We start from the raw sequence: 57671 nt of genomic DNA, 5'->3' as shown, positions 1-57671 counted from the left end.
ATCCGATCCACCTGTTGACGATCTGCTGAATCAACATTTTCGGCGTAGTGAATCCACAAGCTCCCAACTTGACTTTGACTGTAATCAAACTGCTGGGACTGTTGGGGCGTCAAACCTGTTTCCACGCCGGCGACTTGACGCAAATGCGCCGCGATTTCCCGGTACACGGCTAAAGGCAGTCGCGGCCATTGGACTTCGTACCGCAGATGTTTTTCCCCAGCGGTCTGCAGTGTTTGCTCGCTCATCCTACAAACTGATCACTCTTGCTCCACAACCACCTCATTATGAGTGCTAGGCAGCGGAATTATGCAACAGTTGACTTCATTAATACAAACCTTTCCCGATTGCAAAGCCCACCGCACCAAGGCCACACGGTTATGAGTCGCCGTTTTGGTCAAGATATTGCTGATATGATTATCAACCGTGCGTTTGCTGATTTCTAGCTGCTCGGCAATCTCTTGGTTTGTCAAGCCCGCAGCTACCAATTCAACAACTTGCAACTCTCTGAGGGAAAGGGACGCATGGTTCTGAGACTCGACGCCAGCCATAACGCATTCCAAGCTCTGTAGATTTACCTATCATTTTAGTATTTCTTATGGGATATAGGCAAAAACTTACATGAGGAGAATTGAAAGTTGGAATTTTTGAACGTGTCAAAGCCCAAAATTTTCAAAGCGTTGCGTAGAAAGGGCTAAGAACTCCTGAGTGTACCTTTCTATCCTCCCGGCTTTAGGTGCGGGTGTGGCCGCCGGCAGTCTTGCTCAGTAGCGACTAATACATAAGATTTAATTATAATAATGCGGGATTTGCGGGTTATGGTGATTTCCCGCTGTTTAGCTGGGCTGTGACAAGCCTTTTAAGGGCAAGTCATTATCCCTGTGAGTAATTAATAAAGGCGGGTTTATGAAGCAATTGGCGGCCCTGTAAGCCGAACTTGGCTGATATACCTTGGTTGTACTACTGGCAGGTTCAGACGCTACAGCTACAGGTGTGACATTGTGCTTATTTGTAAGGGCCGGCTTTTACAGAACTGCAAACCAAAGTATCTGCCCTGATAAAGCGGGCCGGTTTTGCCTAGCAATAGTCTTTGCAAATGCTGAGTCTGGTTAATATATAGCCAGCATTTGGAGTAAGTGTACCGGCTCATTTGTCAGATATCTTTTGCCGCTATCCTTCTGGGGAGTGAGAGCAAAACCAGCCGATGTGGCCCAGCAGTCTCATCCGTTCTGAGTTCAGTGGGATTAATTAAAAGGAAATTCTAAAAAAATAAAGTTTGAAAGCCTTGCTGATTAAGGGTTTCCCCACAAATCCTAAACCTGCTCACGTTCGCAATTTAGAGTTGAGAGCAAACTTTTTTTGAGTGTTTAACCCTGCAATGGGAGGAGAGGGCGTTTCTATCTGTAGATTGATTTCTTTTTTAAAGGCAATTGATACATTTAGTTAAGAGATTCAAGAGATTCAGTGGAGTTAAATTTATGAACAGTTCAAAAGTTTCCCAAGCCCTAAAAGCCGGCGTTATTGCTGCTAGCTTAGCCTTTGTGCCTGCGGTTCTACCCGCCTCTGCTCAAACTAATACAACGACAACTTCTCCCGATACGACTTACACAGCTCCCACTCAAGACGTTAATACTACCGAATCTGACCGCGACTTTGACTGGGGTTGGTTAGGTTTGTTAGGTCTTGCTGGTTTAGCCGGTTTGGCTCGTAAGCGCCAAGAACCTGCCCGTACCTACACCACCGAGCGTGACCCGGATGTGGCGCGTTCTGACTATCGCTAAGTCATTGTGGACTTACGCAGCCTAACTTTCATCGGCTGCCGGTTGAATTTAGCACTTCAGTGAAATTCAATCTGTAGTATCTACTCTCAAAAAATGCGTAAGTCCTTCCTTTTTTAAAGAGCGCTCCTCCATAAAACTACTTTTTCGGTAGATCCCAAGAGGCAAGGCTCGCCTTTTAGCCGGCCCAATACCTTTTTGGCAAGTTATTTCTTTACCTGTCTAAAATACCTTAGCTGTTTAAGGTTTTGAGGTCTGCGATCAGCAGATCAGTTAATATCAGCTTTAAATAAGTCTTAAGCCAATCTCCCCCATTTTCTCATGAAGAAATGGGGGAAATTGGCTTTATAATTTTTTATTGAGTTGCACTAACGATTAACCGTCATTGAAAGCCATTTGGGATAGCCAGAAGAACTGGCAGCTTGAACCGACAGCCCACTATAAGATTTAGCCACCCACTCAACCACTTTATGCAGGGTAGCGATCAGGTTTTCGTCTTCTCCAAACGCTTCAAAAGCCAGACTCCACCACGCCTCACCCTTAACGATCAACTGAGTGAGTTCAACCGTGCAGCCTTGGTTGATGTCTGCATCCACCGGCACTGAAATTATAGATTCATCCGATAAAACTTGAAACTGACGCTGCGTTCGGCTTTTTTTCACCCTCACCCACTCGCGAGTTTCAATCGGAATTGTGGCTATCAAACTCTGTGCCGGTGGCGAACCGCAAATCCACTTCAACCATTTTTCAGCCTTACCTTTCCCCGCATTTCTAAAACTCAACTCACCTAATTCTGCTTGCCGCCATTTAACTTCCAAACGCTCCTCTCTAAGTTTGATATTTAAATACTCATAACCAGCAGCATACAAATATAAATCCTCACGTTCTTCTGGCGCTTTCAATTCTTCGCCGGCACCCCCAGATTGGAACCACTTTATCATTTCGTTCGGCAGTATTCCCTGATAAAACCAGCGCAATTCAGCAGTTGCGAACATATTGAAAAACTATATTAATCGCTTTTAAAGGATAAATCTTAAACACAATGAAATGTCCGCCCCACAGATAATTTATCTGTGTTAATCTGTGGGTTTAAATTCAGATGGGGCGGATTTTTGCTGGAAAATTATCAACAAATTATTTACTGAGGACTCACTAATAGAAAGCCTCGCGTTTTACCTGAATCCGAATCTGTCGTATTCATTGCCTTCCAAAGTTCAGCGGTTGTCACCCACACCGGCGGATATTTGTAACGCGACACATCCAAAATTAAAAAGCGATCACTCTGTTCGTTATAAGCTGCTAGAGGAGAAATATGCCCCCCTTTTTCTTGCCCAATATCACTTCGTAAGTAGTTAACTAAAACAAAATTTCCGGGTTCTTGTAAATTTTTCACAGCTTGAGTGCGAAACTCCTCCAAACTGCTATCGCTGGTGTAGTGAGTCTGTGCTGTGACGGGATAGCTTTCTAACAACTGTCCCAACTGCCCCAGCGTCATACCCTGACGGGAGACAACTTCAGGCGTAACTACTTTCCGGGTTTGTTCGTTAAAAAAGTTGTTTTGGGTAAACATCCGGAAAGAGCCAAATTCAGGGGCCTCCGGTGCCGGCACAGATAAAGCATTCAGCACCATGACGCTGCTGGCAACGCCGCAGTAAGCCAAGTTATCTTGGGTGACAAACTGCACGCTTAATGGCCAATAGTCCTGTCGGGCTTTGCTGTCCATTAGCAACTTTTCTCCCTCTGCGGAGTTGAGGTTAATCAAGTTACTGGGCACCGGCAACGTTTGGGCAAGTGCGCCGCCGCCGGTGAGGCAAAGCCCCAGAATAAATGCTTGTAGCGGTTGGCGGATGAACTTCAATCTATCAATCTTGTTCGCACTGGGCTTCATATAGTGTTCCTTATCGCCGTTGCGTGCAACCGCAAAGGCTCACGAATAATTGGGTTTGCTGAATTATATAGATAATTTATCCGTGAAGCTACTGATCTTTTTCTTTGCCGGCAAAAACCATGCTGTCGCTGTAAACCAACTCTTGAGCCGATGAGTATTGGGTTCCAGGCGTGAGCTTAAAAATAAAAAATTATCTTTACAAGATTTATTATGTGAGCGGCTTAAAATTATGCCCGGAACCATCTTTGGCAACTGTGAATGAAAAGAGTGTGCTGCCCCCAAGGGTTTTGCGGGGGCAATCACAGTCAACTATCAGGAGCCTACTATGACCCAAAGATTTGAACTTGAAAAACCTTCAATCCCCCAGCGCTCTGCTCGCACGCTTCATTTGAGCAGATTTTCATCAAATAAATTTTTTAGGAGTTAGTGCGACGTTCAATGGTGGAACTATACACAAGGGCTGCATCTAATTTAGCGAATAGCTGGCAGATAACGAAGGACTGACTTTAGCAAACGCTCTGATCCTTGTAAATATTCTTTCTCTCAAAGCACGCCAGCATTCCACCTGTAACGCGAGTCGCTTCTTCTAGCAAATTCAATTGACTCTTAATGCTGTTTCACACAATAAGCTAACTTCATGCATCTCCGCTTAGTTGCCATTAGCACACTTGCTGTCCTTGCCGCCCAGCAGTTAATCTGCAATACCAGCACCAGTCAGAGCGCCGCAGCCCAGACGTCGGTAGACTCAAGCAGCGAGGTTGCCACTCCCCACAAGTCGAACTCTGCTTTTAAAACCCGAATCACCCAGACACAAACAGCCGCTGATTCGAGGTATGACTCAATTAATCAAGCCGAACCCACTGTAGTGTTTGCCATCGGCACAGAAACTGCCACTCAAATTACTCATACAGCAGAAGGGGCGGCAATTTTACTGCCGGTGACTGAACCGCAAACCTCATCACCGGCACCCCAGTTGGCTTCACAGTCCGCAAATAGCCGCCAACAAAGGGTTCCAGCTGCGCGAGTGCGCCGAGTACCCATAAATTCCCAGCCGCCTGCTGCCTCGGCGAATCAAGCCAAAACCAAGGCCGGCAGAATAAACTCTCGTCTTGATAGCTTGAGAGATAATGTTCAAACTTATCGCTCTAATAATGGCGCTGAATTGCCGCCCCTCTCTGCCCCAGATACTTATTTGCCAAACTCTCCTGTGCAGGGATATATCTGGCCGGCTCAAGGGCAGTTAAGTTCAGGCTATGGCTGGCGCTGGGGACGGATGCACAACGGGATTGATATTGCCGGCCCGATTGGAACGCCGATTCTTGCTGCGGCTACAGGAGTTGTGACGTATGCCGCTTGGGATGAGGGCGGATATGGCAATTTAGTTGAAATTCAGCATCCGGATGGAAGTATCACGCGTTACGCCCACAATGACCGGATTTGGGTACGTGCCGGCCAGCGAGTGCAGCAAGGTCAGCAAATCTCTGAGATGGGCAGCACCGGCTACAGCACTGGCCCTCACTTGCACTTTGAACTCCGTGTAGCCGGCCAGGGTGCTGTCGATCCAATGGCTTATCTCGGTAATTCTCATGCTTACAATTCCTCACAAACACGGAGCAACCGAGCATGGTAATTCCTATTTTTCCTAATTAAACCAAAAATCAAAAGTTAAAGGCAAAAGAAGTAATTTATTTCTTTTGCCTTTTTCGATTATTTTAAAGCTGTTTTCAAGTAGTTTTAAAATTTTATTTTGCTATATGGTAATCCTAAATAATTATCATTTTTCTAGGTTACGATGCTTGCACATCAAGTTTTTTAAGCTGATACTCTTTAAGAAATTATTGAGATTGCTCTAGAAATTATGTCGAATATAGAAAATTTTAAATATATAGCCGACAAGATGCCGGTACTACTTTTTTAAATAGATGGACAAGCCGGTGTTGCAGCCGGCCTTTATCGCTTCGCCTCTGGTGAACTTAAACAAACTGCTTTGCCACCGGAGGGCCGGCACAACCAGCAACCCACACAGGAAGTAGAAATTCTGGAATTTGGCCCAGTTAGTCGGATTGCTGCATCTTTCCCAGACTAGGTTAAACTGGCTAAAAAGGTCTGGTCTGTCAGTGCACTATTCGTGCTGCTAGCGATGGAATACTGGGAATTTCTGATCCAAAAAGAAGGCGATCGCGCTTGGCTGCCCCTCGAATCTCCCGATGTGGAAATTTTAGAAGGCCGATATCGGGTTGTCGCTCGTTCTGAGCGTGCGAATGAGACTGTGGAAATTCGCGTGACTCATGATTGCACCGATGAAGTGCCGCCCAAACGACGAGTTCAAAAGCGTTCGCGCCGCACTAGCGCTGAAGGCTTGGTCGTGGTTATTCCCTTTACGCGCCTTAAACCGGGGTTGTGGGAGTTACGATGCACCGGCGGCGATGTCATGTCCGATCTGATGGGGAGTAGGTGGCAGCAATCTGTCAAGCTGGAAGTGTTACCCATTGATGCCGAAGATGCTGCGCCTCTAGAGTCGAATGAGCCGGCATTGTCAGAAAGTGCGGATTTTCCAGAAGTGCCGGCAACGCTTACAGAGGATGTTGAGCCGGCAACCCCAGAACCAACCGTCACCCAACCGAGTGTTTCCCCTGTGCGATTAGTGCCGATGAAGCCGGCAGCACAGAGGTTGCAGGCAATTATTAACAATTCTGAGGAAGAGTCCGACAATTCTAGGGATTTACCCAATGAGCCGGCAGCCACAACGAACAGCCGGCAACCGCTACAGCTAATCCTGAACCGAACCACCTATATGGTGCGTCAGGGGCAACCACTGACTGTATCTGGGTGCGTTGATGTTGCCGATGGCGTTAAGGATGCGCGTCCCTTAAAATCGGCAGAAGTGCATATTCAGCTGCGTGATCCTCAAAGTTCGCAGTTAGTGGTGAGTGTGCGGGAACCACTGCCACAAATTCAGCCGCCGGTGCCGTTTGCCTACGCACTAAAAATTCCGGTGGAGAGCGATACTCGTCTGATTTTGGGGCAAATTAGTCTTTACGATGGCACGCCTGAGGCGCTAGACACGAAATCTTTTACAATTACAGCCGATGTCGAGGACTTGCTGGGTGCGATCTCGGAAGAATTAACCGACCAAGATGTTGTGGATCTGTCGGAATACCCTTACCCGAAGCACCACGTCGAAGCGCTTCACCAGTCTTTCACAGAACTGGTGGACACGATGCAAAACCCTCAGCCGGTTCAGTTCCAACCTTCGACAGATCGGGTGTTACCTCCCCTGCTGCATAAACCTGAAGCGGGTAAGACTGTCTCGAAACCGCTAGATTTGCCGACCTTTTCCCGTCCAAACGCGCCTAACAGCAAGGTTGTGCCGATCAACCGCACCCAAAAAGGCGTAGAGGCACCGGCTGAAATCAGCGAAACCCCAGAGGAAGCGCTGCCGGCGGAAACACAGCCCAATTTAGAAGTCTTACCCAACCTGGTAGAAGCGGAAACGGCTGAGGTTGAACGGCCTGAAATGCCGGTTGTAGAAGAACCACGGGCCGCCGCGCCCTCATCGCCGGTGGATGCGGCTTTTAAATCATTGAAGTTGCCAGAACGCTTCTGGACACGGCTAAATGCTTTGGCCAATGATGAGGAGTTGTCAGAATGGCTGAAAACAGAGGTATCTTCTTTTCAAGAAAGCGAGCCTAATGAGGAGAGTGGGATTGAATTGGCAGAATCGCCTCCTCAGACGGTTTCTGAGTGGGAAGCGCGAGAGATTGTGGTGGATGATGAGCCGCTAGAACCGGCACGTCCCTCTAATCTCAGGCGTTTGCGAAGCATTGACCCCCCTGCACCTGAAGAGGCAAATCCAGCTTTGTTGCCTGAAGATGAGCCGGTTCCCGCGCCGGTTTTAGAAGTTCCTAAAGAGAATTTACTAGCAGGCAGGCCGGTTAAAGTGGCTGTGAGGCTGCCTGAAATTGTGCCCCGCATTTATGTCAAGGTTTGGCTGCAAGACCGGCAAGCGCGTTCGGTACTCGATGGCCCTTACTGGTTAACGGAATTTTCCAGCAGCATCTGGGGCGAGTTAGAGGCAACGGTTGAATTAGCGGTTCCCTATGGCAGTTTAGACGTTCAGGTGGAAGCGGTGGCAATGGAAATGCAGACTCAGCGGGAAAGCCGTAAAGTCAGCGTTGAGCGCCGCGTCGTGCCCCCAGCGCCCCCATCCCTGCCGTTAGAGAATGAGTAGTGTTGTTATACAAACATACTCTTACAATTTGCTGATCGCTCTCATTCTCTCTATCCTTTTAATGGATGGGTTGACTTTAGTTTCAAGAAGGATTTGCGCTTGAGTGGCCGGTTTATTTATTAGGTGCCGGCACACGCTTTGCGATTGGAGACTAGCGGTTTTGGGGAAGTTTACTAGGAATTTGATGAAGTAGAATTAGGAGAGTCTAAAATAATTTAGAATCTAAAAAAGATGTTCAGCCTTTGGACGTGGCTCTGGACGTTGCTGGGAGGCCAGTTACTTCGGAATTCGTACGATTTGGGTAGAGCCGGTGGATAAGCATAAGTTTAGGTATTAAATGCTAGCGTTTGATGCGCTGTAATTGCGTATTAGACCTGAACTACGGCACAATTAATAGTTAGGTATCAGGCAACGGCAACGTGTGATCAATACTTCACTTCAAAATTAAGCAAGTTATGGCAGAGGAAAGTAAGCAAGAATATCCTTTTGAACTGGCACTTCACAAATTTTTAATTGAAATCAATGGGCTAGCTGATAGTTTACCAATAATTATGGAAGCTCTAGATGAGGCTCGCCAAAAGTCACATTCTAAAATTGAACAGTTTCTTGAGAAAAACGGACAATTTATTAAAAAAATTGAAACAAAAGAGATTAAGTACATACGCCAAGCAGAGATCTATGGAATTAGTCCAAGATATGCTTATGATTTGAAATTTTTAACACGAGAAGGCTCTAATTTTAATGCGGCATTTTCAATAACTCCTAAAGGTTTCTTAGTAACCATAGTTAGTCAATTTGATGCCTTCATGGGTCGGCTTATTAGAGCTATGTACTATGCAAAACCTGAACTGCTTAATGCTTCAGAAAAACAGTTAACTTTTGCTAATTTAGTTGAATTTGGTACTTTAGAAGTTGCACGAGAATATGTTTTGGAAAAAGAAATAGAATCAGTTCTTCGTGCAAGTCATTCAGAGCATTTTGAATGGTTAGAAAAGAAGCTTGGAATATCCTTACGAAAAGACCTAAGTATTTGGTCTGACTTTATTGAACTGACAGAGCGTAGAAATTTATTTGTACATACGGATGGAGAAATTTCATCTCAGTACATTAATGTTTGTAGAAAACATAGTGTTTCGCTTGATGAAGATTGTATAGTTGGGAAAAAACTTGGCGTAAATAACGAATATTTTCAACGCTCCTGTGAGATTCTTTTTGAACTTGCAACCAAACTCACTCATGTCGTTTGGCGAAAATTAACGCCATCTGAGCTATTTATTGCAGATAAGCGTCTAAACAATGTTTGTTATGATCTATTGAAAGAGGAAAAATATGATTTAGCAAAGAGGCTTTTGTCCTTTGCGTTGTGTTTACCTAAGCACAATTCACAACAAGATAAACTTATATTTACAATAAATAGTGCTATCGCTTATAAGTGGGGAGGAGATCCAAAGAAAGCAGAGGAAATAATCTTATCTACTGATTGGAGTTCATGCAATAATTCCTTTAAATTAACTAGGGCTGTGCTGTTAGACCAATTTGATGAAGCTACCAATATCATGAGAAAAATTGGTGCAAAGGGAGAAGTTGACAAAGAACACTACAAAGACTGGCCCGTTTTTAAAGATTTTCGACAGTCACCACAGTTTTTAGAAGCGTATACAGAAGTATTTGGTGAGGTCTTAGAACCAATAGAGATTTCTGAGGAGTCTGATTCTAACGATCAAGATGAACCGAATTTCTTTATGGCAGATAGCAATAATTAATTGCTTTGGACTTAGAGATTATACACATAACAAACCCATGCACCGGACTTAGCAACATTCTTTCTACGTTGTTTGAGGTTACTTGTAGCTGATAATGTTAGTCGTTAAACCCTAGGTGAGCAATTAGGGTAAAACCTCAACAATCTTTTCACCCATAGCATTACCCAATTTCTTCGGCTCCAGCTTATGCAACCCACCCCGATACATCTTCCTTCACCCATCAGTGCCTCATCAGAAATCTGATTGAGTGTCAATTCCACCTTTTTCAATAATTCTGGCTTCTCTAAAAGTGCCTTAGCAAGAGCCGGTTGACAAAGGGGTTCAGTACAGATTGCTATAGCCATTAAAAAATGATTCTAGCTAGACTTCACGCCGGCTGAAACACGACGGAGCTAGCACCACTTTGATAATCAAGGCTAGTCACAATATGCTCTGCTGGGACACCGGCGGCAATCAGTGCAGAGGTTAACCCTTCCTCGAAGTTATCTTCCTCAATGATGACTTGGCAATCGACCAAGCGAGCGTGAAACAGAATAGTGTCGATCCAGCGTTGCTTATCCCAGCCTGTAGCCAAAATTAAGAAGTGACCGGCATCGGTATCGCAGACAGGATAAAGCTGAATCGCTTGTAAGCGAGGTTGGGCGAGAGTTGCCTCTTGCAAGGTTTTTTTCAGGATATCTGCATAGCTTAGTGAGCTATCCATTCAACAATAGCCTCCCCCTCTGGGTTATAAACTAATAAGTTAATTCTATTCCGCTGGACGGCTAACTGAAAAATTGGTTTTTGGAAGTGTCGAATATATATGACGTAACTAATTGCTAGAAATAACTGCCTTTCGGGTTCTTGGTTCTCCAAAGCCCATTGGTAAAGCTGAAGCTGTCCCATCGTTTTCTCTAGTTCATTAATGACTGAAGGGGAATCGAAGTCTTTGATTTCTACAGCAATTTTCCGTCCTTCTTTTTGGGCTGCGAAAAACTTTTCGGCTCCTAAATCAGCTTTCAATAGCGTTTGTTCTAACACTAAGATTAACGGGTCATCCGTAATCGTCCATCCGTCTTTTTCCAGCGTGCGGCGCAGGGATAAATGTAAATTATCACGTCTAGACATTAGTTATAAAAGCTTGATATGTCGTTGCTGCCACTCAAAGAAAAAGTATTTTATTAACCATAGCATTATCCCCCTCCTTCCGCTTCAGCTTATGAAACCCACTCCTATTCAGAGCAAAAAATCTGCTCAAAAAATATAAAATTTCAAATTTGTATCATCCAATTGGGGATGCAATTATTCTGCGCCGGCTTTTAATCCTGGGTGCGTGTGGCGACGGGTGCGACGATGCCAGCGCCTCAGCACTCCAGATCGGTTTATCACCAAAGATGGATGAGCCGGCACCGGCTATTTGGTAAATTGCTGGTGGCTATAAACTAAAAAAACCCTCAAACTATGGCATCACCCACACCCCTTCAGGGTCTTGAGCTGATTGACTGCGCTAAAGCAAATGCCGCTCAGGGAATCGAAACTGCCGCGCACCTATGTGGTTACGGTACGGATCTCAACACGTTTAAGCAACAGTTGAAGCACGCTTGCCAGGATATCGGCGTCAAAATTGAAGAGTTAAGCGATTTAATCACCGATCAACAGATCGTCAGAGAAGCCGGTGGCATTGAGGTTGCGCCCGATACACCGGGAGACCTTTAAAATTGATGTTTGGGTTTCATGTTTGAGTTTTCACTTGCATTTGTGCCAAAACATTGCGGGTCATTTGCTCGGCTGCGGGGGTGAGACGGGATGAACGCAAATCAGGTGCGTTATAGTCGTCTAATCCCCAACTCCACTGCATAGAGCCGGTGGCAAAAACAAGGGCACCGCTATCAGTTGTATAAGCCGTCATATCAGCATAGCGGGTTCCATTTTCATGAGAATAGGGCGAGTGGCAAAGACGAATTGTATTTTTCGGCGCATTGCCAAACATCCGATCCACTTCGTAACCGAGAAGTCCCGGTAAGCGATCTCCCTTATTTAAATTGGTGCCGGCAAGCAGCCACTCTGGGGCATTATCTATCACAAGATCGGCATCGACTTGAAAGGTTTCATACATAACGCCAATGAAGGCGTCTTCGGGGCGATTTACGGGTTGATATCGCCATAAAGTTGTTGCCCGGACATTTGTTTTTGGGTCTCCATTTCGGATAAAGGGATCTTTCGCAATCATTTCTTTATAGCCAACAATGGTACGGTTTAAATCGCGGGTAATTCGGCTGGGTTCAAATCGAATTTGCCAGAAACAAGTGTTTGATGAAAAAAATCCTAAGCTAACACCTTTATCCCGTGCAGATTCTACATTTTGCCGCATTTCCCACGACCAGTATTCATCATGCCCAACGGAAAGAAAAACTTTGTGTGCCGGCAGCAAACGAGAATTGAAGTGGGTATCAATATTGGTGGCATAGGTAACATCATAGCCTTCTCGTTCTAGCCAGCGCACCATGTTGTATTCCCAACCGGCACTGGAGACTCTTCTGTAGGGTTGAATGTTAGTTAAAAATTCGCCGGCACCGACACCATAAGCAGCAGCAGGGTTCGGGCTAACCGCATAAGGCCGGTTAAATGATACTTTATAAGCTTGTTTACTTTTACTGTTCCATCGGTAAAGAGATTTGCCGCCCCAATTGTTATAAGCTTGAAAGGTTGTCACGCTCGATTGAAAAAGAATATCGGACTTGCGTTTGTCATCGCGCACAACAAAAATAATGTAACTTTGTTTGCCGCTTTTGTCGGCAGTTAGTTTAGCTAAATAAACTCCACTTGCCCAATCTGTTGGGTCATTTGGGTTATTAGGAATTTCCAGAATATAAGGCTCGTTCCAGTTGCATTCTATCAATCCAGAGGCTTTATCTTCAATTGGTAGCGGCTGTCTAATTCCTGTTTGAGTAATCGGATCACTCATGCGACGTGCGCCGGCACCTTCATACCAACCCATACGAAAAATCTCAATCGTATAATTTGGTTCTTTTGTATTGACAAATAGCTTAATTTGTGAGCCGCGATTAACACTGGTGAGAGAGGCGTAACCTTCAATTTCTCGCTTTCTCGCTGGGTTGGTTAGTTGCCAATCCTTTGTGCCATCTTTTTGGTTTTCTGCTGCGGTGGGATTGGCTGCCGGTGTCGTGGTTGCTGTATCCTTGTTGGCGAAGTCTTGGCTTTGCTGCGAGTGTGCCGGCAGCCGGTTGAGAAACGGGGCAGCTAATCCAAGTAGAAAGGCTTTTAAGAGTGTTCTGCGGCTAGATTTCATCTGAATATAACCATGACTTTTTGTAGCAAATAACTGGTTCAATATTTGTTGAGTTTCAGTTACTGCCACTAATTTGATAATAGGAGATTTAGCATTAATCTAATCCCCCAATCAATCACACCGGCACACTTTAATCGTCATGTCACTGCTGCAACTTACCAGAATTTGACCATCCGGACTGAAAGCTACAGCAGAAACTTTCTCGGAGTGTTCAGTCAGTGTTTGCAGCAATTCTCCAGTCTGCAAATTCCACAATTTAACGGTTTGATCGCTACTGCCACTTGCCAGAAGTTTTCCATCAGAACTGATGGCAACTGAATGAACCGGCAGCGAATGACCGGCAAGGGTACGCAATAACTCTCCTGTCCTCAAATTCCATAGCTTTACAGTTCCATTATGACTGCCACTCGCCAGCACTTTTCCATCCGAACTGATTGCCACTGAATAAACCTTTCCAGAAGGCTCAGTTAGGGTATGAATAATTTTGCCGGTATCTAGACGCCGCAACTGAATTAAACCGGCTTCGTCGATTTCGTCGATTTCATCTTCATCGATTCCCTTAAGGCCGGCACTTGCTAAAATTTGACTATCTGGACTAATGGCAACTGAATCAATCACATCTGAGCCTAAATCGTGGAGAAGTTCTCCAGTTTCCAAATTCCATATCTGAATTGAACCTGTTTCATCAACGGGATCTTCACCCCCACTGACGAGAGTTTTACCATCCGGACTAATCGCAACCGATAAAGCCCAGCATGAAGTTTCTAGGGTGCGAATTTGTTGGCCGGTTCTTAAGTTCCATATCTCAACATCGGCATTTGCGGAGGCAATGATCTCGGCATTTGGGCTAAAAGCCAGGGCGGAAACTGACATCGCTTCTGACTGCATAGCCAGAGTTTGAAGTTCTTCACCTGTCTTTAAATTCCAAAGTTTAATTTCTTTATAGCTTCCAGTTGCTAGCTGGTTGCCGCCGGCACTGATGGCAAGGCAGGTGACAGCGCTTGAATGTCCGGTAAGTGTCTTGATACACCGCCAAATTTTCGATTTTGGTTTTGATACCGGCTCCACAAGAACAGCTTGCACTGGCTCAACTTCTCGTCTTTTTTCAGCGGGTTTCTCCTCTGGAGCCGGCAGAATAATAATTGGCTCTCTCTTTCTCTCCGCTTCTCTAGCTACTCTGCCACTGCTAAGCTGCTTTTCTCCATTTAGACGCTCAGCTAAATTATCAACAGATTCTTGCAAATCTACATACTGAATTCGCAATTTCGCAATTTCTTCTCGAATTGGATTAAAATCAAGTTGGCTTTGCAGCAATTTCGCAATTTCTTCTTGAATTAAATTATAATCAAATGTTTCAAGTGAAGAGCTTTGGCTTGGCATTTGCGCCGGCAACGCTGCGAGTTCTTCTGAAAGTTTGGCTAACGCAGCTTCTATATTCCTCAAATCAATCGATTCTGAGCGAGCCGGTATCGACGCCAAGTTTTGCCGCTCTTCATTGAGTCGCTGTTGCATCTGTGTCAGCACTTCTCTTAACTCTGCCACCTGCCTTTCAGTTGCAACCTCAAACGTTCCTATTCGCCGGTTAAATTGCTCGCTATGAGCATCTAAATAGCCCATAAAACCTGTCAGTGCCCCTTCTATCGGTGCGACGGTTTGCTTGAGAATAATTTGCTGCTGCTGTAGCGTTTCCATTTGGGTAAATAGCCGCATGAAATCCTGTCTTGGCGCTCCATTTTGAGCTTCATGCTGCTGATGAGCAATTTGTTCAATGGCTCGAATTAACCCAATTCTTAATTCCTCAATTTGCTGCTCTAAATTAGAGTCAGCCGACACCGGCTCAAAATTTTGCTTCTCTCTATCGAGCCGATGGTTAATCTCCGTAAGTTGTGCTTGCAAGGTTGGCAAATCCGTAATTTTTTCGGATAGCTGCCTCAACACGGTTATATCTGCACCGGCATCCTGAACCGGCATTGCTGAAAGTTGCCGGCGCACAGATTCCACCTCGCCGAGAAGTTGGCGCTGTACTTGGATAATCTCACTTGTGCCACCGGCTGCCGGCAAATTCTCCAGCCGGCGGCGATTCAGCAGATTCAGCAACAACGACAGCGAAATCGGTGTCGCTGCATAGACGACTTGCTGTGACGCCACAGCAACAACAGTTCCCACCGCCGATCCAGCGATTGAGAGATATTCAGCAATTTCTAGCAACTGACGGTGATTTCGCATGGAAGACTTCTAATCGGCTCCATTCTTTATGATAATTGTCAGCCGGTTTGCCTCCATCTCACTACAGTAGAAATATAAAATTTCCCCTGTCGAGACTTTGCCGGCACCGCTTCTATCCCATCGTGGTAAATTTGGTGGGAATAAGCCAGGTTATTTCAACAATTAAACTGCATATTTTATTTCTATTTAACAAAAGTGCCTATCAATTATCTTGGTTTATTTTATTTTGTGGTGATTGTTTCTCAGGATTTCACCTTATTCACAACGACATAAGCCAATTCCCTTGAGGGCTTATTTTCCCGAATCAAGCAGACAAAAATGCAATTTAAATGTTTTATCTCACCCAACCTTTTAAGAACGTCCAGCCTTAGCCGATTGCTTCTGGAGCTGCTTCACCTCCGAAACCAAACGCTGTAGGTAGGGTTTGATAATCTCTCGATTCTTGTGTTCCAGTTGCTCAATACGCTCCATCAGCTCTTCTATCTGCGCCTGCCAAGCGGCGTGAATCTGGGCAATGACTGCCTCAATGTCATTAAAATCTGAGGGTTCATTTTCACGCTCTTGTATCTGAGCCGTCGTGTTTCTCAGATCCGCAATCGCTTCTTGGATGAATAAAAATTGGACATTTAGCCGCTCCCAGTCGTCTTCTTTAAATGTATGATTCTCCAAACGTTCAGTGACACCTTGCAGTTGGGAGAGCGCTTGGTAAATAGGGTTGAGATCGGTAGATTCTGAAGGAGACACACTTTGACGCACTTCAGCCAACTGCTGACGAAATTCCACCATTGCAGCCGCAGTGCTTTCCGCCAACTCATTTAGGGACTGCCGCAGGTGAGCAATTTCATCTTGAACCCCAGGCGAGTCAAACAACTCTGGAGGTTGGGAAAAGGGAAATAAATCATCAAAGCTGGAAGTCAAAGAATTGATGGCAGCCGGTTCAGGCAGACGCGGTTGTTGCGCCATTCGAGAGCGATTGAGCAGGTTGAGAGACACCGCTAGAGTGAGAGGAGCCGCCGCGAAGACAAACTGCTGGGAGACTGCCGCCGCCAGCGTTCCCACAGCCGAGCCGGCAATCGAGGCGTACTCAGCCAGCTCTAACCAATGCCGGCGGCTCAGAGGGTTGGCCACAGTAGGGTTTGCCACAGTAGGGGTTGTCACAGTTTGGAGTGAGGGTTCTATCTTCTGCATAATTTCAGAGTCGCTTAAGATGCCTTCCCGCAATTTTAGGCGTGATTGCACCGAGTTTTCAGCAAACATTCAGGTTTTAGAACGGATGTTGAAGTTTTTCAACGATCACTTTGCGGCTGAATTTCCCAACGCATAAGGCGTGGAATCTGCGATAGGTGTACACCGTAGTTAAAAATCCAAAGGACGATCTCAACAGCCAATAACCTCTGTACCCAAATTAACTCAGTATCAAAACTAACCAGTGTTAATCCACAATATAGCTGCCAGAAACGGTAAGGCAGGTATAGACAAGGAATCAACACCCACACGCACGATTGAAATTGTTTTAGGGTTACACTTTCGGATAAAATTTGCAACGCGAGTAGGACAAAGTAGGGAATCAAGGTTTGCAACACGCTTCGATTGCCCCACCAAACGCCCCACACAATCATTACCACCAAAGGAAGCGCCAAGCCTACCACCAGCACAATAGCCAACCATGCAGAAAACCACGCCGGCAGCGGTTGCGGAAGGCTAAAAGGCTTTGATTCTCGCCACAAAAAACCGACAAACCCTAAAAAAGAGGTGGATATAACTAGAAAGAGGAGATTTTCGAGCAGGATGTTGAGGTTAGTGGATGCTGTAATCTGCAACATTTAGGCACAAAATAGACAATCAGCCGGTTCAAATTTCCTAGATGCTAGGCTGCATTGGCTTAGGTTTCAATACTTCTAACCCGCTGCGGCTCGATTCCGGCACCGCGTTGGCGATCCGCAATATTTTCTGAGAGCCTCGATAGTGCGGAGTGCATCCCCTGTATTTGGTGCGGCTCGATTTGGGTTTCAAGTTCTTGAGCAAGATTCTCAATCTGCACACTCAAGCCGGCGAGTGCGGCTTTGATCGGTTCGGTGTCCGATTGCTGTTGCAGTTGCTTTACCTCCATGACGAGGCGTTTAATATAGGGCTTGACAATCTGCTGATTCTTCTGCTCTAGCTGTTCAACCCGCTGTTGCAATTGGGCGATCTGAGCCGGCACTTCATCTGCTGAGGTGAGTTGAGATGTTGGGGTTAGCAATTCTGCCGGCTGTACTGGCTGCCTCACCATCTGCCGTAAGGACTCAATTTCCTCTGCCAGACCTTGACGAACTTCCGCGATATTGACATTCGTGCTGTCGCGTAAGCGAACAATTGCTCTGCGAACAATTGCAAACTCTTCCTGAATCTGCGGATCTTGCAAAGACGCAGATGAGCGCTCAAGGCGCTGTTGTAGCTGAACCCACAGCGTACTCAGCCTGAGCATTGAGGCTTCGAGATCCCGAAGGCGTTCAGAAGCCGGTGTAATTTGTGATGAGCTTCGCACCGATTGAATGTCGCCCCGGAGTTCGTGTTCTAAAAGCGAAATGGCTGCGCTAGTGCTTTGCTCAATAGCCTTTGTCTGTGCCAGAAATCGCTGCCGGTTGACCATATTTAGCGAGAGGGCGAGCGTCAGCGGAGCCGCCGCATATACAACTTGTCCCGATACGGCAGCGACAATCGTTCCCACCCCGGAGGCAACCAGAGAGGCGTATTCGGCCAGCTCTAACCGCTGACCCGGTTTCTGAGAGTTCCTCACAGCTTTGAGTGATGGTTCTGTATTCCGCATGGCTGTAGTGTAGTTCAAGATTGCACCTCAAAATGTCAGTTGTCTTTTATCCTTTATCCCTTCACACAGGCGGGACAGCTCTTGTCCCTTCATTCGCCGGCAGCCCTCTTTCCTGTTTCCGCTCCTTCCTATTTCCTAATGCACCTCTTCTCTGCAGCTAGCCCTTAAGTTGTGCCAATTTCCAAAGTGTCTACTCTCACCGGCATCTACTGGTAGCTGCTAAAAACTTGTCACTACTGGCACACCCAGTTAAAAATTTGTGATGAGTAAGGCTTCGCGCCTCTTTTTCATAAAGAATTTGAACCTGATTTTCCTTCAGGTTGTTTAGTCGGCTGAAGGAGTGGCACAAAACTGGCATACGCGCCCCCTTAAATTTTTTACTTTATATGCAGCAATAGAGGGCGTGAATCGCAGTTTAGTCGCACCCGATGTTACTAAGTCCCTCAACCCTCTGACAGTAAATATCTGTCCTAGCTACCGTGAATCGTTAAAACAGAAAATGGGAGATAGCCTCAGCCATGTTACAAGACAGCAACCTGCAACTGATGGCCATGATTAACGATTTAGAAGCGTTGATCTCGGAGATAGATAACAACCCGCGCCTGTCCTCTTGGGTTGTTCGTTTGGTACTCAAGTCGATTAAGGATAAAGCGAAGAAAGCGGCCATCGAGACGACGAACGCAGAAGCATACCTAGACGATCTGCTCGACGCTTTTCCTAATTAATTCACCGGCAACCACACTTTCAGCCAAGGTAAGACGGCTGCCGGCAACCTGCAAACGTGCCGGGGTAAGTGTTTAACCGGGTGCCCTACCTTTGCCCCTAACTGTTTCCCTAAAGGGCCATCTGCGGGTTAAAATTGCAGTCTGGGCACTCAGTCTGCTAGATGTTAGTATAACTTCCGATTTGATACCATTTTGAATGATGTTTCTGTGATCTAGCGTTGGCCGAAGCCGGCAAGATCGAGCATTTTTGGGGCCGGCAAGAAAATCTATAATATCTTTACCCACCGGCAGCAGTCGTTGGGATTAGAGTCCCGGATTAGGGAATTAGAAAAATTTTGGGAAATTAAGTGGTTCCGTCGGCAGTGGTGAGTGTGCTATAAAGTTCAGGCCGGCGATCACGGAATAAGCCGAATGAGGCGCGGCTTAGGGCAAGTTCGGCTAGGTTAAATGTGGCGTAAATGATGCCTTCGTCTACCCGTCCGAGTTCTGCAACTTTGTCTCCCCGGTGGTTGGCGATAAAGGAATGACCATAAAAAGTTTGTCCGCCTTCGCACCCGACACGGTTCGCTGCAACAACCGGCACAGTATTAGCGACGGCATGGCCGATCATCACTCGCTGCCAAGGATCTTTGGTATCTAGGGTTAAATCTTGGGGTTCGTTGCCAATGGCTGTGGGATAAAGTAAAAGTTCGGCTCCCATGAGGACCATTGAGCGAGCACATTCTGGAAACCACTGATCCCAACAAATGCCGACGCCAAGCCGGCCAAAACGAGTTGCCCAGACTCGGAAGCCGGTATTTCCAGGGCGGAAGTAAAATTTTTCTTCGTAGCCTGGGCCGTCGGGAATGTGGCTTTTGCGGTAAACTCCCAAGACTGAGCCACCGGCATCGATGATCGCCACACTGTTGTAGTAAGCCGGGCCGGTTTTTTCAAAAAAGGACACCGGCACAACGACGTTTAATTCCTCAGCTAACTGCTGAAAGTGGGCAATCGTGGGATGTCCCTCTAGGGGATGAGCGTTGTTAAAGAATTGCTCTCGTTCCTCTCGGCAAAAGTAATGTCCCTCAAACAGTTCCGGGGGCAAAATTATTTGGGCACCTTTGCCGGCTGCCTCCCGCACGAGATGACTGATCCGGGTGATATTGCTGGATTTGTCTTCAGAAAAGGCTGTTTGGATGGCTGCAACGGTCGTATTTTGGGTCATGTCAGTTTTTTTAGCGTCGAAGGCTGATATATATATTCACGCTTGCCGGCGAGATGCCGGTTATAAAAAAGTTCAATTCCCCATGCTTCATGCCTTCCCAAAGGTGTGATACACATCACTGGGATAGAAAAAGTCTGTCACTTGGTTATTTTGTTTCTATCACGTGCTCGACCTTGAACTATCACAAACGATGAACGGGTTACATCACGCAATACTTCAGAAAAAGGCGAGATATTAGATACATCGAGTTCAACCCATCATCATGACTTCTCCCACAATCCTTCTTCCCTCCGCTATCTCCGATCTCTTCGCTCAAGTGACTATCTCTGGTTCTATTACGCTTGCTGATCGTTATGGGTTGATGGCAGCGGTTTTGGATGAATCGCTGGATGAGGAGGAAAGATTTTCGATTGACCGGCTGCTGCATTCTGTGAGCCGGGGACGGGTGAAGATTGTGGATGAACTTTCTACTGTTATAGAATAAGTTGTTATTTTCTAGGGTTTTTGGTTGATGCTATGTGCCTTCGGTGATGATGGGCGCTCTTGAAGGTGGCACGGCTATTTTGTTAAGTAATAGTGTATTAGATATTTTTAACCACAAATAAACGCAGATAAATACGATTATTTATCTGCGTTTATGTTGGGATTTTGCAGTCTGTAGATTTGCTACGATTGCAGTTTTTTGAGGGTGTCTAGGGCTTGTTGGGCGCTATCGGTGTCTCCTTTATTGGAAAAGAGGTGGGCGGCGTTTTGTAAATCTTCAATGGCTTTTTGCCGGTCTCTGATTTCTGCACGGGCTAATCCTCGGTTATGATAGGCACCGGCATGATCGGGATGGTGCGCGAGTGTGCTGTTAAAGTCTGCAATTGCACCGGCATAATCTTTGCCGGCAGCTAGGGCAACTCCCCGGTTGAAGTAAGCAACCGCATCATCAGGATTAATCTGTAGTGCGTGATTGTAATCTTCAATGGCTGCCTGCCGATTTCCTAGGTCATAGTAGACTAGTCCCCGGTTGTTGTGTGCGATTGCATCTTGTGGATTGAGTTGCAAGCCTTGGGTGTAATCTGCAACTGCGTTTTGATATTGTCCTAATAGCCGATACGCTTCACCGCGCTGGAAGTATGAGTCTGCATCTTCAGGCAGCAGGCGAATGGCTTCGGTGAAGTCTGCAATTGCGCCGGCATATTCTGCGATGTGAGATCGGGAAAAACCTCGGTTGAAGTAATAAGCGCCCTCGTTGGGATTAATCAGCAAGGCTTGGGTGTAATCCTCAATGGCGGCGGCGTGTTCTCCGAGATTTGAGCGGGCGACGCCTCGGTTGTTATAGACGTTGGCATTGTTGGCATCGAGTTCCAATGCTTGCGTGTAATCTTCAATCGCAGATGGGGCATCGCCGCTATCTAAGCGCTCAAAGCCCCGTTGGCGATAGGCGTGGGCGTTGTTGGGGTTGAGAACGGGATCGTCAAAGCGGTCGATTAAACCTTGAATAATCCGGGGATCGGTGGTGAGCACGCCGACTTCGCGTTCGGGGAAACCGGCATTGGCGGAGAGGAAGTTGTGAGTAGTGAGCAGAGCACTGGTGCTATCGCTCACTAAGTAGTTTTCGTTGGTTCCTAGAACTTTTAACCGCAGTTGGCTGGGATATTTGCTCTGCAACTGTTCCAAGTCGTTGAGCGCGTCATACAAAGTATCGCTCTCGTCGTTGCTTTGCCACTGCCGGCCTGTTTTTCGCGGAAACTCACCGCTATCAATATCTTTGAGGTTGCCCCAGCCAATATCGAGCTGGCCATTTCGCTCCAGAAATGCCTCAAATTTCCGCAGTAAGTCGCTATCAAGGCTGGATCGGCTCACCCAAGGGCAAACAACAATCAGTCGCTGTTGGGTGGTTTCTAGGGCTTCTTCCAACACGGCTCGAATCCCCGGACGGTCAAATACTAACTTGAATTCCCAAGTTTGTAGGGCTTTGAGTAGTTGGTTAATTTCACCCAACTGATTTTCCACGGCTTGAGTCACGAACTGTTGGATATTAGCGAGTTCGGTGGTTGCGCCGGCTAACCCGCTCTCGACATTTGGATTGAATCCAGACGTGACGGGTAATAGTGCTGACACATTGAGTGAGGGAAAATCTGAAGCAGGGCGGTTAGAAACCGTTTCCAAATCTGTTTGCAGTCGCGTGATCGCTTCTTCTAAAGCGGCGATGTGCCCGGTTTCTAAGCGATCTAGGGCAGCGTGCAATCCCGAAATATCTCCTTGCAGAGAATCAACATCAACCGATTGAATCTCGGCAATGCGACTTTCCATTTGAGATTTCGCTTCCGCAACCGCTTCAGCAATTTTCGTCAGGACGCTTTCTACCTCAGCCAGATCGGCAGATTCAGTCAATGCCGGCTCAGAGGAGTAATTTTGCGTTTCTACGTTGATCCGCCGATACAGTTGGGTGAGGGATTCGCGCAACTCTTCTATCTGCTGCCTTTCGGGGCGCTGGTTGAACTGTTCGCTTAGGGTGTTGAGGGGTTCTTGCAGTTCCGCAGTGATGCGCTCTTGAAGTTCTACCGGCAAGCTTTCTACTTGTTGTTGCAAGGATTGAACGTCTTCGCGCAATTGCTGCCAATCTGTCGTCGCACCGGCTGTGTTTCCCCGCAGATCACTGACTAACTTCTGGATGTCTCCCAGATGTTGCTGAACTTCGGCTTTTGTCGCCAAATGCTCTAGAGAGCTTTCTAACTGCCCCAGAGCGGTTCTCAACTCCCCCAATTGCTGCTCTACCTCCACAGAGGCGGGTGCAGATTGTTGTTGGGCGAAGGCTGTTTGCAGGTAAGCGATTCTTTCCCAAGCCTCGGTGATGGCTCTTTCTAATTCCTCTATCTTGGCGCTAGATGGGCTGCTATCTAAGCGTGTGGTGACACCGGCAACCGATTCTAGTAAGCCGGCATACTGTTCTCTCAACTCCAAAAGGTTGCCCGGTACGGGTTCGAGATCCGCGAGATTGTGGATTTCTGCTTCTAGCTGGGCTAGCCGACTTTCCAACCGGGCTTTTGCCTCGGCGACAGATTCGGCGATTTTATTTAAAACTTCTTCAACGCCGGTGAAATCGACGGGTTCTGGCAGCGGTAAGTCATCGATCCGCCGGTTGAGCGCATCAACGACGCCTCGGACTTCTTCTATTTGCAGCCGGCTGTCTACCGGCAGAATTGCGGCTAAAGGCTGGTTGACTTGCGCTCTCAAGTTCGCCAGTTCGGCTTGAATTTCGGCGACGGTTTCCTCTAAGCCGGTGGTTGTTGCCGCTTGGGGGGTGGGGTTTTGGATAATGCGCTCTAATTCGGCTAAGGCACTCCTGAATTCCTCGATTTGCCCCTCAATGGCAAGGTTTGCCGGCATGGGTTGCCGCACGCTGTCGGCGGGTAGGGTTTCTATTCTTTCCACCAGCTGGGCTAAGGTTGTTTCTAAATCTTCTACCCTTGATGCTGCTGGCAAACTGTCGAGTCGTGCAATTAAACCGGCAATGGAGGCGAGTAAGCTGGCATACTCGTGTTGCAGTTGAGCCACATCTTGCCCAAGGGGGCTAATTTCCCGCGCTTCCAACTGGATGAGCCGGCTTTCTATTTGCGCTTTTGAGTCGGCAACGGATTGGGCGATTTTGGCTAAGACTTCTTCAATGCCAGCTAAATCTACAGTTTGGGCAGATGCCGGTTGATCCACACGCCGACTTAACTGGTTAAAGGATTCTCTCAGTTCGTCTAGCTGCTGGGAGATGCCGGCTGGCAATGTTACTCCGCTACGCTGTCTGATCTGCGATCTCAAGTCTTCTAATTCCAGTCGTATATCCTCAACCGCATTGCTCAGCGGGGCAAGTGCTTCGCTGCCGACTAATTCTGCGGTTTGGGCAGATGCCGGTTGATCCACACGCCGGTTTAACTGGTTAAAGGATTCTCTCAGTTCGTCTAATTGCTGGAAAATGCCGGCTGGCAATGTTACTCCGCTGCGCTGTCTGATCTGCGATCTTAAGTCTTCTAATTCCAGTCGTATGTCCTCAACCGCATTACTCAGTGGAGCAAGTGCTTCGCTGCTGGCTAATTCTGTGGTTTCAGATGTGGTAATACTGCCGGTTTCTACACGTTGACTTAGTTCGTTTAAAGATACTCTCAGTTCGTCTAGCTGCTGGGAGATGCCGGCTGGCAATGTTACCCCACTGCGCTGTCTGATCTGCGATCTCAAGTCTTCTAATTCCAGTCGTATATCCTCAACCGCATTGCTCAGTGGGGCAAGTGCTTCGCTGCCGGCTAATTCTGTGGTTTCGGCAGATGTGGTAATGCTGCCGGTTTCTACACGCTGACTTAGTTCGTTTAAAGATACTCTCAGTTCGTCTAGCTGCTGGGAGATGCCGGCTGGCAATGTTACTCCGCTGCGCTGTCTGATCTGCGATCTCAAGTCTTCTAATTCCAGTCGCATATCCTCAATCGCATTGCTCAGTGGGGCAAGTGCTTCAATGTCGGCTAATTCTGCGGTTTCTGAGCTTAGCGCCGCTGTGGCGGTGAAATTTTCCTTTTCTAGATCGATACGGCGCTCTAACCCTGCAAGTGCACCTCTAACTTCTTCTAGCTGCTGTAGCGTGGTGGTTTGCAATGTTTCGTTGGACTGCCGGCTGACTTGTTCGCTCAATGCGTCTAACTGCGCTTGGATGTCTGAGATTGCCCCAGCAGCGGGTACGACGGCTTGCTCTAGGGCGTTCATCGCTGCTACCAGAGAGTTAAAATCTTGCGCCGGCACCCGACTTTGGGCGTCTTGCTGGACTTGGGCTAAGGTTGTTCTTAACTGTTCGAGTTGTTGCTCTAGGAGCGAGTAAGCTTGTGCTGTGAGGGCTTGCTCTTCTGTTGGGCTTTGAGCTTGCCGGTTTTGCAGGTTGGTTTGAAGTTGAGTGACTTCGTTTTCCAGTTGCGCGAGTTCTTCGGTGGTTCGGGCGAAGGCTTTTTCTAAACCTTCCACTCTTGATGCTGGTGGAAATTCTTCTAAACGGTTGCTTACGGTGGCAACGGCTTCCAGCAAGCTGGAATACTGGTTGTGAATGTGGGAGATGTCTCCAGCCGCACTGCCTTCTGCTGTTTCTAGCCCTTCTAACCGGCGCATTTCTGTCTGAAGCGCTTCTTTAACGCCTCTGAGTTCTTCATGAGTGGGCAATCTTCTGACTGAGGCGCGTAGCGATTCCACCTCGGTGGAAAGTTGCCGGTGAATTTGAGTCACGTCTCCGTTTGGGCTGGGCGGTGCCAGTTCCTCTAGCCGCCGCCGGTTTAGCAGGTTCAGCAACAGCGACGCAGACACCGGCGCTGCTGCGTACACCAGCTGCTGCGACAGCACTGCAACAGCCGATCCAGCGATTGAACCAGCAATGGTGATATATTCTGCAATCTCTAGCCAGCTGTTTTTCATAATTCACCTACTTCTAGAACCCCACCACATTTTGCCTGATATTTGCCTTCTATTTTGCCTCAATCGCGCAGCCAAATCTTGCCGAGTTCATTCTGAGATTTTCTGAGGTCTTTTTCTGCATTTAACTTGCATTATAAATTTATAGCAGATTCCGGATAATTGCAGTATAGTTTTATACATCGAAATACCTATTTATTAGGTATTTAGTCAAAATATCTCAGTCAAGCTAATTAACGCTCTCATCAAAAATTCTTCTAAATATTAAACAGGTAAAAAACGCTGAGATTCGGATATCAAAAAGTAACGTTTTCCCGTCGAGACTTCTCCCTCACTACAGCCTAATTCAATAAAGACAGTAGTTTTAAACCTTGTTCTAGGATAAAACTGGCTAAAGAAAAAGTTGAGCGATTGTCTTAATTTGAGAATAATGCAATAAGTTAAAGCTTTTAAACTTCCTCCCAAAGACTTAATTTTTTCTTTCGCAACCGGCTCACTCTTCGAGTAGCGGTTCAGCAGGTTCTTCTGCATCGGCAAATTGGTCGAGGGAGGTTGGGAGAAGTCGGCTGCTTGGTAAATTTAACGGTTGGGCTTCGTCAAAGCGTTGGATCAATTCTTGAATGATGCGCGGATCGGTGGTGCGAACTCCCACCTCTGGGCGATCCCGTTGCGTGCCGGCATTGAGAACATCGTGACTGCCCACCCACGCAAAGGCGCAATCGCATACTAAAAAATTCTCATGGGTTGCCAATCCTTTGAGCTTAAAGCGATCCGGATATTCCCTCACGAGCTGTTGCAACTGATGGATGCCGGCGGCATACTCTGCCGGCGTTTCCACATCCGTGGTTTGTCCCCAACCTATCTCAACGCAACAATGCCGATCTAGCAATGCCCTAAAGTTACGCATCATGGTGTCATCAAGCCGGCTACGCCTCAGCCAGGGACAGACGACGATCAGCCGGTCTTGAGCTTTTTCCAGGGCTTCCACGAGCAGAGAGTGGCTGCGTTCACGCTTCATCACCAGCTCATACTCATAAGGCTGCTGAATGACTTGCAGCTGGTGGTTTATCTCCTCTATGAGGTTGTGACCGGCAGCCTCAACTTGAGCGGGAATGCTGGCAATCGCCCGTTCTACCTGCTTTTGTAAATCGGCAACCGGCAGTTGTGCCGCGCTTGGTGGGGGCAGCCGATCGAGATACTGTTGCAGCGCCACAATCACGCGGGCTAAATTTTCAATCTGCTCAAGTTCAGGCCGGCTTGTAAATTGCTCTCGCAAGCCGTCTAACTGAACTTGAAGGGGTGCCAGCCATTTTTCCAGGGTGGTTTGCCGGTTTTTCAGTTGCTCAATTTCTGAGAGAAAGCCAGAGATATCCCGCCCCGGTTCAATACTTTGGGCTTCGTGTTCCAAGCGTTGAATCACAGAAGTTAACGCCTCAGCCCACTGCTGTTTTGCGGCGTCGAGGCTAGAGAGTTGCTCGTTTAACTGGGAAATCGCTGCTGTAGTTTGTTGGCGCGTCTGTAGCTCAAATCGCTGCCGGTTACTCCAGTTAAGCAGCAGCGACAGCGACAGGGGCGCGACTGCATAGACAAGTTGCTGGAAAAACACAGCCGCAACCGATCCCGCGACTGAGCCGGCGAGGGATACAAACTCTGCAATTTCCAGCACGTTACGGGTTTTCACGAACTTTGTTTAATCTCGCTGCCAAATTTTGATTGTGCCGTTGGCGCTGCCAATGGCGAGGAGTTGACCCGAAGGGCTGATGGATAGGGAGATCGCAGGTTTGCTATCCTCTGCCAGGGTATGCACTCGCTTGCCGGATGCCCTATCCCAGATTTTAACGGTGCCGTCGGCGCTGCCACTGAGTAGGGTTTGGCCATCGGGGGTGAAGGCAACCGAGTAAACCGGCCCGGAATGCTCGGCGAGGGTGGCGATGAGATCGCCGGTGTCCAACTCCCACAGTTTAACGGTGCCGTTGCCGTTGCCGCTAGCGAGGTATGACGTATCGGGACTAAAGCTGAGTGACCAAACAAAATCTAAATTTCCCGTTAGGGTGCCGATATGTTCGCCGGTGTGCATTTGCCACAGATGGATCAGTCCGTCGCCGCCGCCACTGGCGAGAAATTCCCCGTTTGGGCTAAATTGCAGGGCGTAAACCGGCCCGGAATAATCCGTGAGCCGGCTTTGCAAGACGCCGGTGTTCAACTCCCACAGCTTAATCGTTTCGTCAAAACTGCCACTGGCGAGCATTTTACCATCGGGGCTGATGGTGATGGAGCGCACGGAGCCGGAATGGCCGGCCAGGGTATCCATCAATTCCCCAGTTTCTAGCTTCCACAGTTTGATTGTCTCATCCCAGCTCCCGCTTGCCACAATCTGACTATCTGGCGTAATGGCAACGGAAAAAATGCCTTTGGTATGAGCTGACAGGGTGTGTAGCAACTCGCCAGTGTGGGGCTGCCAAATTTTCAGGGTTTTGTCAAAACTGCCGCTGACCAAGTGCTGGCCATCGGCGCTAATGGCCAATCCGCTCACCCAGTCGGTATGTCCGGTGAGGGTACGCACACAGCGCCAGTTTTGATTGAGGGATTGACTGACAAAGCTGGGCAGGAGAATGGATTTGGCCGTTGGTTGGGGCGCGGTTGCTTCCGCTACCGCAGTGGGGGCTGCCGGCTCTTTTTGGCTCAATTCTGGGGCGGCGGCGGATTTTTTCTTTTTGGAGGCGCGGGGTTGTTCTGCTGCCGGTGCCGGTGGCTGTTGCTTGTCGTCCCACCGGCGCTGCATGGCGGTTTCTATTTGGTTGGCCAAACTAGCAAGGCGTTCCGACAGTTGCGTCATCGTCCGTTCCAAGCGGTCAACTCGTTCTACAACGGATGCGCTATTGAGGTAGTGAATGACGCTGCTAACAGATTCCTGGACGGTGGCGCACTCTTCTTGTAGCTGGGCGATATTTTGATAAATTGGGGTCAGGTCGGGCGCTTCCTGTGGCGAGGCAGGTTTTTTTGGCATCTCGGTGCTTCCTGTAGGATAGGTCTGGGGGCCACGAGCGCTATCAGGCAGTGGGGAGGACGCCGGTATTCCTGGCACTGAGGCTTGTAGCAGTTGCATCTCTTCGGCAAATTGCTGCTGCACCCGCATAATGGCCGCCGACGTCCGCCGTGAATTGAGCCGGTCGTAGCGGTAACGGTTGAGTAGGTTCAGCGCGACGGAACTCGTTAGGGGAACAACGGCAAAGATGATCTGCCCGGATATGAGAGCCGCAATTAACCCAACGATTGAGCAAATGAGTGCAATATACTCTGCTATCTCTAGCCGATGAGCAGTATTGCACAGTTTAAGAAAGCTGAAGAAAGCGTTCTGAATTATTGCAGTGATAGACGCGCTAAGGCTCATCGTTACTTACCTGTTTCAAAAGCCTTGAATGTTTAGGATAAGGATGTCTGAATGGGATCGGATGCTGGCCTCCTATGGGGATTTCGCGATGTTTAAATTCTCCTTTTTAGCCTAGCGCTGTTGGGGCGAAAAGTATAAGTGTTGGCGGTTAGGCTTGAGTGGTGCGACTGATTTAAGGGTGCGGTTGCAAATTGTTATTTGCGGTAAGCCTGAAAACATTTGTCAGCGATTGCCCCTCTGATTCGTAATTTTATGGGAGTGTCTCAAAATCGGTGAAGTCCTCTCTCTCCCTCACGCTCAACCTAAAAATTTACTGGAGTGCCGGTTTAATCAACCTCCGCCTAATCTACAACCGCAAAATTAGTCGCGCTAAGTTGAAGTAAATAACGACGCCCAAGACATCAACGGCTGTGGTGATAAATGGGGCCGACATCAGCGCGGGATCTAGTTTGAAGGCACGAAAGATAAACGGCAGTGCCGAACCGGCAATGGATGCCAAAATGGCGATTGCCACTAGACTAATTCCGACTGTAATCGCGACCAACACACTTTCTTGTAGGAAGCTTGCCCACACGGTTGCGATCGCCCCCAGCATTCCCCCTAGTAATGCCCCAGCCATTGCTTCTCGGATAACGACCTGGACGGGTCCCATTGCGCGAATTTCATCGGTATTCAAACCCCGAATCACGACTGTGGAGGACTGCGCCCCGACGTTGCCGCCGGTGCCTACGAGTAGGGGGATAAACGCCGCCAGCGACACCACCTGCTGCAAAAGCCCTTCTTGTGATTTGATAATAGTGCCTGTGACGGTATTTGTTAGTAGCAAGACTAACAGCCAGAGCACTCGTCTACGGGCGACGGTAATTAAATCGGTCTGGAAATAATTGTCTCCGTCGGACTGCACGCCACCCAAGGCATAAATATCTTTGGTGGTTTCTTCTTCTAAGATATCGATCACGTCATCAACGGTGATAATGCCCACCAGCCGTTGTTCGCGATCTACCACCGGCACTGCTAAAAAGTCATAGCGCTGGATGAGTCGGGCAACTTCTTCTTGGTCATCACTGGTGTTGACTGAGACAACCTCGCGGGTCATAATTTCCCCAATTGTCTGGTCTGGCTGGGAGGTGACGAGATCCCGCAGGGACAGAATGCCGGTGAGCCGGCGGGCGGTATCGGTGATATATAGGTAATAAACGATTTCTGTAACGGGCGCTAAGGCGCGAATGCGTTCCAGGGTTTGGCTGACGGTGAAGCTTTCTTTGAGCGAGATATACTCTGGCGTCATGATCCGTCCTGCTGTGCCGGCTTCATAGCCTAATAGCAGTGCGGTTGCTTGCCATTCCGATGGCGATAGTTGTTCGCCTAAACGCCGAACAACGGTTGCCGGCAGTTCATCAAACAGCCGCGCTCGGTCATCGGGCGACATTTTATCGACAATGTCAAGCACTTCCTGGCGCTTGAAGTCCTCCAGCAGCAGTTGTTGCACGCTGGAGTCGAGATGTTCATAAACTTCAGTGGCTTCGTCTTTTGAAAGCAAGCGGAAAGCAATGACTTGCATCGCTTCTGGCAAGCCTTCGATAGCTTCTGCGATATCTGGCGGCTGCACCGGCACTAAAATCGCTTTCGCGCCTTTGAAGTCGCCTTGTTCTAGCAGCGCTTGCATCTGCGATCTCACTAACTCCCGCAGTTCGCGCCGCGACATGGCCTGGAGGGGAGAGGATAGATTGTTATTTTCTGTCAAAACTGTCCCTCCTAATCCCGTCCTACATCGGTTGCTGCCTTTAGTCTAGAGTTCTCTGGCTCTTCAAGGATCGCAAATGCTGAAATTGAGTTTGCCTTGAGCCTTCTGTTTTGGTCGCCTGAAGGGGTGTTTGCCCTTAGGGCATTCCGGGCGCTGATGGCTGAAGTTGTCAGCTAGATGCTTCTATTAAACCTTATGGCACGCTTGAGTGAACGCGTTGCCCTTGCCGGTTATCCCCAGGCTACCAGACTGTACGGTAGCATAGCGGGGTTCTTTTGCTACATCCGCTGCCCTTGATCCGGATGCCGAGGAATTTTTAACCGAACTTACGCATTTCTACGTTGGACAAAGGGGATAGGGTCACGCAAGTTTGAGGCAGCTTTCTCCAACTTCAGCGCATGGGGAAGGCCGGTTAAAAAAGGATGGATTTTCCCCCATAAGGTTACTATTTGGTATTGACTATCAAAAGCTGGATCTGCTGGCTTGCCAATTGTCCGTATAAATCAAACGGCAACTACCTAGAGTAAACAATGAAGTGGATTTTTAATCAAGCACAGAAAATATCTTCCGAGTGTTTCAAACTTTTGAACGCCAACCTGTTTGATATCGGCGACAAAAGTTTTTCCCTTGGTTTAATCTTCCAGCTTATTCTTTTAATTATTATTGTCTTTCTGGTTTCTCGCGCCTTCAGCGTGTGGCTAAAACATCGGCTGTTAATCCGTATGGGATTCGACCGGGGCAGCCGAGAAGCCATTGCCGCAGTCATCAGCTATTCGCTGACCGCCCTAGGCTTTTTAATTGTTCTGCAATCAGTTGGGATTAATTTCAGCTCCATCGCAGTCTTAGCCGGCGTCTTAGGAATTGGCTTAGGTTTCTCGTTGCAAAATTTAGCGAGTAATTTTATTAGCGGTTTAACACTTTTGTTTGAGCGACCGATTAAAGTTGGAGATTTTATTGAAGTTGATGATTTATTAGGAACGGTTGAAAATATTTCTATTCGCTCTACAATTGTTCGTACCATCGATGGAGTATTTGTGATTGTCCCGAATATCCGCTTTGTTGAAAATAATATTATTAACTGGAGCTATCGAGACCCCAAATGCTGCATTCATATCCCCGTGGGAGTTGACTACGGAACTGACCCAATTCTCGTCACAGAGGCATTGCTCGCCGCTGCCCGGATGGAATCGAGTGTATTATCCTATCCTTCTCCAAAGGTGTGGTTTAAAGGATTTGCGGAAAGTGATTTAAAATTTGAACTTTTGGTTTGGATAGATCAGCCCCACGAGAGTGATCCAATTAAAAGTGCTTTGCATTTTCGCATTGAACATGAATTCCGTCATCGAGGAATTTCAATTCCTTTTCCGCAGCGAAATTTGTATATCCGCAATATAGATGAACTGGGTGCTTTGTTTAATAAAAGCAATCCTGATGAAGCAACGAACGGCAAAATGCCGGCTCAACATCCCACGCCCGCACCCCCTACAAATTTATCGCCAAAATCACCGAATAATTGGACACTCCGAGATTTATTGCGGCGCGTGACTTATTTTGAGCAGTGTTCAGATTTGGAATTGCGGCAATTGATTGAATACGGCTACCGACAACTGTTTCCTTCCGGGCAGGTTGTTTGCCAAGAAAACGGCCCAGGAGAGTCTTTTTATATTATTCTCACCGGCTCTGTTGAAGTCTTTTCTCAAAAAATTGGCAAATACATTGCTACACTGCATGAAGGTGAGTTTTTTGGGGAGATGTCTTTGCTGATGGGAACGCCTCGCTCAGCAACCGTTCGCACTTTAGAAGACTCGATTCTTTTTGTTGTAGAACGTCACGATCTCCAGAAACTTTTAGTCGAGCATCCAGGTTTAGCCGATCAGCTTGCTCAAAAATTATCTGAACGCCAACAAGCACTTCGCAATTTAGGATTATTACCCGAAGGTTCTTTAGAAGAAACGCCTTTGATTTGGGTTCGCAAACGACTACAAACTCTTTTTGGTATTTAAATATAGGAAGTATTCATAGAAGTAAAGCGATTTTAATGTAGTAGCTTTAGCTATTAAATTTGACCGCACTAGCGGAGGATTTCCTTGATGTTCCACGCCCTAAGCTACGCCTTTTAATGGAAAATTTTCCATCATCCCCAGCTTGATGTCCGTAGGAATCGTTGTAGCATTTAAAAGCGTCAACATCAACCATAATCAGCGATAGAGGCAAATGCTCCTGTTGCAGACGCAGCCATTAAGAATTCAGCATCTCATCGAAATAACGCCGGTTGGCAATTTGAGTTAAGCCCTCTAAGTTTGCTAGCCGCTGTAATTCTTGATTGGCCCGTCGCAGCGCATCTTCTGCCTGCCGGCGCTGCATGAAAATACCCAGTTATAGGGCAACCTAATTTAAGTTTTGTTATGAATTTAAGTTAGGCTTTTTTGCTTGTGAAGTATTGTATAACAAGCTGTTATTTCGGCGTAAAACTGACAATATAGCGCTCTAAACGTTAAATATTTTTTAGATGAGCTTTTTTTTCGTCAATACCCAACAAGCTAGCTTTGACCAACTACACTTAGCCGTTCTTTGATGGCTGAAACCCTTGCCCTCTAGAAGTTCTAACGATTTTTATTCGATCTATTGACGGAAAAATCAACATCGGTTATGATAAGCTAGTTGATGAAAAAATCAACACTTTTTAGATCAAATTCAGACTCGCTAAAAATCCCCTCACGTCATAACGCTATTAGAGGAAAATGAATATGAACAAAGTGGCCCCCAAAGACAGTAAAGCCAAAATCATCGAAGCATTTAATCAACTGCTCGCTGAACGTAAGAAAATTGACTCAAAAGTAGCGACGAAGGAACAAGAAGCGGCGAAAGAACAGAATAAACAGCTTCTTGAAGTCGCCTCAACCTATACTATTGATAGCATTGTTAAAGGTCTTGCAGATCTACAATTAGAGTTTGGTAGCATTGTTACCGGCTTATCAGGGAAATTAGCCACAGAAACCTCAAAGCTAGGCGAACTTAAGCGAGCAATAGAAATTGAAGCGCAGAACTTGCAAGAGTTTCAGCAAATTAGAATTGTAGCTGACGCCCTGCATATTTTAAATCAAGAACACCAAGCCACCTTAAAAGCGTTAGAACAAGCGGCAGATGCTCAGCGAGAAGCACTTGAAAAAGACAAAGCTGAAAAGAAAAAGGCTTGGCAAAAAGAGGGAGAGGAATATGAAATCTCCGTTCAAGAACAGACTGAGCTATTAATTAAAGAGCGCCGGCAGGAAGCAGAGGATTATCAATATAAAATCGAACGCACGCGCAAAATTGAAACAGATGAGTATGAAGATCGCGCCCGGAAACAAGAAAGAGAGCTGCTTGCAACTGAGCAAGCCAATCAAAAACAATGGACTGAGCGTGAAAAAGTATTGGCAGCGAATCAAAAATTATTTGAAGAATACCAACAAAAAGTAGCGACGATGCCAGAAGAATTGAAAAAAGCAGAAGATGAAGCTCGGAAAAAGGCAATTGAAGAGGTTAATCGAGATGCGAAAGTGAAGGCTGATTTATTTAAGAAAGAGTGGGACAAAACTGATGAAAGTTATCAATTAGAAATTAAGTCTCTAGAAGAGACAATTCAAAGACAATCCGAACAAATTGCGGATATTTCATCCCAACTTCAAGCGACGATAAAGCAAGCACAAGACCTCTCCATGCGAGCATTTGCAACCTCTTCTAATAATGGAAGTTCTCAAGAGAAAGTAAAAAGTTAGATATCAGCAGCAAAGGCGAGTTTTGTCTTCGTTTCTTTATCAAAGCCGCCGCTACATCTATTCGTTAGGATTGTCTTTCTCTGGTTACGCTTTCCTTAACCCTTTTTGGAGATAAATTATGACAAAAAAAATCAACACGAAGAGTACCAAAGATGAAATTCTAAAGGCATTTGAAGAACTAAGTCAGGAAAAAATAGCGATCAAATCTGAACTGGAAAAACTGCAAAAAGAACAGAAAGCAGCCACTTCTCAAAAACCGATTAATCAACCGCAGGGAGAACCCAACAAAATGATGAATCAAGGCCAAGTCGCTCAACAAAAGATGAATCAAACGATTGAAAGTCTGGCCAAGATTCAATTAAATCTAGGGAGCGCTGTCAGCGAGTTATCTGAACAACTGACTTTAGAGGCTTCTCAACTTGCAGAAATTCGGCAGTCGGTAGCAGCGGAACTTAAGCAATTAGAAGAACTGCACGCGCTGCAAGTTGCGGAAGATACGTTAGAAACTTTAATTCAAGAATATGAAGAAAGCTCTAAAGAGTTTTATGAAGAATTAAGTCAAAGACGTGAGGCTCTTGAGCAAGAAAAGCAGGAGCAGAAAAAGGCTTGGGATAAAGAGCAAGAAGAATATAAACGAGCGACTAAAGAGCGCAATGATTTATATAGTACAACGCGTCAAAGGGACACTCAGGAATATCAATACGAACTCAAACTTCAACGCCAGCTCAATACAGATGAATATGAGTTGCAGCAAAAGAGCTTGTATACAGAGCTAGAAGAAATTAAGAAGGTAAAAGAGAAAGAATGGGCTGAGCGGGCAAAACAAATCTCCGAACGCGAGAAACAATATGAAGAAGCGAAAGCTAAGGTAGACGCTTTTGCTAAAGATAAGGAGGCGGCAATTAAGAAGGCAACCGAAGAAGGCAAAGGAATTGGCAACTATCAAGCGAAAGTTAGTGCTGATTTGTATGCCAAGGAAGTGGAAGGTCAAAAGCGTTTGTATGAACTGAGAATGCAGTCTTTAGAGCAGACCATTCAAACTCAGGATGCACGGATTCTCAGCCTTTCTAAGCAGCTTGAATCGGCGCTCAAACAGGTGCAAGATTTAGCAGTGAAGGCAATTGAAGGGGCGTCGAATATGAGTTCATCTCAGGTTCTCAAAGAAATCGCTTTGGAACAAGCAAAAACTCTGCAAAAAAGTAAATAACCTTGAGGGAAAAGGGATGGCTTTTTGCGTCTCCATTTCCCTGATGATGCCCCACATTGGATGAATGGTTCCGTTTAACTAGAGATTGTAGCGAGAATCGAGAATAAATTTTCCAAACCGGCCTCAAAAAAAATTTGGGTAATGCCAGCCTCCTGACGAAGGAGGATTTTTTTGGAAGACAGCCATTCCCTGGTGCTATCTTCTCAGGAGAAGTATTGATAGTTGTTGGGTGCTTCTTGCATTTGCCAATATATTAGTATTTATATTGAACCCCATCGGTCGCGAAAACCCTTATTATGCCTTCTTACCCTGGAATCTCTAGCGAAGCCTTTCGTCATCCCCTTGATCGCGAAGCTGAGCAAGCTTTACGCAGTTTACCTGGCTTTGATATGGTGGCCCGCAAATTTGTAGAATTTGTTTATGAGCGCCCCCAGTTCGTTTTTTTAATGGGCAATAGCATTCAAGTGGGACCCCGCCAGTATGCTAGCCTCTATAATATATTCCGGGAATGCGTGCGGGATTTAGATATTTACCCTGAACCTTCATTATTTATCGCTCAAAATCCCCAGGCTAACGCTCATGCAATTGGGCAAGAACAGCCTTCTGTAATTTTAAATTCTGGGCTTTTAGACTTACTGAGCGATGAGGAAATTCGGACTGTAATAGCTCATGAATTAGGGCATATTAAATGCGGTCACACGACCTTAATTCAAATGGCGCGGTGGGCAATGGAAGTTGCTTTTTTTATTGGAGATTTGACGTTTGGAATCGGCAATATAGTAAGTAGGGGGTTGATTTTAGCATTTTATGAATGGATGCGAAAAGCTGAATTGTCTGCGGATCGAGCGGCTTTTTTGGTTACGGATGATTTGAATCCGGTGATGCTGGCGATGATGAAACTTGCCGGCGGCAGTGTTCGGCACAGTAACGAGTGCAGTTTAGAGGAGTTTCTTCGTCAAGCAGAAAGGTATCAGCAACTCGACCAAGACAGTTTGAATCAAGTGTATAAATTTTTGCTTTATAATAACATTGCTCAAAATGTGTTTCTCAGCCATCCTTTCACGGTTGAGCGAGTTCACTATTTGCAAGAATGGTCAAAATCAGAAGATTACCGTCAAATTCGTGCCGGCAACTATCGCCGTGCAAGTGCGGAGGGATCGGTTGAGGTGCAATCAGAGGCATCCAGCAATGATAATGATGTGGATGTATTGCGCCGGCAGGTTGAGGAATTGCAACGGGAAATTAATCGGGTGAAATCTCAGCGTCCACCGGGAGAACAGTAGTATTCGCTCATTGCCTTCTGCAGAGTAAGCGATTGAAGACAAATAACCGCTGAAAATTCTGCATTATTTCCCCAACCGGCCTAGAAAAACGCCCAATTGAACACAGATGAGTCCTAGAAAAGCACTGCCTATCCAATAAAAGCCGGCTGTGAGAAAGTGCTGATTGCGTAATAAGACAACGCTCTCTAACCCATAGGTGGAGAAAGTTGTGTAAGCCCCCAAGAAGCCGGTAGTAACTAACAACCGCACTTCTGGGGGAATGGTTGTCAGCCGTTCTAAAGCTAGGGTAATAAACAAGCCCATGCCAAAACAGCCGGTGAGATTGATAAAAAAGGTGCCGTAGGGAAAGCCGGTGCCGAAGCGCTGTGCAAACCACAAAGTCAAGTAATAGCGACTGAGGGCACCGGCAATCGCGCCAAAAGTGATAGCGATGGGATTGCGAATTGCAGGATCTTGAAGCATGGACTTGGCTGCCGGTTGGTGAGTGCAGTCAAAGTTAGCAGAACCCTAAGAAGATCGTTGCCGGCAACTCATGCAGCATAACCGCTTTCCCCTGACTGATATATTTGCTCGTCCTGCTATTTGTCTAGCACTCGCACATCAATCACGCTGGAATTGAAATTATAGGTAAAACCTTCAAGTTCAACCGGCGTTCCAATTTTCAGTTTACTATTACCCAATACCGGCCCAGTTTCAGTAATTTGAGCTTTGCCAGTCAGTGTAATCAGCAGATTGCTGCTGTAATTCTCCTCAACTCTTGGATCGGGTTTTGGCTTGACCGAGCCATCGGGTTGGGGAACTGCCAACATTTTGTCTAGAAGTTGTACTGATTTAATATCAATCTTACCGTAAGGCTGATTGCGAATAATCACATTTGTCGTGTTCGTTTTTTGAAACTCTTGGATCAAAGCTTTGGGATCGCGCACACTCAGACCTCGGACAATCAAATCAACCTCAATAGGTTTGGTGGGGACATTGACTTGAGCCACAGAACCAGAGGTGCCAGGAAAGAAGAAAATCCCCACAACTACCAGCAGAATCACCAGTGCAGCCCCCACATCGAGGATGCTAATTTTACCGAATAAGCGCCCTTGAGAATCTAAAAGCTTCATAGAGAATTGTCCTGACCAAACAGTCACAGTTGTCTAAACTAACACAGAGATTACCACTGCCGGCGCTCTACTTCAGGTGACTTTTAAAGTTGGCCGACAGTTTTATCTCCAGAAGCTTGCCCGATAGAACCACTGTGTGGTAGGGAACACTAAACTAGATTTTATCAGTCGATCCTAAAAGAACTGTTGTTGATATAGAGTTTCCTCACACAGCTAGTATGTTTAATCCTTTGTCTTTGATTTCCCGTTCTTCCCATCGGCGCTGGTTCTATGCGTTGCTGTCTGTCGTCGTCGCTATCAGCGTGACTGTGGGTTCCTCTTACCCCAGCCAGGCGATTTCCATCGGAGACATATTTCGCGGCGGAATTCAGGTAATTCAGGGAATTCAGATTGCCAATATGTCTGATGAAAAAGAAGTTGAATTTGGAGGGCAGATAAACAAGCAGCTGCGTCGTGAGGTTAAGATCAGCCGAAACGCGGAACTGAATAAGTACATTGACCAAATTGGTCAGCGCTTGGCTGCTCAGAGCGACCGGCCTAATATTCCCTATACCTTTCAAGTCGTTACAGACGATAACATCAATGCCTTTGCGACGGTGGGGGGTTTTGTTTATATCAACACCGGCTTGATTAAAGCAGCAGACAACGAATCCCAACTTGCGAGCGTCATGGCCCATGAAATTGGTCATATTTCAGGCAAGCACGTCCTGAAGGGCATCAGAAAAGCCTCAATTGAGCAAGGATTGGCCTCCGCTGCCGGTATGGATCGAAACACAGCCGTGAGACTTGGGGTGCAAGTCGCCCTGCGGCTGCCTAGAAGCCGAAATTATGAATATGAAGCCGATAAAACAGGTTTGATGGCATTAAAAGGGGCCGGCTACGCTCAATCTGGCATGATCGGCTTTTTTCAAAAACTGCTAGGTAAAGGTCGCTCAGCACCCACTTTTTTAAGCTCTCACCCAGCAACTGAAGATCGGATCGAGGCCATTCGACAAACTGTTGACCCGGCTCAAGCGAGCGTGGGAGATGGCCAAGACAGTGCAGCCTACAAAGCCAAAATTCAGCAGCTATTATAAGTGGAGTTGCCGGTTAAAACCGCAGCCACACCAATCAGAACCGCGTCCAGAGGGTCAAAAATTTCGTCAATCTCTCTGGGCGCGTGCTTCGTTGATATCGCGCCATCCCAAGCAATATTCAATTTAATTCAAATACTGAACTTAACGTTTCACTTCATCAGTACCCGTTCTGGTTGAATCTGTGTGATCGCTTCATCCAGAGGTAACGTGCGGACACTGTACTGAAACACATTGACTTGATAAACTTTTCGATGGGTGATGTCAACGCCGGTTAACCAACCACTGATGGGATGATAAGCGCCGGTGTCGATATCGAGCCATCCCGGCCCTTGAGCCAGTTCGCCGGCAGCTACGCCCGGTAAGGTAAACGTAATCGTGTGGCCGGTGATGATCAGTTTATCGGGAAAGTAAGGTTTAGTGCTGCGGTGGAATTCATCGCGTATCCAGCAAAAGTCCTCAGGCGTTTGTTTTTCCAAAGGGAGATTGGGAGCAAGGCCGGCATGCACTAACCAGATATCGCCCAAGTCTAGGTAAATTGGCAGTGTCCGCATCCATTCCAAATGAGCCATTGGAATGCCGGCTTTTCCATAACTTGCCAGCGTCGCCCGCCCCCCACTATAGAGCCATGCCGCCAGAGCCGGATTGTTCTGGCGTCCATTGGGGAAAGAATCGAGTAACAGTTGCTCGTGGTTGCCCAAAACGCATTTATAGCCGCTTTGTCGCACAAACTCCACAACATCAGCGCTTTGAGGCCCGCGATCAATCAAATCACCCACGAAATAAACCTGATCGTCTGCTCCAGGGGCAATTGCATCCAACAGAACCATTAGACCATCGTAATGGCCATGTACATCGCCAATAAAAATGCGTCGGTGAGTTATTTCGCTCATTTAAAAAAGTCTCTGGCTAAAAATAGGGGGTAGCGCTTCGGGGTAACGCTACAGTCCCCAGCTAAGTAAATCCGCAACCGATAACTGGAGCTTAATTTAATTGTAGGCTTCCCTACTGTGTGAGGGCACGCATAAAACTCTTAAGTGTTGAGAGAAAATCTTGACGTTTTGGTTGGGGTGGTTGTTCTGGCGAGTCTGGTGAGCCAGTAGCTTTGGCCAGAATTTGCTCTAAGGCATCTCCCATTGGCTTGGTGGCTGTCTCAGAAACCAGCTCGAAAGTCTCACCGACTTCCAGCCAAACCTGCCAAGGGGAAGGATAACAGCGGAATAGGGTGGCTCCGTCTAGGGGTCTAATGTAATAACAAGACTCCAGCGAGTTGAGGAAACGCTCTCTGAGGTTGCGCCCCGCAACACCAATGCCGATCACTGCTATATTTTCCATCCGAGGCAGCAACAGCACAACCGGGCGATCACCGGCTTCTAGGCACATTTTCTCAAGTTCGTTCACCTCGACCGAGGAAGGCTCCACAAACAGGAACGCTTCGTCATCGGGTTGTATTTGCCCTTTCATTTCGCTCATGCCGCGAACGACAAAAGGCGTCTCTCCCCAGTCCCGACGGGCTAGGGCGGCGGCACCGGCATCAGGGAAATAAACTTTCAGATGCTCACCATAATCTTCTGTCAGCGCCGGGATAAATTTTTCAGCAATGGGCTGGACTTTAAGTTCGGGAATCACGATTTCAACTTGCAGCCGGCGGAGGCCATCAGCGATTGCGGCTTTCGTCGCGGCTTGCGCTTGGGCGATCGCTTCATCTAAATCCTTGGGAATTGCAGCCATCTTAATCTATTTAATGTTGGGGTTGATTGGTTAGGAGTGATGCCTAACAGCTAACAGCCAATTTTACTGGCATCAGCCGTTCCAGAACTTGCTTAAGTGCCATTGCCGTCCAGTCCACATCTGCTTCTGTTGTCTCTCGTCCTAGGGTGAGGCGGATGGCAGCGGTGGCAGCCGGCTCGCTGTATCCCATTGCTAGCAGGACAGGGCTGGGGTTGAGTTTGCCGCTGCTACAAGCCGAGCCAGAACTGATGGCAATGCCGGCCATGTTCATCTGGCGAACAAGCGTTCTGCCGGTGATCGGTTCTGAGGTGCAAGTGTTGGTGAGGCAAAAACTAACGTGGTGGGGTAGCCGGTGCCAACGGTGGCCGGTGGGCACAAGGCCGGCAGTCCCCGCCATTTGGTCAAACAAGCGATCACGCAACTGGATTAGCCGGGGAATCTCCGCCGTCATTTCTTGCTGCGCCAGCTCAGCCGCTATGCCAAATCCCGCAATAGCCGGCACTGCTTGGGTTCCAGAGCGCAGCATAAATTCTTGGCCGCCCCCGCTTAGTAACGGCACTAACTCAACGCCGGCGCGGACATAAAGCGCACCGGCTCCTTGAGGGCCATAAATTTTATGGCTGGAAAGCGATAGTAGATCTACCGGCAATTGTTTCACATCCATCGGCAGGCGACCGGCAACCTGAACCGCATCGGTGTGAAACAGCGCCCCGTGAGCGCGGGTGATATCGCCTAGCACCTGAATCGGTTGCAGCGTTCCCACTTCGCTTTGCCCATAGATCACGGACACCAAAACAGTATTCGGTCGCAGAGCATCTTTTAAATCGCTCGGATCGATGCGTCCTTGAGCATCCACCGGCAGTCGGGTCACTTGCCACCCCGACTGCTCTAATAAAGCTGCCGGTGCCGTCACCGCTGAATGCTCTACGCTGGAAATAATCAGATGTTGAGGCGTTTTGTAGCGTCTGGCAACCCCCAAAATCGCCAAATTGTTGGCCTCTGTGCCGCCAGAAGTAAAAATGATTGAATCTGGGGAAGGCGCATTCAGCAGGCCGGCCACTTGGCTTCTGGCCATCTCCACCACTGTTGCGGCTCTTTGCCCCCACTCGTGGATGCTGGAAGGATTGCCCCACTGCTGAGTCAGGGCATTTTGCATCGCGACGATCGCCTCTGGGCGCGGCGGGGTGGTGGCGCTGTAATCCAAATAAATTTGCATGATTTCTAAGCGCGATAGAATGCGAGGGCTGCAGACTGCCTCTTTTTCAGCATATAGCTGCTAGAGCCGGTGAGGCTACTTTCTCAATAAATCAGAGGCAGCCGGTGTGAGTGCTGAGTTCTTAGTGCCCGATGCCCATACCTTTAGGTTGGCGCAGCCTTGCCCCATCCCCAATTCCCCTACCTTCCCGGCTTACAGACGTTGTACTCTTCGTGAGAAAGCACTTTTTCGGGAACCAAAAAAGTCCCGCAGTCTCGGCATAACATCCGGTAGTTGCGGGTTACAGGGATACTGATGATGAAGCGATCATGGCGCAGGCGCTTGCCCCCAAATTCTCTATAATTTCGGCAGGTCATCAAGCCGGCGATGATAGCGCGTGCCTTAACCACCACATGGTCAGGCAGGTTTCTCAGATCGATGGGATCTTCGGCAAATGACGCCTCCCACTCCTGTTTTCTTTCTTGTTTTTCCGCACGTGCTCGGTCATGTTTTTCCCGTGCCGTCCGTACTTGGGCGCACCGATGACACACTTGACCATACCCCTGATGTCCACACAGAAATGTCTTCTTTCTTCTTGGCATAAAACAGTGGTGTTGGTTCAGACCCACACACCTGTAAAATTGCCGCTGCTCTAAAGACACTTGGGGTCATCAAGACAGCTGGACAAGACGTGCAATCTGCCCCATCGCTGAGAGTTCATACTTCATAAGTTTGATCTTACTTTAACTTTTCAATCGCTGTTATGTTGAAAAATCTTTTTCGTTGGGTGTGGGGAAGTGGGAATCACGAACTTTTGTGAAGCCTAGTAAAAGCCTTCTGGTTGGCAGATTGCGGCTATTTTGTTAACGCTATTATTTAAAAATTCGTTGCCAGTGCTAACCGATGATTGTCTGATAGAAAATTCGGTTGATTAATAATTTCGTTAAATAAATTTCCCCAAAAAGTGAAAGCTCATCATATTATAAAGTTTATGAGTTTTACTTTTTGGAAAATCTCAATCTAAAATCAATACGGCCTGTGCGGATATTTTCCCCAACTCATCGGCATTTAAGCTATGCCTTGGTGCTGGCACTGACTCTCGCTGCTTGTAAAGATCGGCAGCCCCAACCGCAGCGACTGGCACCTCTGCCGCAAGATGCTTTTGTTCAGGTCTATTTCAATCACTCTCAAACGGCTGAGTATACTGAGCCTTACCGGCATTACCAACGTGCGGGTGATGATTTAGAAGGGTTAATTGTTGATACCATTGCCAGTGCCCGTTTGACGCTGGATGTTGCGGTTCAGGAGTTGCGCTTACCTGAAATTGCAAAAGCGATTGTTGAACGCCACAAAGCTGGGGTGAAGGTGAGATTAATTCTGGAAAATACCTACAGCCGGCCTTGGAGTACGTTCAAACCTGCGGAAGTTAAAGAACTGTCGGAACGAGAGAGTGATCGCTACAGCGAATTTCGGCGTTTAGTAGATATCAACGGCGATAATGAGCTAAGTCCAGATGAAATTAAACAAAGAGATGCTTTAGTTGTATTACGTGATGCCGGCGTCGCGATCATTGATGATACAGCCGACGGATCGAAAGGCAGCAATCTGATGCATCACAAATTTGTGATCGTTGATGGTGCAGCAGTCATTCTTACTTCAGCGAATTTTACGAGTAGTGATATTCATGGGGATTTTAAATCGGCTGATAGTCGAGGCAATGCTAATAATTTACTAAAAATTGATAGTTCTGAGGTGGCTGCTTTATTTACTCAAGAATTTAATTTGATGTGGGGCGATGGGCCGGCAGGTAAATTAGATAGTAAATTTGGGGTGAAAAAACCGTTTCGACCGGCCCGACAAGTTCAATTAGGTCAAACTGCTGTTACGGTGCAATTTTCTCCCGTCTCTAAAAGCGTCACTTGGAACCAAAGTCCTAATGGATTTATCGGCCAAACATTAGGTGCGGCAAGTCAATCGATTAATCTGGCTTTGTTTGTATTTTCTGAACAGCAACTTGCCAATATTATTGAAGCTTCCCATCAGCAAGGCGTCGAAGTTCGAGCGTTAATTGATTCGAGTTTTGCTTATAGAAGTTATAGCGAGGGATTGGATATGATGGGGGTGGCTCTGGGTGACAATTGCAAATATGAACCCAACAATCGGCCCTGGCAAAATCCCATTACAACGGTCGGGGTGCCCATGCTGCCGCCTGGAGATTTGTTGCATCACAAATTTGCTGTTGTGGATGATAAAACGACAATAGCCGGCTCGCATAATTGGAGTGATGTGGCGAACACCGGCAACGATGAAACGGTGTTGGTGGTTCAAAGTCCGGCAGTTGCCGCCCATTTTAAGCGGGAATTTGAACGCCTTTATACGGGTGCTCAATTGGGGGTGCCGGTGATGATTCAGCGAAGAGTGCAGGCGCTACAGCAACAGTGTGTGCCGGCTGTAGCCTCCCAAAATTCTTCAAAAGGTAAGCCGGTTCCTTTGGGTTCTCCACCGGCTATTAGCCGGCAAGACAAGACTCAAACTGAACAGCGAATCAATCTCAACACCGCCACTCAGCAAGAATTAGAGGCACTGCCAGGAGTGGGGCCAAAATTAGCTCAGCAGATCGTCGCGGCGCGGCAGCAAAAACCCTTTACATCGGTTGAAGATTTAGATCGCGTGCCAGGAGTCGGCCCAAAAATGTTAGAGAAGTTACGAGATCGCGTTACTTGGTAAGCTGACCAACACTAAGCTGGCATTTTAAACTCTAGCAATCCTACTAAATCGGTTGTCATATTCTTAGCAAGCAAGATGCCGGCATTCCAAGCTTTTACGAATAATGATGATTCACAAATTACAGGAAATTGAGATAGTTTTCTTAGCTGCTAACGGTAAAGCCCAACGAGCCTCAGCAGGGAGGTTGTTCACCCCTGCTGAAGTTCGATAGCTGGCTATTTAGCACCCGATTGGTGCGAAAACTTTGCTCAAGGCATACCACGTCCTTGAACCAACAATGCCATCAGCGACTAAACCGGCATTTGCTTGGAAATTGCGAACGGCGCTGTCAGTCATGGGGCCAAAATCACCGTCAATCAGGCCCGTGTATTGGCCAATAATTTGCAGGGTTTCCTGAACTGTCATGACTGCTTGACCTTTGCTTCCCCGTTGTAAAACCGGCATATTAATAGGAGCGCCGGTGTAAAGCGCTTGCCAGGTTAAATTCCCAACAATGCCATCGGGTTGGAGGAAGACGCGACGCTGAAAGGCTTTCACAAATTCTAAGGTTGCCGGCCCAAAGCTCCCATCAACCACAGGGCAGTAACCCCAGTGATTAAGGAGCTTTTGCAGTTCTATAACGGCGTCGCCTTTTGATCCGAGTACCAGGAGAGGCTTGTTCAGTTGAGCGGTAGCTTGGGTAGAAGAAAGTTGCTTATCAGTGAGTTGCATAGTTGTTTGGGTGGGTTGAATCTCTACACTTCCTAGATTAGGGGGCAACACCCCCCGTCACCATCGCCCAAGCAGTCATCAGTTTGGAGGGTTTGACAATCCTCCGGTGAGTTCACCCATAGGGATGAGGGCGATGGGGAAGATGCAACAGTAAAGTGATACGCCGCTAAATTCCCAGGTTTTGAAATACTTAGAGATGCCAGTGTTGAGTTACTTGGATCACCCTTGCGGAGTGCGCTATGGGTGTAACAACGCGCGAAAATAGTTAAGGTGTAAAGATGTGACCAGAAGGGAGAATCGCCATGCCGCGAGAAATTACAGACACTAAAGGCGTCACTTGGACGTGCGTTCAGGCGTTTTCGGGTTTGTCAGATGAGTCAGAAAACCGCGCCGCAGCTCAAGTAAAAGGAAAAGACGATGTCTACTGGGTTGTCTGTACGCCGAGTGGGGGTTCTCAATCAGTGCGGCTTGAGCTTCAAGGTGAGTGGGAAAAATCTTATTCTGACGAAGCGTTACTGCGTGAAATTGAAGAATTACGCTAGCTGTAGCAAGCTACACTTTTGTCAAATCACAAATAATTGGGCGGTAAAAAACATTTCTATCGCCTGAATATAGCCCTACTTTGTGATTGATTAATGATCATCACCCCCAAAAGCTTGGTGTGCGGGCATATTGCCCGCTAGAAATCTGACAACCGATTTAGGCGGGTTATAGAAAATCATTCAATTTTTGATAGTAGAGATTTGAAAAGGTTCGTATTGTTAAAATAATCGTTAATTATTAAAATTATCTTAAGTTTAACTCTGTTGATTTAGACAAGAGCGAGGACGCTTTTGCTCTCTCAAAGTTTAATAACAAAAAAATTGTTACGTTGGCTGAAACTTTTCTGAGCAGGTTCCTTGCCCCATTGCAGCCGGCTAATGACAATTCTCATACTGCTGGTAGTTTAGCGGGTATCCGGGGAATATTAAGCAAAATCCGCGATGCTTGTATTGCCATTTCCCTGCCTCTTCCCTATGCCGGCATCAACAAATTCCGCCTGCCAGAGATGGTTTGAAGCGATCTTTGCCGGCACCGCCTGAGTCAGCTTGATCGCCGCATGGCTTAGTGACAATACTCTAAATGGAACAATCCTGTGCAACGTGGGATGTTTAGCTTGTTAGCTTGAATCTAGCAATGACAAGCTTTTATATACTTAAAAATCAATCAATTACCATGCCCAAAAATCCGGAACAACCAGCAGCCCGATTTCGCTCAGCCGCCGATTTTCCCAAAACAATCGAAAAAGTTAGTAGCGATGAAGCCCGACAAGTTTACGAGGAAATGAGAGCGTCCTTGGTTTTCAGCAACCGCAGCCGCGCTCAATTACTTCGCCGGAATCAAGAACACAAACAGTCTGCGCTCACCCTCAAAGCTGATGTTGAGCGCTTACATGGGTTTATTAACCAACTCGCTTTAGAAAAACACCAATTAGCTGACAATAACCAGTTCATTGTTTCTCAACTAGAGCAAGAAATGGGCAAGATGTCGAGTCATTTGAATGAACTTACGCAGGTGTTTGATGAGGTGTCTGATGTTCAGAGCGAATCTCAGACACAGTGGGATTTTGTGACCCTTCCAGGCCGATTTTTCAAGTTCCTTCGAGCCGTTGGCGCAATCGTTTCGTGGTGGAAGGAAGAAAACCCACCTGAAACAATTAAGCCGGCTCCTCTACCCCAGCTACCCTCACAAACCAGCATTGAGGATGACCGCAAAGAGCGGCCACAAATGCATACTGATCCCGCATCTGTAAATCGCTCATTATTAGGTGATTAAACATGGGTAGAAAGCGAATTAATGACTTACTAGAACAGCTTAAGGAAAATCAGCAGAAAGAACTGGAAAATGCGGCAACCATTTTCACGGTTGCCAAAGTTGCTGTGAATGAATTGGAGCGGCAAATTGTTCAGGAAACGCCCGATTTAAAAACTCCACTTCCCGCGCTGTCGGCAGCCCCTGCACTGACTGAAAAAGACGAACTGCTAAAACTCTACGGCTCTTATAATGGCTGCCGGCGGGCTGCTAAAGAGCACGGAATTAAATTAAAAGGCTCACCGACTTGGAAGCAACTAGCAGCAGCATTTAGCTACGCTGAAGCGTTGAAGCTACTTGCAAAATCTTATATCGACTCCTACCCCAGTTCCGAAATTAAAGGCATGATAATTGAGATAAAAATTGATTAGCGACTTGAAAGTTTATTGAGTATAAACTTTGCAGACTGCCGGCTCTCTGAATTGCGATTAGAGTCAGGGAGGGATACATTAGCTTGGGGTTAAAAGTAGCTCAGAGAGCAAGTCGGCAGTAATTTAGCAAATTTGGAGTTAAAAATGCATCAAAAGGCACATACATAAATTTTAATGAGAGAAGTAACTCCTTTTTAATGAAGGCCGGGGCAAGACAATGGAAAGTCTTGAAAAGCTGATTTTTGCTTTGAGATAATTGTGGTATAAATTGCTAGGTATGGCTATTAATTGATATATTTATAAATCTTCAATTTGCCTCACCGATCAGCGTAAATGCCGCCCATTGTTTAGGATTGGGATATTCTTTCATTGTGGTGAGCATGGCTTGACGTAGAGCAACAGCTTTGTCAGGATTTTGTTGCAGATAGCGATAAAATTCATTCATTAAAAAGGCAGTAGAATCATCATTAACTGCCCACAGCGATACCAGGACGCTCGGAACTCCCGCAGCAATTAAAGAGCGAGATAAGCCAACTACACCATCGCCTTTAATGTCACCGCGTCCGGTGTCGCAGGCGCTGAGAACAACTAAATCAGCTTGCAGTTTCATGTCAAATATTTCGCCGGCAGTGAGTAAACCATCGATCACATCATCAGGTTTGCCGGCAGGCGCAAGCGCAATGGCTCCCGGTACACCGAATCCTTTAAAATCATCCAGTAAGCCGTGAGTAGCCAGATGAATGATGCGTGCTTGTTGCATTTTCTCCATCACCATTGTTTTGGTGGCTTTGCTACCGATGAGTGCTTCGGTGTTGAAGAGTTTGGCAATTTGAATCGCTTCCCTTTCCGCACCAGGGAGAGGGTTTAAGGTTGTAACTACTTCTCCAATTTTAATTTTGGGCATGGTAGGATTGCCCACAACTAGCACATCTTTGACTGACCTTTGAGCACTGTGCTTCTGCTTGTGGGTTAAGTCTAAAACTTGAATAGCCGGTGCGGTGAGGATGGTATGTTTTTCAATTAAGTATTTGCCTTGCTCGTCTTGCAGTGCGGGGAAGGGGACGAGAAACAGCGATTCTTGCGGGATGAAGATGACTCGCTCATCAGGGTTTTTTGGGAGTAATTCGGCAATAGGTGTGATGAGGATTTTGTGGAGTTGCTGTAACTTCTCGGTTGAGTTGTCAGGTTGGGGATTAACAACAGTTGCATCAACAATACCGAGACCCCTGACACCTATCGCATCACGGCTGGTGGTAACGAGGTCTTGTAGGGAGGTGTTTAATAATTTTTTCAGGTCTACTTGCTTGTAGGCAATTTCACCTGTGGGTTTAATGACCCAAATGTAGAGTTTTGATTGCCATTCTTGTTTTCCTTGAATTTGGTATGGTTCATCAATAACTGAGTATTGAACAAGGGTAGCATTTTGCTGGGAAGCAATTTGCTGAATTTCTGGAAGAGTTGGGGATTTGATAGTGGGTTGATTGTTGGGGTTTTGTGAGAGCTTGGAGTCTAATAACTCAACTAAAGCACGACCGCGACTGCGTTCAGCAATTAAGAGTGCTTCTTCAAATTTATTCTGTGCAACTAAGGCTTGTTGCAGAAAGCGGTAGGTAGTAGCTTGCTGTTCAAAAATAGAAATTTTTTGGTCATCTTTTAAGTCTCGCGCTCGGAGAGATTCCCAAACCTCAATCGCTGCCAATAAGGTGGTTTCGGCTTGGGAATATTTATCTTGAATATTGTAAACAAATCCAATATTGTTGAGCGTTATACCTTCTACTGCCTTGTTACCAATTTCTTGGTGAATCGCTAAAGCTTGTTGATAAGACTCCAAGGCTTTAGGGTACTGTCCTAGGTTGCGGTGAACTTCCCCAATATTGTTGAGCGTCGTACCCTCCCCTGCCTTGTCACCAATTTCTTGGTGAATGGCTAAGGCTTGTTGATAAGACTCCAAGGCTTGGGGGTACTGTCCTAGGCTGTCGTAAACTAACCCAATATTGTTGAGCGTCGTACCCTCCCCTGCCTTGTCACCAATTTCTCTGGCAATGGCTAAGGCTTGTTGATAAGACTCCAAGGCTTTAGGGTACTGTCCTAGGCTGTCGTAAAGTGACCCAATATTGTTGAGCGTCCTTCTGTCAGAGAGCCGCCAAGTGTTGATGTGTATCTGTCCTAGGCTGTCGTAAAGTGACCCAATATTGTTGAGCGTCGTACCCTCCCCTGCCTTGTCACCAATAGCTTTGCGAATAGCTAAAGATTGTTGATAATACTCCAAGGCTTTAGGATACTGTCCTAGGTTGCGGTGAACTTCCCCAATATTGTTGAGCGTCGTACCTTCCCCTGCCTTGTTACCAATTTCTTTGCGAATAGCTAAAGATTGTTGATAATACTCCAAGGCTTTAGGATACTGTCCTAGGTTGCGGTGAACTGCACCAATATTGTTGAGCGTTGCACCTTCTGTTGCCTTATTACCAATTTCTCTGGCAATGGCTAAGGCTTGTTGATAATACTCCAAGGCTTTGGGGTACTGTCCTAGGTTGTCGTAAACTGACCCAATATTGTTGAGCGTTCTACCTTCCCCTGCCTTATTATCAATTTCTTGGTGAATAGCTAAGGCTTGTTGATAATACTCCAAGGCTTTGGGGTACTGTCCTAGGTTGTCGTAAACTGACCCAATATTGCTGAGTGTCGTACCTTCCACTGCCTTATTACCAATTTCTTTGGCAATGGCTAAGGCTTGTTGATAATACTCCAAGGCTTTGGGGTACTGTCCTAGGTTGCGGTGAACTTCCCCAATATTGTTGAGCGTTGCACCTTCACCTTGGCGCTCCCCAATTTCTCTGACAATCACTAAAACTCTTTGAAACGTCTCCAAAGCTTCTCGAAACTGACCTTGATTTAACTGCTGAAGACCTACTTGATTCAGTCGCAATGCCTCATCTCGGCGTTGTTCTCTTGTCTGCGCCTGTGCCAATGCAGCACCACTTCCCCAAGTATTCCTCACCACTGGTAACGGACAACTCAAAGAGATGAGCAAGGTTGCAGTAATAATGCTAAGGCGATGTAGATGAGGATGCATAGTCTCAATCAGTGGCTTAGTGAACTGTTTACATATAGCTCCCATGTTGGGGAGGTTATGTAAAAATCTATTCAACTTCTTCAGGAACAATCATTAGTGTAATTGTGCCAAAGCGCGATGCCATGAGATTTTTGCGCTCCTCTCTCCTCTCTTGTGGAAGAACGCAATATTTTTTGGCTTTCTCTGAACCCGATTATAACGGGATTGGGTATGAGTTATTGATTTGATTTTCTCTGTTGTGCCGCCGTTATTGTAGTTGTAGAGATTTAATACCAATTACCTAGGAAACCGATCCCATCTCTCCTCAATCCTATTACCGGCTCTTAAAAACCGGCGCACTCCAGCCAAAAGCTGCGAGTGTATTACAAAACCCTGGCTTACGCTTTAAACTCAGGTCTTTTTTCTAAACACTACACTCAAAAATTTGGGTTGGCAGACAGGATATTTACGATCACTGTCAAGATTGGAATCACTTTTTTGCCTAAAAAATTCCCATCAAAAAAGAAAAACTGGAAGCTTGAAACCCTTAAAAGTTAAGTATCTTAACAGTTTTATTAACAATCGGCTCAGACCGGATAACCTTATTAAAGATAGGTAGAAATAAAGGATGCCCTCCTTGGCGTTGCTCCTCACACCACCGACGCCCTATATAAACCTAGCTAAATGTTTAACCGCATAGTCCCATCTGGCTGGTTCCAAAAACGAGCTAGCCGATTTCTAACTATTTTGCTGATGACTTTGCCGGTGGTGGCTGTAAGCGTATCGACCCTAGATGGGGCTGCGGGAGCAACGATCTTACCTTCCGAAACAACGGAAATAAAAGAAGTCCCTGCCGCGGCTACGACTATGACTCAATCACCCGTGCAGCTTGATCCCCTCAATAGTCCTCATCCTGTTCCTTGGACGTGGATATTAACAACACACGCCGAGGTGAGTAAGACACTTGGGTTTGGGCTGCGCTACTACCGTACGCAATCACTCATTTCTCCTGATGGAAAGTATGCGGCTTATAGTCGCATCCAAATGCAAGTACAGCCCGAACTGTTTCGCAGTCATGTTAGCAGTGTGATGTTTGTAGAAAATCTGCAAACAGGAGATTTGCACACGATTATGGCTGATTCTCCCTTGGCTGCTCATCCATTTTCTGATAGTGATGGAGCAGATTTGCCGGGAAGTGTGGCGATTTTAATTCCAATTGCTTGGTCGCCTGCCGGTGATCGCATTCTGGCGCGGGAATTTGAGGCGATGTTTAGCACCTCTGATGCTTCCGACTACGCGGTGGTTTGGGACCGGCATCTCAATCGCATCAGCACCCTTGCACCTAGCCAAATTAATTACACGAATGCCGTTTTATTAGGCTGGAGTCAAACCTACCCCAATCGAGCGCTATTTCGTGCCGGTAATATGGGAAGTCTACAGTGGCCTTTGTGGGCGGTGGATATCAGCGGTGAAACGGTGTCGGCGAAGGACGATCAACCCGTAATTTTTGGCCGCACTGTTAGTAATGTTTGGGCCGGCCCTCAAGCTCACTGGTAGGTTAGCACCCAGAAATGTCAACGATAATTGAGCTATTTTAGGGCGTATAAGCGCAGAGAAAAAGGCAAAATTAAAAATTTTTAATTCTGATTTTTGCCTGTTCTCTCCTTGCTTTTTTCACATAAATTTGCCCCATAGGTGCGTAATTAACCTTTCTAAAATTCGCCTATTTTAGGACATCGAAGCCGGGGATCGGCTGCTTTCGCTATGAGATGAAATGGAATTTTAATTAATTTTTTAACCGCAGATGATAGCGCAGCGTGCCGTAGGCATAGGCATAGATATACGCACAGCAACGCAGATAGAATCCAAAATTATCTGCGTTGCTGTGCGTTTTTTAAGGATGTGAGCAGTATGTGTACAATCCTTGAATCCACTGCCATTCGTGGGTTAAACCTTCAAACAAGGAGACTTTTGGTTGATAGTTAAGAATTTGCTGGGCTTTGGAGACATCGGCGCTGGTATGACGTGCATCGCCCATCGCTGATTCTGCATAATTTCGGCGAATTGGACAACCGACAATTTGTTCGATAGTGTCGATAATTTCTGTTAAGGCAACTCGACTGCCGCCGCCGATATTGAAGACTTCTCCAATGGCTGCCGGCGCGGTGGCTGCGGCTAAATTCGCGGCAATGGCATCGCTGACAAAGGTAAAATCTCGCGTTTGCCGGCCATCTCCATAAATGGCAATGGCTTCTCCTTCTAAAACCGCTTTGAAAAATTTATGAAATGCCATATCTGGGCGCTGGCGGGGGCCATAAACGGTGAAGTAACGCAGGGCACAAGTGGGCACACCAAAGTTTTTGTAATATAGCCAGCACAAACGTTCAGCGGCTAATTTGGTAATGCCGTAAGGGGAAACCGGCTGAGGACAAGCGGCTTCACTGGTTGGCATTGTTTCCGCATTTCCATACACCGAAGAACTCGAAGCAAATACAAACCGTTTTAGGCGTTTTGCGTCCTTCGCCGCCTCTAGCATCACTTGTGTGGCGTTAATATTGCGCTCGGTGTAGAGGCGGAAACCTTCACCCCAACTGGCACGAACACCGGCTTGGGCTGCTTGATGGTAAATGACTTCGGCATCATACAACAGTGCCGGCCAAGGCAATGTTTGAATATCGCCTTCAATTAATTCAAAATTTGGGTGAGTTTCTAAGTAAGCGATATTTTTGCGCTTTAAGGTTGGGTCATAGTAATCGGTGAAGCAATCGATTCCGATTACCCGCTCACCGCGATTCAGCAGGGTTTCAGCAAGATGAGAGCCGATAAAACCAGCAGCGCCAGTCACGATACTTGTAGTCATAGACCTTAAAACCATTTTGTATTGAAGGTGCAGGGTAGCGCTTGAGAATGAAAGATTGGCAGAGAGAGATTGGGAGAATTTATCACTTTTTCATAAAAAATTGCAGCCAAACACGAAGCGCCAAAGAACTGTTACTAGGAGTGTATGCAGAAATCAGCAATGGCATAGGATGATAGAGTGCAACGGCCTGCGGCGCAAGCTTGGCGGCTTAAATTGATCGGGCAGAGGACTAACGTGAAGGTTTTGATTGTTGGCAATGGGGGGCGCGAACACGCTCTCGCTTGGAAACTACTGCAAGGATCGCAAGTTCAGCAAGTGGTTTGTGTTCCGGGAAATGGGGGCACGGCGACGATGGATCGCTGTATAAATTTGCCCTTGACGGTTGATGATTTTGAGGGAATTAAACGCGCTGCTTTGGAACATGACGTTTCCTTGGTGGTGATTGGCCCAGAACTGCCCCTGGCAATGGGAATTACTGACTATCTTCAGCAGCAAAATTTGACGGTGTTTGGCCCTTGCCAAGCCGGCGCTCAGATTGAGGCGAGCAAATCTTGGGCGAAGAATTTGATGCTGGAGGCTGGAATTCCTACGGCACAGTCGGCGGTGTTTACGGATGAGGAAACCGAGGCGGCTTTTGCTTACGTCGCTGAGCGGGGAGCGCCGATTGTGGTGAAGGCAGATGGACTGGCTGCCGGCAAGGGGGTGACGGTTGCGGCGACGATTGAGGAGGCTCAGGCGGCGATTGAGCAGTCATTTAGTGGTCAGTTTGGGCTTGCCGGCGAATGTTTGGTGATTGAAGAATTTTTGGCGGGACAAGAGGTTTCGGTTTTGGCGCTGACGGATGGCAAAACCGTGGTTCCTTTGCTGCCGGCTCAAGATCATAAAGCGGTTGGCGAGGGCGATACGGGGCCAAATACGGGCGGTATGGGAGCCTATGCACCGGCACCCCTGGTGACGCCAGAATTAATGGAGCAAATTCAGCAGCAAGTTTTGCAGCCGGCAATCGCGACGCTGCAAGCACGGGGAATTGACTACCGGGGGGTGCTGTATGCCGGCTTAATGATTACAAATGCCGGCCAGATTAAGGTGCTGGAATTTAACTGCCGGTTTGGTGATCCGGAAACCCAAGTAATTTTGCCCCTGCTAGAGACGCCGGTGGAAGATTTGATGCTGGCGTGCGCTAAGCAGCAACTTGATCAGGTGCCGGTGCGCTGGAAGCCGGGGGCATCTGCCTGTGTGGTGATGGCGGCAGGCGGTTATCCTGGCAATTACCAAAAAGGTGACTTGATTACCGGCATTGATAGCGCGCAAGCCCAAGGCGCGACGGTTTTCCATGCCGGCACTCGACTCAACAACAATGAAGTCCAAACAGATGGCGGGCGGGTTTTGAATGTCACTGCTACGGGCGAAACCTTTGACGATGCCTTTGCCCGTGCTTACGCGGCTGTGGAGGGCATTCAATTTGAAGGTCGGTACTACCGCCGCGATATTGGCTATCGAGTCAGAGAGGCTAGGGGCTAGGGAAGAATGGAAGAAATGCAGAGAATCCCTCATCTGCCCCCCTGATTGTAAAGTTTTGTTAAGCAAGTGAGGGGTGATACCCCCCAGATGCTAAATTGAATTCATGTAGATGCACCCTGATGGACGCGCCCAGTTTTGGGCGTTTTTTATTTTCGGCTTTTGGCTTGGCTACGATAAACCTGTGCCGGCTTGTAATTTACGAAGATTTCATACTAACGTAAATTTTTGACGAAGCCTGCTGGGTTACACCCCTGAGGGGTTAGACTAAAAACATAGATGCACCCTGATGGATACGCCCAGTTGTTGGGCGTTTTTTGTTTTTCGGTACAGGCAATCGCACCCTTAAGGAAGGGAAGAAACCGCTCACTAGGCGCTGTGGGCAAACCAAATTCAAGTTTGCCAGAAGAAAATGCAAAACTTGCGCTTCCCTGCAATTGCCAGCCTAGTGCTAATTCGCTGATTGGAATCGTTGAGCTAAACAGAGCCGGCAAAGGTGAGGGTGAGGGCAAGTTTAAGCGTTATCGGAATAGCGAGTTAACCACTGCTGGTAAGTTGGCAGAAGTTCTGCATCTTCCATCACAATTTCTATTCGCACTTTCGCGCACCCGTGATTAGGCCGGTCGGCAATTGCTTTTAAAATTTTACTGGCAACTTCCGGAGAATTAAATTCACCTTTTATAACGGGGTGAGCGTCAGAAACCGCGCCGTCAAGCAACTCGACGCCGGTCACTTCTCCTTGCCCTAAATCAATTTCTGCGAGTTGTTTATGTTCAGGTCCAACTTGTTCAATAATGAGTTTCTCACGTCGAACGGGAACCTCAACTATCCGAGTTTCAACTTCTTTGCGAACAATGACTTCGCCAATTTTTTGTCTGCTGCGATCAATAACCAGTCGCTCTTCTAGCAAGCGAATTTCGTGTTCTGCCACAACTTCTGGTGAACTGTCAGACTCATGCATTAAATATTCATTTGTGCTTTGAGTTTTCATGTGAAGTTGTGCAGTTTCAGAAGATTCTGGTGCCCGATCAATGGGTCTAGGTGGAAGGTCTGAAGGAGTGACTTGTGGTGTCTGAAGTGTTCTATATTCAGGTAGTTGTTCGATTTGATTGGGAGTAAGGTTTATAAAGACTGATTTATTCGCATAATCAATATATTGGATAAGCTTGCTATTTAACAGAAACAAGCGAGAACTTTGCTGAGTCGTGCGATCAACAACCACTAAATTAATTTGGCCACTGGGAGCGAGATCAACATTTTTTATTTGCCCCACCAATAGTCCTTGATTGTCTCTTACAGCCAAATTCGTTAACTGAGTTGTCAGCTTTTCTACCATACTCTTAAGTCGAGCATTGGTTGGGGGTTGTTGAGACCGGCTGTCTGAAGCTTGATTTACCATTTTTCTTGTTTCCTTAGTTTTTATTGAAAAGCACAGGCAGAGCTAAAATGCGCTCCGCCTGCGCGGTTGTTAATTCCTGAGTTCAGCTAAATAACAGCCTTACCCTATGTCTGGGAAAGCGCTATTTAAATGCGGCGATTGGTGGAATCTTCAGGTCGTGTGTCCACTATCGGACGGCCTTCCGTGTGAACATCTAACTCTTCACGACGTAAGGTTTCTTCAGCATCAATGGTTTCACGCGCAATTTCCTTACGAACACCGACTTCTTCCCGCACAAAGGCTTCTTTGTGAATGTCTGGTGTTTCTTCGTAAACTTCCAAGCGTGCGACTTCTCCAGCTTGGAAGTTAGCGTCGCCAGGAGCAACAGGAGTGCCGCTTGTCCCTGATGTCCGCTCAATCACCACACGCTCTTTTTCGATGGGTACAGAAGCGCGTGCTGTTTCGGTTTCAATGCGCTTGCCAACTGTAACTTCACCAGTTTTTTGACGAGTTTTGTTGGCGATCAGGCGTTCTTCGTAGAGTCTTAAGGTTGAATGATCGCGCTCGTTCATGTTGTAGAGAGTCGGTTCGCGATCATAGGTATAGGTGTCGCGATCAGCGGTGTTGGCAGTCGGTTGAACGGCAGTCGCACCGGCAGTTGTGGCGGGGGCGCGATAAACGTCTCTGACTTGCTCTTCGTGATCGTAATCAATGGGTTGTAATTCGTCGTAAGCAGGTAGTCTTTCTGCTTGTTCTTTGTTCAGCAGATTGGTGGCGTAAACTCGCCGTGCATCATAATCAATGCGGCAAGAACCGATAGGTAGCAACACTTTCTTGCCAAACACCCAGAAACCTGTATCGAGAACTAAATAGCGGAAGCGTCCTGACTCATCTACTAACGCATCATGGACGGTGCCAATCTTTTCTTCAGAGGTGCCGGCGTAGACATCTAAACCTTTAATATCATCGCCGCCAAAAATCTCGTCTCTGTAATTGGGGTAAAAATCTTCTAGTTTTACAAGAGCCATAACTTTTTTTTCCTTTTGTATCTACGCTTACTATCTTAGGAAACTACCCAGAATTAGTTATCTCCCTAAGGTAAGAAAGGTTAAAAATTAAGAATTGTTAGCTATCCTCCTAAAGTAGCACGATAAATATTAAGAAATATAAACCACAATTTAAAAAAAATTTAATCGATTTCACCACAAAATAGGCATTCCAGCTAACTGAAATCCCACAACATTTCATAAACAGATCAGGTTATAGTAGTTAAACTCACAAAACGCTAGACGCTTTGTAGGATCATGAAAAGCTATGTGTCTCAGTCTTTTGAATGAGATCAGGCTAATTTTAGTATTTAAGTTTAATTCAGTCAGCA

Annotated in this window: 50 protein-coding genes (1 of these 50 running past the window's edge); 20 read left to right on the top strand and 30 right to left on the bottom strand. The window is 46.9% G+C overall.

Annotation, left to right across the window (positions count from 1 at the left end):
• Both H6F56_RS25530 and H6F56_RS25525 read right to left on the bottom strand, forming a co-directional pair.
• Positions 1 to 245: the 5' portion of a hypothetical protein gene (locus H6F56_RS25530; RefSeq protein ID WP_190674880.1), read on the bottom strand. 52 nt of this gene lie to the left of the window's left edge; only the first 245 of its 297 coding nucleotides appear in the window; it begins with the start codon at positions 243 to 245; the stop codon falls past the left edge of the window.
• Positions 246 to 257: 12 nt separating this feature from the next.
• Positions 258 to 548 carry a helix-turn-helix domain-containing protein gene (locus H6F56_RS25525; protein ID WP_190674877.1) on the bottom strand — a complete coding sequence of 97 codons (291 nt, stop codon included), beginning with the start codon at positions 546 to 548 and terminating at the stop codon, positions 258 to 260.
• 927 nt (positions 549 to 1475) lie between these two features.
• On the opposite strand from H6F56_RS25525, the gene H6F56_RS25520 reads away from it, so the two are divergent.
• Positions 1476 to 1778, top strand: a complete 303-nt coding sequence (locus H6F56_RS25520) for a WGxxGxxG family protein (protein ID WP_190674873.1) — start codon at positions 1476 to 1478, stop codon at positions 1776 to 1778.
• Positions 1779 to 2143: 365 nt separating this feature from the next.
• On the opposite strand, the gene H6F56_RS25515 is transcribed toward H6F56_RS25520, so the two are convergent.
• Both H6F56_RS25515 and H6F56_RS25510 read right to left on the bottom strand, forming a co-directional pair.
• Complete coding sequence (locus H6F56_RS25515; protein ID WP_190674869.1) at positions 2144 to 2770, bottom strand: hypothetical protein; 627 nt, start codon at positions 2768 to 2770, stop codon at positions 2144 to 2146.
• A gap of 143 nt (positions 2771 to 2913) precedes the next feature.
• Positions 2914 to 3663, bottom strand: coding sequence for a phytochelatin synthase family protein (locus H6F56_RS25510; RefSeq protein ID WP_190674866.1), 750 nt, complete (start codon positions 3661 to 3663; stop codon positions 2914 to 2916).
• 637 nt (positions 3664 to 4300) lie between these two features.
• Between H6F56_RS25510 and H6F56_RS27415 the strand changes: the two genes are divergently transcribed.
• The 3 genes from H6F56_RS27415 to H6F56_RS25495 all read left to right on the top strand — a co-directional run bounded on the left by H6F56_RS27415 (position 4301) and on the right by H6F56_RS25495 (position 9657).
• Positions 4301 to 5293 (top strand): M23 family metallopeptidase, encoded by a 993-nt coding sequence (locus tag H6F56_RS27415; protein ID WP_190674863.1) that lies wholly within the window; start codon positions 4301 to 4303, stop codon positions 5291 to 5293.
• A 498-nt stretch (positions 5294 to 5791) separates the two neighbouring features.
• Entirely contained in the window at positions 5792 to 7894 is a 2103-nt protein-coding gene (locus tag H6F56_RS25500; protein WP_190674860.1) for a hypothetical protein, read from the top strand.
• A 455-nt stretch (positions 7895 to 8349) separates the two neighbouring features.
• Positions 8350 to 9657 carry a hypothetical protein gene (locus H6F56_RS25495; RefSeq protein ID WP_190674856.1) on the top strand — a complete coding sequence of 436 codons (1308 nt, stop codon included), beginning with the start codon at positions 8350 to 8352 and terminating at the stop codon, positions 9655 to 9657.
• A 367-nt stretch (positions 9658 to 10024) separates the two neighbouring features.
• Here H6F56_RS25495 and H6F56_RS25490 read toward each other — a convergent pair whose 3' ends face one another.
• A complete protein-coding gene (locus H6F56_RS25490; protein ID WP_190674853.1) occupies positions 10025 to 10360 on the bottom strand; it encodes an element excision factor XisI family protein in 336 nt (111 codons plus the stop codon).
• Positions 10345 to 10764, bottom strand: a complete 420-nt coding sequence (locus H6F56_RS25485; RefSeq protein WP_190674849.1) for a XisH family protein — start codon at positions 10762 to 10764, stop codon at positions 10345 to 10347. The genes H6F56_RS25490 and H6F56_RS25485 overlap by 16 nt, the downstream gene beginning before the upstream one ends.
• Positions 10765 to 10913: 149 nt before the next feature.
• On the opposite strand from H6F56_RS25485, the gene H6F56_RS25480 reads away from it, so the two are divergent.
• A complete protein-coding gene (locus H6F56_RS25480) occupies positions 10914 to 11060 on the top strand; it encodes a hypothetical protein (RefSeq protein ID WP_190674846.1) in 147 nt (48 codons plus the stop codon).
• A 37-nt stretch (positions 11061 to 11097) separates the two neighbouring features.
• Positions 11098 to 11352 (top strand): hypothetical protein, encoded by a 255-nt coding sequence (locus H6F56_RS25475; protein ID WP_190674842.1) that lies wholly within the window; start codon positions 11098 to 11100, stop codon positions 11350 to 11352.
• Between the two features lie 16 nt (positions 11353 to 11368).
• Here H6F56_RS25475 and H6F56_RS25470 read toward each other — a convergent pair whose 3' ends face one another.
• From H6F56_RS25470 to H6F56_RS25450, 5 genes are all read right to left on the bottom strand, one after another.
• Complete coding sequence (locus H6F56_RS25470) at positions 11369 to 13015, bottom strand: N,N-dimethylformamidase beta subunit family domain-containing protein (RefSeq protein WP_309236639.1); 1647 nt, start codon at positions 13013 to 13015, stop codon at positions 11369 to 11371.
• A gap of 42 nt (positions 13016 to 13057) precedes the next feature.
• A complete protein-coding gene (locus tag H6F56_RS25465; RefSeq protein ID WP_190674835.1) occupies positions 13058 to 15172 on the bottom strand; it encodes a WD40 repeat domain-containing protein in 2115 nt (704 codons plus the stop codon).
• A gap of 351 nt (positions 15173 to 15523) precedes the next feature.
• The gene (locus H6F56_RS25460; RefSeq protein WP_190674830.1) at positions 15524 to 16429 is read right to left on the bottom strand and encodes a hypothetical protein; all 906 of its coding nucleotides are present in this window, start codon (positions 16427 to 16429) and stop codon (positions 15524 to 15526) included.
• Between the two features lie 29 nt (positions 16430 to 16458).
• Complete coding sequence (locus H6F56_RS25455; protein ID WP_190674827.1) at positions 16459 to 16995, bottom strand: hypothetical protein; 537 nt, start codon at positions 16993 to 16995, stop codon at positions 16459 to 16461.
• 59 nt (positions 16996 to 17054) lie between these two features.
• The gene (locus tag H6F56_RS25450) at positions 17055 to 17999 is read right to left on the bottom strand and encodes a hypothetical protein (protein ID WP_190674824.1); all 945 of its coding nucleotides are present in this window, start codon (positions 17997 to 17999) and stop codon (positions 17055 to 17057) included.
• A 500-nt stretch (positions 18000 to 18499) separates the two neighbouring features.
• Here H6F56_RS25450 and H6F56_RS25445 point away from each other — a divergent pair, with 500 nt between their 5' ends.
• Positions 18500 to 18706, top strand: coding sequence for a hypothetical protein (locus H6F56_RS25445; protein WP_190674821.1), 207 nt, complete (start codon positions 18500 to 18502; stop codon positions 18704 to 18706).
• Between the two features lie 343 nt (positions 18707 to 19049).
• On the opposite strand, the gene aguB is transcribed toward H6F56_RS25445, so the two are convergent.
• The gene (gene aguB, locus H6F56_RS25440; protein ID WP_190674818.1) at positions 19050 to 19910 is read right to left on the bottom strand and encodes an N-carbamoylputrescine amidase; all 861 of its coding nucleotides are present in this window, start codon (positions 19908 to 19910) and stop codon (positions 19050 to 19052) included.
• A gap of 262 nt (positions 19911 to 20172) precedes the next feature.
• Here aguB and H6F56_RS25435 point away from each other — a divergent pair, with 262 nt between their 5' ends.
• Positions 20173 to 20394, top strand: a complete 222-nt coding sequence (locus H6F56_RS25435; RefSeq protein WP_190674814.1) for a hypothetical protein — start codon at positions 20173 to 20175, stop codon at positions 20392 to 20394.
• 182 nt (positions 20395 to 20576) lie between these two features.
• On the opposite strand, the gene H6F56_RS25430 is transcribed toward H6F56_RS25435, so the two are convergent.
• The 4 genes from H6F56_RS25430 to mgtE all read right to left on the bottom strand — a co-directional run bounded on the left by H6F56_RS25430 (position 20577) and on the right by mgtE (position 30466).
• Complete coding sequence (locus tag H6F56_RS25430; protein ID WP_190674810.1) at positions 20577 to 25334, bottom strand: tetratricopeptide repeat protein; 4758 nt, start codon at positions 25332 to 25334, stop codon at positions 20577 to 20579.
• 490 nt (positions 25335 to 25824) lie between these two features.
• Positions 25825 to 27012 carry a phospholipase D-like domain-containing protein gene (locus H6F56_RS27175; protein WP_190674807.1) on the bottom strand — a complete coding sequence of 396 codons (1188 nt, stop codon included), beginning with the start codon at positions 27010 to 27012 and terminating at the stop codon, positions 25825 to 25827.
• A gap of 9 nt (positions 27013 to 27021) precedes the next feature.
• A complete protein-coding gene (locus H6F56_RS25420) occupies positions 27022 to 28722 on the bottom strand; it encodes a WD40 repeat domain-containing protein (RefSeq protein WP_190674804.1) in 1701 nt (566 codons plus the stop codon).
• 346 nt (positions 28723 to 29068) lie between these two features.
• The gene (gene mgtE, locus H6F56_RS25415) at positions 29069 to 30466 is read right to left on the bottom strand and encodes a magnesium transporter (RefSeq protein ID WP_190674802.1); all 1398 of its coding nucleotides are present in this window, start codon (positions 30464 to 30466) and stop codon (positions 29069 to 29071) included.
• Positions 30467 to 30996: 530 nt separating this feature from the next.
• On the opposite strand from mgtE, the gene H6F56_RS25410 reads away from it, so the two are divergent.
• Complete coding sequence (locus H6F56_RS25410) at positions 30997 to 32469, top strand: mechanosensitive ion channel domain-containing protein (RefSeq protein ID WP_190674788.1); 1473 nt, start codon at positions 30997 to 30999, stop codon at positions 32467 to 32469.
• 46 nt (positions 32470 to 32515) lie between these two features.
• On the opposite strand, the gene H6F56_RS27170 is transcribed toward H6F56_RS25410, so the two are convergent.
• Positions 32516 to 32695 carry a diguanylate cyclase gene (locus tag H6F56_RS27170; RefSeq protein WP_309236644.1) on the bottom strand — a complete coding sequence of 60 codons (180 nt, stop codon included), beginning with the start codon at positions 32693 to 32695 and terminating at the stop codon, positions 32516 to 32518.
• A 9-nt stretch (positions 32696 to 32704) separates the two neighbouring features.
• Positions 32705 to 32830 (bottom strand): hypothetical protein, encoded by a 126-nt coding sequence (locus H6F56_RS27165; RefSeq protein ID WP_309236638.1) that lies wholly within the window; start codon positions 32828 to 32830, stop codon positions 32705 to 32707.
• 383 nt (positions 32831 to 33213) lie between these two features.
• Here H6F56_RS27165 and H6F56_RS25400 point away from each other — a divergent pair, with 383 nt between their 5' ends.
• From H6F56_RS25400 to H6F56_RS25390, 3 genes are all read left to right on the top strand, one after another.
• Positions 33214 to 34224: a hypothetical protein gene (locus tag H6F56_RS25400; RefSeq protein ID WP_190674775.1), complete on the top strand. Its 1011-nt coding sequence runs from the start codon at positions 33214 to 33216 to the stop codon at positions 34222 to 34224.
• A gap of 118 nt (positions 34225 to 34342) precedes the next feature.
• Complete coding sequence (locus tag H6F56_RS25395; RefSeq protein WP_199313244.1) at positions 34343 to 35431, top strand: hypothetical protein; 1089 nt, start codon at positions 34343 to 34345, stop codon at positions 35429 to 35431.
• Positions 35432 to 35727: 296 nt separating this feature from the next.
• On the top strand, positions 35728 to 36714 hold the full coding sequence (locus tag H6F56_RS25390; RefSeq protein WP_190674772.1) for a M48 family metallopeptidase: 987 nt from the start codon (positions 35728 to 35730) through the stop codon (positions 36712 to 36714).
• A 63-nt stretch (positions 36715 to 36777) separates the two neighbouring features.
• Here H6F56_RS25390 and crcB read toward each other — a convergent pair whose 3' ends face one another.
• Together crcB and H6F56_RS25380 are read right to left on the bottom strand one after the other, a co-directional pair.
• Positions 36778 to 37176, bottom strand: a complete 399-nt coding sequence (gene crcB / locus H6F56_RS25385) for a fluoride efflux transporter CrcB (protein ID WP_190674769.1) — start codon at positions 37174 to 37176, stop codon at positions 36778 to 36780.
• Positions 37177 to 37292: 116 nt separating this feature from the next.
• Positions 37293 to 37826: a DUF4330 domain-containing protein gene (locus H6F56_RS25380; protein ID WP_190674767.1), complete on the bottom strand. Its 534-nt coding sequence runs from the start codon at positions 37824 to 37826 to the stop codon at positions 37293 to 37295.
• Between the two features lie 218 nt (positions 37827 to 38044).
• Here H6F56_RS25380 and H6F56_RS25375 point away from each other — a divergent pair, with 218 nt between their 5' ends.
• A complete protein-coding gene (locus H6F56_RS25375; protein ID WP_190674764.1) occupies positions 38045 to 38902 on the top strand; it encodes a M48 family metallopeptidase in 858 nt (285 codons plus the stop codon).
• Here H6F56_RS25375 and H6F56_RS26025 read toward each other — a convergent pair.
• The 5 genes from H6F56_RS26025 to H6F56_RS25355 all read right to left on the bottom strand — a co-directional run bounded on the left by H6F56_RS26025 (position 38887) and on the right by H6F56_RS25355 (position 42427).
• Positions 38887 to 39024, bottom strand: coding sequence for a hypothetical protein (locus H6F56_RS26025; RefSeq protein ID WP_206753428.1), 138 nt, complete (start codon positions 39022 to 39024; stop codon positions 38887 to 38889). The genes H6F56_RS25375 and H6F56_RS26025 overlap by 16 nt on opposite strands.
• Before the next feature lie 27 nt (positions 39025 to 39051).
• Complete coding sequence (locus H6F56_RS25370) at positions 39052 to 39783, bottom strand: metallophosphoesterase family protein (protein ID WP_309236643.1); 732 nt, start codon at positions 39781 to 39783, stop codon at positions 39052 to 39054.
• Between the two features lie 121 nt (positions 39784 to 39904).
• Complete coding sequence (locus H6F56_RS25365) at positions 39905 to 40630, bottom strand: DUF1995 family protein (RefSeq protein ID WP_190674756.1); 726 nt, start codon at positions 40628 to 40630, stop codon at positions 39905 to 39907.
• Between the two features lie 43 nt (positions 40631 to 40673).
• On the bottom strand, positions 40674 to 41846 hold the full coding sequence (locus H6F56_RS25360; protein ID WP_190674753.1) for a cysteine desulfurase family protein: 1173 nt from the start codon (positions 41844 to 41846) through the stop codon (positions 40674 to 40676).
• 179 nt (positions 41847 to 42025) lie between these two features.
• Positions 42026 to 42427 (bottom strand): hypothetical protein, encoded by a 402-nt coding sequence (locus tag H6F56_RS25355; RefSeq protein WP_190674750.1) that lies wholly within the window; start codon positions 42425 to 42427, stop codon positions 42026 to 42028.
• Positions 42428 to 42863: 436 nt separating this feature from the next.
• Between H6F56_RS25355 and H6F56_RS25350 the strand changes: the two genes are divergently transcribed.
• Positions 42864 to 44552, top strand: a complete 1689-nt coding sequence (locus H6F56_RS25350) for a DUF655 domain-containing protein (RefSeq protein ID WP_190674747.1) — start codon at positions 42864 to 42866, stop codon at positions 44550 to 44552.
• Between the two features lie 219 nt (positions 44553 to 44771).
• Here H6F56_RS25350 and H6F56_RS25345 read toward each other — a convergent pair whose 3' ends face one another.
• Positions 44772 to 45263, bottom strand: coding sequence for a peptidoglycan-binding domain-containing protein (locus tag H6F56_RS25345; RefSeq protein WP_190674742.1), 492 nt, complete (start codon positions 45261 to 45263; stop codon positions 44772 to 44774).
• 302 nt (positions 45264 to 45565) lie between these two features.
• On the opposite strand from H6F56_RS25345, the gene H6F56_RS25340 reads away from it, so the two are divergent.
• The 4 genes from H6F56_RS25340 to H6F56_RS25325 all read left to right on the top strand — a co-directional run bounded on the left by H6F56_RS25340 (position 45566) and on the right by H6F56_RS25325 (position 47485).
• Complete coding sequence (locus H6F56_RS25340) at positions 45566 to 45805, top strand: hypothetical protein (protein WP_190674740.1); 240 nt, start codon at positions 45566 to 45568, stop codon at positions 45803 to 45805.
• A gap of 329 nt (positions 45806 to 46134) precedes the next feature.
• Positions 46135 to 46320 (top strand): hypothetical protein, encoded by a 186-nt coding sequence (locus tag H6F56_RS25335; protein ID WP_190674738.1) that lies wholly within the window; start codon positions 46135 to 46137, stop codon positions 46318 to 46320.
• Positions 46321 to 46478: 158 nt separating this feature from the next.
• A complete protein-coding gene (locus H6F56_RS25330; RefSeq protein WP_190674735.1) occupies positions 46479 to 47078 on the top strand; it encodes a hypothetical protein in 600 nt (199 codons plus the stop codon).
• 2 nt (positions 47079 to 47080) lie between these two features.
• Positions 47081 to 47485: a hypothetical protein gene (locus tag H6F56_RS25325; RefSeq protein WP_190674732.1), complete on the top strand. Its 405-nt coding sequence runs from the start codon at positions 47081 to 47083 to the stop codon at positions 47483 to 47485.
• Positions 47486 to 47792: 307 nt separating this feature from the next.
• Here the strand turns inward: H6F56_RS25325 and H6F56_RS25320 are convergent, their stop codons facing one another.
• On the bottom strand, positions 47793 to 50558 hold the full coding sequence (locus H6F56_RS25320; RefSeq protein WP_190674729.1) for a CHAT domain-containing protein: 2766 nt from the start codon (positions 50556 to 50558) through the stop codon (positions 47793 to 47795).
• A gap of 663 nt (positions 50559 to 51221) precedes the next feature.
• On the opposite strand from H6F56_RS25320, the gene H6F56_RS25315 reads away from it, so the two are divergent.
• Positions 51222 to 52094: a hypothetical protein gene (locus H6F56_RS25315; RefSeq protein WP_242032162.1), complete on the top strand. Its 873-nt coding sequence runs from the start codon at positions 51222 to 51224 to the stop codon at positions 52092 to 52094.
• 337 nt (positions 52095 to 52431) lie between these two features.
• On the opposite strand, the gene H6F56_RS25310 is transcribed toward H6F56_RS25315, so the two are convergent.
• Positions 52432 to 53397: an NAD-dependent epimerase/dehydratase family protein gene (locus H6F56_RS25310; RefSeq protein WP_190674726.1), complete on the bottom strand. Its 966-nt coding sequence runs from the start codon at positions 53395 to 53397 to the stop codon at positions 52432 to 52434.
• 234 nt (positions 53398 to 53631) lie between these two features.
• On the opposite strand from H6F56_RS25310, the gene purD reads away from it, so the two are divergent.
• Positions 53632 to 54918 (top strand): phosphoribosylamine--glycine ligase, encoded by a 1287-nt coding sequence (gene purD, locus H6F56_RS25305; RefSeq protein WP_190674723.1) that lies wholly within the window; start codon positions 53632 to 53634, stop codon positions 54916 to 54918.
• Positions 54919 to 55429: 511 nt separating this feature from the next.
• Here the strand turns inward: purD and H6F56_RS26650 are convergent.
• Positions 55430 to 56314: a YsnF/AvaK domain-containing protein gene (locus tag H6F56_RS26650; RefSeq protein WP_190674720.1), complete on the bottom strand. Its 885-nt coding sequence runs from the start codon at positions 56312 to 56314 to the stop codon at positions 55430 to 55432.
• A 125-nt stretch (positions 56315 to 56439) separates the two neighbouring features.
• Positions 56440 to 57321: a DUF2382 domain-containing protein gene (locus tag H6F56_RS25295; RefSeq protein WP_190674718.1), complete on the bottom strand. Its 882-nt coding sequence runs from the start codon at positions 57319 to 57321 to the stop codon at positions 56440 to 56442.
• Between the last annotated feature and the right edge of the window lie 350 nt (positions 57322 to 57671).

This window comes from Microcoleus sp. FACHB-672 (assembly GCF_014695725.1).
Lineage (GTDB): Bacteria > Cyanobacteriota > Cyanobacteriia > Cyanobacteriales > Oscillatoriaceae > FACHB-68.
This window is presented reverse-complemented; position numbering and strand designations above follow the sequence as displayed.

What these genes read in the sequence shown, in the direction of transcription:
- H6F56_RS25525 (WP_190674877.1), bottom strand. Translation starts at nt 548, where the DNA reads ATGGCTGGCGTCGAGTCTCAGAACCATGCGTCCCTTTCCCTCAGAGAG.
- H6F56_RS25520 (WP_190674873.1), top strand. Translation starts at nt 1,476, where the DNA reads ATGAACAGTTCAAAAGTTTCCCAAGCCCTAAAAGCCGGCGTTATTGCT.
- H6F56_RS25515 (WP_190674869.1), bottom strand. Translation starts at nt 2,770, where the DNA reads ATGTTCGCAACTGCTGAATTGCGCTGGTTTTATCAGGGAATACTGCCG.
- H6F56_RS25510 (WP_190674866.1), bottom strand. Translation starts at nt 3,663, where the DNA reads ATGAAGCCCAGTGCGAACAAGATTGATAGATTGAAGTTCATCCGCCAA.
- H6F56_RS27415 (WP_190674863.1), top strand. Translation starts at nt 4,301, where the DNA reads ATGCATCTCCGCTTAGTTGCCATTAGCACACTTGCTGTCCTTGCCGCC.
- H6F56_RS25495 (WP_190674856.1), top strand. Translation starts at nt 8,350, where the DNA reads ATGGCAGAGGAAAGTAAGCAAGAATATCCTTTTGAACTGGCACTTCAC.
- H6F56_RS25490 (WP_190674853.1), bottom strand. Translation starts at nt 10,360, where the DNA reads ATGGATAGCTCACTAAGCTATGCAGATATCCTGAAAAAAACCTTGCAA.
- H6F56_RS25485 (WP_190674849.1), bottom strand. Translation starts at nt 10,764, where the DNA reads ATGTCTAGACGTGATAATTTACATTTATCCCTGCGCCGCACGCTGGAA.
- H6F56_RS25475 (WP_190674842.1), top strand. Translation starts at nt 11,098, where the DNA reads ATGGCATCACCCACACCCCTTCAGGGTCTTGAGCTGATTGACTGCGCT.
- H6F56_RS25465 (WP_190674835.1), bottom strand. Translation starts at nt 15,172, where the DNA reads ATGCGAAATCACCGTCAGTTGCTAGAAATTGCTGAATATCTCTCAATC.
- H6F56_RS25460 (WP_190674830.1), bottom strand. Translation starts at nt 16,429, where the DNA reads ATGTTTGCTGAAAACTCGGTGCAATCACGCCTAAAATTGCGGGAAGGC.
- H6F56_RS25455 (WP_190674827.1), bottom strand. Translation starts at nt 16,995, where the DNA reads ATGTTGCAGATTACAGCATCCACTAACCTCAACATCCTGCTCGAAAAT.
- H6F56_RS25445 (WP_190674821.1), top strand. Translation starts at nt 18,500, where the DNA reads ATGTTACAAGACAGCAACCTGCAACTGATGGCCATGATTAACGATTTA.
- aguB (WP_190674818.1), bottom strand. Translation starts at nt 19,910, where the DNA reads ATGACCCAAAATACGACCGTTGCAGCCATCCAAACAGCCTTTTCTGAA.
- H6F56_RS25435 (WP_190674814.1), top strand. Translation starts at nt 20,173, where the DNA reads ATGACTTCTCCCACAATCCTTCTTCCCTCCGCTATCTCCGATCTCTTC.
- H6F56_RS25430 (WP_190674810.1), bottom strand. Translation starts at nt 25,334, where the DNA reads ATGAAAAACAGCTGGCTAGAGATTGCAGAATATATCACCATTGCTGGT.
- H6F56_RS25420 (WP_190674804.1), bottom strand. Translation starts at nt 28,722, where the DNA reads ATGAGCCTTAGCGCGTCTATCACTGCAATAATTCAGAACGCTTTCTTC.
- H6F56_RS25410 (WP_190674788.1), top strand. Translation starts at nt 30,997, where the DNA reads ATGAAGTGGATTTTTAATCAAGCACAGAAAATATCTTCCGAGTGTTTC.
- H6F56_RS27165 (WP_309236638.1), bottom strand. Translation starts at nt 32,830, where the DNA reads ATGCAGCGCCGGCAGGCAGAAGATGCGCTGCGACGGGCCAATCAAGAA.
- H6F56_RS25400 (WP_190674775.1), top strand. Translation starts at nt 33,214, where the DNA reads ATGAACAAAGTGGCCCCCAAAGACAGTAAAGCCAAAATCATCGAAGCA.
- H6F56_RS25395 (WP_199313244.1), top strand. Translation starts at nt 34,343, where the DNA reads ATGACAAAAAAAATCAACACGAAGAGTACCAAAGATGAAATTCTAAAG.
- H6F56_RS25390 (WP_190674772.1), top strand. Translation starts at nt 35,728, where the DNA reads ATGCCTTCTTACCCTGGAATCTCTAGCGAAGCCTTTCGTCATCCCCTT.
- crcB (WP_190674769.1), bottom strand. Translation starts at nt 37,176, where the DNA reads ATGCTTCAAGATCCTGCAATTCGCAATCCCATCGCTATCACTTTTGGC.
- H6F56_RS25380 (WP_190674767.1), bottom strand. Translation starts at nt 37,826, where the DNA reads ATGAAGCTTTTAGATTCTCAAGGGCGCTTATTCGGTAAAATTAGCATC.
- H6F56_RS25375 (WP_190674764.1), top strand. Translation starts at nt 38,045, where the DNA reads ATGTTTAATCCTTTGTCTTTGATTTCCCGTTCTTCCCATCGGCGCTGG.
- H6F56_RS25365 (WP_190674756.1), bottom strand. Translation starts at nt 40,630, where the DNA reads ATGGCTGCAATTCCCAAGGATTTAGATGAAGCGATCGCCCAAGCGCAA.
- H6F56_RS25360 (WP_190674753.1), bottom strand. Translation starts at nt 41,846, where the DNA reads ATGCAAATTTATTTGGATTACAGCGCCACCACCCCGCCGCGCCCAGAG.
- H6F56_RS25355 (WP_190674750.1), bottom strand. Translation starts at nt 42,427, where the DNA reads ATGCCAAGAAGAAAGAAGACATTTCTGTGTGGACATCAGGGGTATGGT.
- H6F56_RS25345 (WP_190674742.1), bottom strand. Translation starts at nt 45,263, where the DNA reads ATGCAACTCACTGATAAGCAACTTTCTTCTACCCAAGCTACCGCTCAA.
- H6F56_RS25340 (WP_190674740.1), top strand. Translation starts at nt 45,566, where the DNA reads ATGCCGCGAGAAATTACAGACACTAAAGGCGTCACTTGGACGTGCGTT.
- H6F56_RS25330 (WP_190674735.1), top strand. Translation starts at nt 46,479, where the DNA reads ATGCCCAAAAATCCGGAACAACCAGCAGCCCGATTTCGCTCAGCCGCC.
- H6F56_RS25325 (WP_190674732.1), top strand. Translation starts at nt 47,081, where the DNA reads ATGGGTAGAAAGCGAATTAATGACTTACTAGAACAGCTTAAGGAAAAT.
- H6F56_RS25320 (WP_190674729.1), bottom strand. Translation starts at nt 50,558, where the DNA reads ATGCATCCTCATCTACATCGCCTTAGCATTATTACTGCAACCTTGCTC.
- H6F56_RS25315 (WP_242032162.1), top strand. Translation starts at nt 51,222, where the DNA reads ATGTTTAACCGCATAGTCCCATCTGGCTGGTTCCAAAAACGAGCTAGC.
- H6F56_RS25310 (WP_190674726.1), bottom strand. Translation starts at nt 53,397, where the DNA reads ATGACTACAAGTATCGTGACTGGCGCTGCTGGTTTTATCGGCTCTCAT.
- H6F56_RS26650 (WP_190674720.1), bottom strand. Translation starts at nt 56,314, where the DNA reads ATGGTAAATCAAGCTTCAGACAGCCGGTCTCAACAACCCCCAACCAAT.
- H6F56_RS25295 (WP_190674718.1), bottom strand. Translation starts at nt 57,321, where the DNA reads ATGGCTCTTGTAAAACTAGAAGATTTTTACCCCAATTACAGAGACGAG.